Source organism: Streptomyces sp. CB02009 (assembly GCF_001905825.1).
Classification (GTDB): Bacteria; Actinomycetota; Actinomycetes; order Streptomycetales; family Streptomycetaceae; genus Streptomyces.
The window spans coordinates 230,956-288,626 of record NZ_LIVV01000003.1; the positions used below are offsets into that span (position 1 = coordinate 230,956).

At 69.3% G+C, this 57,671-nt stretch carries 34 protein-coding genes and 1 pseudogene (1 of these 35 running past the window's edge); 26 read left to right on the forward strand and 9 right to left on the reverse strand.

Going from position 1 to position 57,671, the window contains the following annotated elements; all coding sequences use genetic code 11:
• Positions 1-1,528 (forward strand): APC family permease (locus tag AMK27_RS13955; RefSeq protein WP_241847488.1); only part of this gene is annotated, 1,528 nt, incomplete at its 5' end.
• Between the two features lie 110 nt (positions 1,529-1,638).
• Positions 1,639-2,967 carry a class I SAM-dependent RNA methyltransferase gene (locus AMK27_RS13960; RefSeq protein WP_073906413.1) on the forward strand — a complete coding sequence of 443 codons (1,329 nt, stop codon included), beginning with the start codon at positions 1,639-1,641 and terminating at the stop codon, positions 2,965-2,967.
• 283 nt (positions 2,968-3,250) lie between these two features.
• Here the strand turns inward: AMK27_RS13960 and AMK27_RS13965 are convergent, their stop codons facing one another.
• Positions 3,251-3,865: a hypothetical protein gene (locus AMK27_RS13965; RefSeq protein WP_073906415.1), complete on the reverse strand. Its 615-nt coding sequence runs from the start codon at positions 3,863-3,865 to the stop codon at positions 3,251-3,253.
• 909 nt (positions 3,866-4,774) lie between these two features.
• On the opposite strand from AMK27_RS13965, the gene AMK27_RS13975 reads away from it, so the two are divergent.
• From AMK27_RS13975 to AMK27_RS14010, 8 genes and pseudogenes are all read left to right on the forward strand, one after another.
• On the forward strand, positions 4,775-6,928 hold the full coding sequence (locus AMK27_RS13975; protein WP_241847489.1) for a DUF6928 family protein: 2,154 nt from the start codon (positions 4,775-4,777) through the stop codon (positions 6,926-6,928).
• Between the two features lie 14 nt (positions 6,929-6,942).
• Positions 6,943-7,395, forward strand: coding sequence for a hypothetical protein (locus tag AMK27_RS13980; RefSeq protein ID WP_073906417.1), 453 nt, complete (start codon positions 6,943-6,945; stop codon positions 7,393-7,395).
• Between the two features lie 495 nt (positions 7,396-7,890).
• Entirely contained in the window at positions 7,891-8,325 is a 435-nt protein-coding gene (locus AMK27_RS44540) for an N-6 DNA methylase (protein ID WP_445194852.1), read from the forward strand.
• 4 nt (positions 8,326-8,329) lie between these two features.
• Positions 8,330-9,523 carry a hypothetical protein gene (locus tag AMK27_RS43635; protein WP_241847490.1) on the forward strand — a complete coding sequence of 398 codons (1,194 nt, stop codon included), beginning with the start codon at positions 8,330-8,332 and terminating at the stop codon, positions 9,521-9,523.
• Positions 9,524-9,552: 29 nt separating this feature from the next.
• Positions 9,553-10,941 (forward strand): annotated as a pseudogene (locus AMK27_RS43640) (N-6 DNA methylase).
• A 261-nt stretch (positions 10,942-11,202) separates the two neighbouring features.
• Complete coding sequence (locus tag AMK27_RS14000; protein WP_073906420.1) at positions 11,203-12,039, forward strand: vWA domain-containing protein; 837 nt, start codon at positions 11,203-11,205, stop codon at positions 12,037-12,039.
• Positions 12,040-12,125: 86 nt separating this feature from the next.
• The gene (locus AMK27_RS14005) at positions 12,126-12,896 is read left to right on the forward strand and encodes a hypothetical protein (protein WP_241847491.1); all 771 of its coding nucleotides are present in this window, start codon (positions 12,126-12,128) and stop codon (positions 12,894-12,896) included.
• 2 nt (positions 12,897-12,898) lie between these two features.
• The gene (locus tag AMK27_RS14010) at positions 12,899-15,088 is read left to right on the forward strand and encodes a hypothetical protein (RefSeq protein WP_241847492.1); all 2,190 of its coding nucleotides are present in this window, start codon (positions 12,899-12,901) and stop codon (positions 15,086-15,088) included.
• A gap of 228 nt (positions 15,089-15,316) precedes the next feature.
• On the opposite strand, the gene AMK27_RS14015 is transcribed toward AMK27_RS14010, so the two are convergent.
• Both AMK27_RS14015 and AMK27_RS14020 read right to left on the reverse strand, forming a co-directional pair.
• Complete coding sequence (locus AMK27_RS14015; RefSeq protein ID WP_143204852.1) at positions 15,317-15,781, reverse strand: CBS domain-containing protein; 465 nt, start codon at positions 15,779-15,781, stop codon at positions 15,317-15,319.
• Positions 15,782-16,594: 813 nt separating this feature from the next.
• The gene (locus tag AMK27_RS14020; protein ID WP_073906426.1) at positions 16,595-17,266 is read right to left on the reverse strand and encodes a hypothetical protein; all 672 of its coding nucleotides are present in this window, start codon (positions 17,264-17,266) and stop codon (positions 16,595-16,597) included.
• A gap of 181 nt (positions 17,267-17,447) precedes the next feature.
• On the opposite strand from AMK27_RS14020, the gene AMK27_RS14025 reads away from it, so the two are divergent.
• From AMK27_RS14025 to AMK27_RS14040, 4 genes are all read left to right on the forward strand, one after another.
• Positions 17,448-19,124: an SWIM zinc finger family protein gene (locus AMK27_RS14025; protein ID WP_073906428.1), complete on the forward strand. Its 1,677-nt coding sequence runs from the start codon at positions 17,448-17,450 to the stop codon at positions 19,122-19,124.
• Between the two features lie 139 nt (positions 19,125-19,263).
• Positions 19,264-20,466: a serine/threonine-protein kinase gene (locus AMK27_RS14030; RefSeq protein ID WP_073906430.1), complete on the forward strand. Its 1,203-nt coding sequence runs from the start codon at positions 19,264-19,266 to the stop codon at positions 20,464-20,466.
• 102 nt (positions 20,467-20,568) lie between these two features.
• Entirely contained in the window at positions 20,569-23,613 is a 3,045-nt protein-coding gene (locus AMK27_RS14035; RefSeq protein WP_079188427.1) for an SNF2-related protein, read from the forward strand.
• A gap of 1 nt (position 23,614) precedes the next feature.
• Complete coding sequence (locus AMK27_RS14040; protein ID WP_073906432.1) at positions 23,615-29,176, forward strand: DNA methyltransferase; 5,562 nt, start codon at positions 23,615-23,617, stop codon at positions 29,174-29,176.
• Positions 29,177-29,227: 51 nt separating this feature from the next.
• Here AMK27_RS14040 and AMK27_RS14045 read toward each other — a convergent pair whose 3' ends face one another.
• Complete coding sequence (locus AMK27_RS14045; protein WP_073906434.1) at positions 29,228-29,413, reverse strand: DUF397 domain-containing protein; 186 nt, start codon at positions 29,411-29,413, stop codon at positions 29,228-29,230.
• Complete coding sequence (locus tag AMK27_RS14050; protein WP_073906436.1) at positions 29,410-30,276, reverse strand: helix-turn-helix domain-containing protein; 867 nt, start codon at positions 30,274-30,276, stop codon at positions 29,410-29,412. The genes AMK27_RS14045 and AMK27_RS14050 overlap by 4 nt, the downstream gene beginning before the upstream one ends.
• 159 nt (positions 30,277-30,435) lie before the next feature.
• Here AMK27_RS14050 and AMK27_RS14055 point away from each other — a divergent pair, with 159 nt between their 5' ends.
• The 6 genes from AMK27_RS14055 (at position 30,436) to AMK27_RS14080 (ending at position 43,671) form a co-directional block, all read left to right on the forward strand.
• Positions 30,436-30,894, forward strand: coding sequence for an ATP-binding protein (locus AMK27_RS14055; protein ID WP_073906438.1), 459 nt, complete (start codon positions 30,436-30,438; stop codon positions 30,892-30,894).
• A gap of 123 nt (positions 30,895-31,017) precedes the next feature.
• Complete coding sequence (locus AMK27_RS14060; RefSeq protein ID WP_073906440.1) at positions 31,018-32,313, forward strand: DUF262 domain-containing protein; 1,296 nt, start codon at positions 31,018-31,020, stop codon at positions 32,311-32,313.
• Positions 32,310-33,500 (forward strand): AAA family ATPase, encoded by a 1,191-nt coding sequence (locus tag AMK27_RS14065; protein ID WP_073906442.1) that lies wholly within the window; start codon positions 32,310-32,312, stop codon positions 33,498-33,500. Before AMK27_RS14060 ends, AMK27_RS14065 begins: the two co-directional genes overlap by 4 nt.
• Before the next feature lie 48 nt (positions 33,501-33,548).
• Positions 33,549-34,493 carry a hypothetical protein gene (locus AMK27_RS14070; protein ID WP_073906444.1) on the forward strand — a complete coding sequence of 315 codons (945 nt, stop codon included), beginning with the start codon at positions 33,549-33,551 and terminating at the stop codon, positions 34,491-34,493.
• A 98-nt stretch (positions 34,494-34,591) separates the two neighbouring features.
• Positions 34,592-41,380, forward strand: a complete 6,789-nt coding sequence (locus tag AMK27_RS14075; protein ID WP_073906446.1) for a DEAD/DEAH box helicase — start codon at positions 34,592-34,594, stop codon at positions 41,378-41,380.
• The gene (locus AMK27_RS14080; RefSeq protein ID WP_073906448.1) at positions 41,377-43,671 is read left to right on the forward strand and encodes a UvrD-helicase domain-containing protein; all 2,295 of its coding nucleotides are present in this window, start codon (positions 41,377-41,379) and stop codon (positions 43,669-43,671) included. The genes AMK27_RS14075 and AMK27_RS14080 overlap by 4 nt, the downstream gene beginning before the upstream one ends.
• A gap of 455 nt (positions 43,672-44,126) precedes the next feature.
• Here the strand turns inward: AMK27_RS14080 and AMK27_RS14085 are convergent, their stop codons facing one another.
• Both AMK27_RS14085 and AMK27_RS14090 read right to left on the reverse strand, forming a co-directional pair.
• A complete protein-coding gene (locus tag AMK27_RS14085) occupies positions 44,127-45,440 on the reverse strand; it encodes a CBS domain-containing protein (RefSeq protein ID WP_073906450.1) in 1,314 nt (437 codons plus the stop codon).
• 899 nt (positions 45,441-46,339) lie between these two features.
• Positions 46,340-47,608, reverse strand: coding sequence for a cytochrome P450 family protein (locus AMK27_RS14090; protein ID WP_308189884.1), 1,269 nt, complete (start codon positions 47,606-47,608; stop codon positions 46,340-46,342).
• A 634-nt stretch (positions 47,609-48,242) separates the two neighbouring features.
• Between AMK27_RS14090 and AMK27_RS14095 the strand changes: the two genes are divergently transcribed.
• The 3 genes from AMK27_RS14095 (at position 48,243) to AMK27_RS14105 (ending at position 50,667) form a co-directional block, all read left to right on the forward strand.
• A complete protein-coding gene (locus tag AMK27_RS14095) occupies positions 48,243-48,836 on the forward strand; it encodes an ATP-dependent Clp protease proteolytic subunit (RefSeq protein ID WP_073907512.1) in 594 nt (197 codons plus the stop codon).
• A 64-nt stretch (positions 48,837-48,900) separates the two neighbouring features.
• A complete protein-coding gene (locus AMK27_RS14100; RefSeq protein WP_107425584.1) occupies positions 48,901-49,557 on the forward strand; it encodes an ATP-dependent Clp protease proteolytic subunit in 657 nt (218 codons plus the stop codon).
• A gap of 384 nt (positions 49,558-49,941) precedes the next feature.
• Positions 49,942-50,667, forward strand: coding sequence for a dienelactone hydrolase family protein (locus AMK27_RS14105; protein ID WP_073906454.1), 726 nt, complete (start codon positions 49,942-49,944; stop codon positions 50,665-50,667).
• 95 nt (positions 50,668-50,762) lie between these two features.
• On the opposite strand, the gene AMK27_RS14110 is transcribed toward AMK27_RS14105, so the two are convergent.
• Both AMK27_RS14110 and AMK27_RS14115 read right to left on the reverse strand, forming a co-directional pair.
• Positions 50,763-53,072: an Rv1355c family protein gene (locus AMK27_RS14110; protein ID WP_073906456.1), complete on the reverse strand. Its 2,310-nt coding sequence runs from the start codon at positions 53,070-53,072 to the stop codon at positions 50,763-50,765.
• Positions 53,073-53,079: 7 nt separating this feature from the next.
• Positions 53,080-53,781: a GNAT family N-acetyltransferase gene (locus AMK27_RS14115; protein WP_073906458.1), complete on the reverse strand. Its 702-nt coding sequence runs from the start codon at positions 53,779-53,781 to the stop codon at positions 53,080-53,082.
• Between the two features lie 751 nt (positions 53,782-54,532).
• Between AMK27_RS14115 and AMK27_RS14120 the strand changes: the two genes are divergently transcribed.
• The 3 genes from AMK27_RS14120 to AMK27_RS14130 all read left to right on the forward strand — a co-directional run.
• Positions 54,533-55,585, forward strand: a complete 1,053-nt coding sequence (locus tag AMK27_RS14120) for a methyltransferase (protein ID WP_073906460.1) — start codon at positions 54,533-54,535, stop codon at positions 55,583-55,585.
• Between the two features lie 187 nt (positions 55,586-55,772).
• A complete protein-coding gene (locus tag AMK27_RS14125) occupies positions 55,773-56,519 on the forward strand; it encodes an SDR family NAD(P)-dependent oxidoreductase (RefSeq protein WP_073906462.1) in 747 nt (248 codons plus the stop codon).
• Positions 56,520-56,625: 106 nt separating this feature from the next.
• Positions 56,626-57,671, forward strand: partial view of an SIS domain-containing protein gene (locus AMK27_RS14130; RefSeq protein WP_073906464.1) — the 5' portion only. Its footprint extends 55 nt past the window's final position; only the first 1,046 of its 1,101 coding nucleotides appear in the window; its start codon is at positions 56,626-56,628; the stop codon falls past the right edge of the window.

A 57,671-nucleotide genomic window follows, 5' to 3' on the forward strand; every position in this document is an offset into this window, starting at 1 on the left:
CCCGACGTACGTCTTCGTCGCCGGCGTCTTCATCATGATCGCCTGGGGCGCGTACAAGGGGATCGTCCTCGACGAGACCATGAAGGCGCCCACCGCCGACTACGAGATCAAGCCGGAGCACCAGGGGCTGGCCGGCTTCGCGCTCGTCTTCCTGCTGCTGCGCGCGTTCTCCTCCGGCTGTGCCGCGCTCACCGGCGTCGAGGCCATCTCCAACGGTGTCCCCGCCTTCCGCAAGCCGAAGTCGAAGAACGCCGCCACCACGCTCGCCCTCATGGGCGGCCTGGCCGTCACCATGTTCTGCGGCATCATCTTCCTGGCCATGGCCACCGATGTCCGGATGGCCGAGAAGCCCGCCGAGGACCTGCTGGTCAACGGCGTCCCGGTCGGCGCGGGCTACGTCCAGGACCCGGTGATCTCCCAGGTCGCGGCCGCCGTCTTCGGCGACGGAACGTTCTTCTTCGTGCTCCTCGCCGCGGCCACCGCGCTCGTCCTCTTCCTCGCCGCCAACACCGCGTACAACGGCTTCCCGCTCCTCGGCTCGATCCTCGCCCAGGACCGCTACCTGCCGCGCCAGCTGCACACCCGCGGCGACCGCCTCACCTTCTCCAACGGCATCGTGCTCCTCGCCGGCGCCGCCGCCCTCCTCGTCTGGGTCTACGGAGCCGACTCGACCCGGCTGATCCAGCTGTACATCGTCGGCGTCTTCGTCTCCTTCACCCTCAGCCAGATCGGCATGGTCCGGCACTGGAACCGGCACCTGACGACCGAGCGCGACCCGGCCAAGCGCCGCCACATGATCCGCTCCCGCGCGATCAACGCCTTCGGCGCCTTCTTCACCGGCCTCGTCCTCGTGGTCGTCCTCGCCACCAAGTTCACCCACGGCGCCTGGGTCGCCCTGCTCGGCATGGTGATCTTCTACGGGACGATGTCCGCGATCCGCCGGCACTACGACTCGGTCGCGGCCGAGATCGCCGCCGCCGAGGAACGCCCCGACGAGTACGTACGCCCCTCCCGGGTCCGCTCCATCGTCCTCGTCTCCAAGCTCCACAAGCCCACCCTCCGCGCCCTGGCCTACGCCAAGCTCATGCACGCGAACGAGCTCGAGGCGCTGACCGTCAACGTCGACCCGGTCGAGACGAAGGCGCTCAGGGAGGAGTGGGAGCGGCGCGGCATCAACGTCCCGCTCAAGATCCTCGACTCGCCGTACCGCGAGATCACCCGCCCGGTGATCGAGTACGTCAAGAGCATCCGCCGCGAGAGCCCCCGCGACGCCGTCTCCGTCTACATCCCGGAGTACGTCGTCGGGCACTGGTACGAGCACCTGCTCCACAACCAGTCCGCACTCCGCCTCAAGGGCAGGCTGCTCTTCACCCCCGGCGTCATGGTGACCTCGGTCCCGTACCAGCTCCAGTCCTCCGAGGCCGCGAAGAAGCGGGCCCGGAAGCGCCAGGAGTGGAACGCGCCGGGCTCGGTCCGCCGCGGCCCCGTCGAGAAGGGCCACAAGGAACCGGCGGGGAAGAGCCACTAGGGCCGCCGGGAACCACAGGCTGCAGAGAACATCTCAAAAAGAACAACTAGACTGGTGGGCTGCCGTCCAAACGGCAGCCCACCATCGCGTCCCCTTGGAGCTTCCCCGCCATGCAGAACACCCCTGTTTCGTCGTTGGTCGGGGAAGAGTACGAGGTCGAGGTCGGTCCGGTCGCGCACGGCGGCCACTGCATCGCCCGCACCGAGGCGGGCCGCGTCCTCTTCGTACGCCACGCGCTGCCCGGCGAGCGGGTCGTCGCCCGCGTCACCGAGGGCGAGGAGACCTCCCGCTTCCTGCGCGCGGACGCGGTCACGATCCTCGACCCCTCCAAGGACCGCGTCGAGGCCCCCTGCCCCTTCGCGGGCCCGGGCAAGTGCGGCGGCTGCGACTGGCAGCACGCCAAGCCCGGCGCCCAGCGCCGCCTCAAGGGCGAGGTCATCGCCGAGCAGCTGCTGCGGCTCGCCGGCCTGACCCCCGAGGAAGCCGGCTGGGACGGCACGGTCATGCCGGCCGAGGGCGACAAGCTCCCGCAGGGCGAGGTCCCGCAGTGGCGGACCCGCGTCCAGTACGCGATCGACGCGGACGGCAACGCCGGCCTGCGCAAGCACCGCTCGCACGACGTCGAGGTGATCGACCACTGCATGATCGCGGCACCGGGCGTCTCGGAACTGGGCGTCGAGAAGCAGGACTGGCCGAACATGGCCTCGGTCGAGGCCATCGCCGCCTCCGGCTCGAACGACCGCCAGGTCATCCTGACCCCGAAGCCCGGCGGCCGCCTCCCGCTGGTCGAGCTGGACAAGCCGGTCTCCGTCCTCCGCGTCGACGAGAAGGACGGCGGGGTCCACCGCGTCCACGGCCGCGCCTTCGTCCGCGAGCGCGCCGACGACCGCACCTACCGCGTCGGCAACGGCGGCTTCTGGCAGGTCCACCCGAAGGCCGCGCAGACCCTCATGCTCGCCGTCATGCAGGGCCTCACCCCCCGCAAGGGCGAGACGGCCCTCGACCTCTACTGCGGCGTCGGCCTCTTCGCGGGCGCCATCGCCGACCGCGTCGGCGACCAGGGCGCGGTCCTCGGCATCGAGTCCGGCAAGCGCGCGGTGGAGGACGCCCGCCACAACCTGGCCGGCTTCCCGCGCGTCCGCGTCGAACAGGGCAAGGTCGAGGCGGTCCTCCCGCGCACGGGCATCACGGAGGTCGACCTCATCGTCCTGGACCCCCCGCGCGCCGGCGCCGGCAAGCAGACCGTCCACCACCTCGCCGGCCTCGGCGCCCGCCGCATCGCCTACGTGGCCTGCGACCCGGCAGCCCTGGCCCGAGACCTGGCGTACTTCGCGGAACGCGGCTACAAGGTCCGGACGCTGAGGGCGTTCGACCTCTTCCCGATGACGCACCACGTGGAGTGCGTGGCGATCCTTGAGCCCGCCTCAAAGGGCTCCTGACCTGCTGTTTCTCCGGATGTGCGTTATGGGCATTACGTGCGTTAGGTGTGATATCTCGACGCATGTTCGACGCACGTGACGCACGTTTGACGCACGGACGGCGCGGTTCCTGATGGGTCGTCATGCAGGCTTGATGGCCACCGAGTGGAGCCCTCAACTGTCTGGTCTTAGGCACTTGAGGTGGCTGGGGCACTGGCTGCTGAGCTGTCGGCTGCCCCAGCCCCACCTGTCTCTCGGTAGTGACTGTCCGTGAGGGCAAGGTGGGAGTCCGGTCCGTGTTGAGTCAGGGGCCGTATGGGCTCCAGTGCCCGAGAAAGGGCCTGAGATCGTCGGCTCGCGGTTCGGGGACGTCGGGCAACCGGGGCGGTGTGTTCAGAGGGTCGAGGCCCTCCACGCGGGCTGCTGCCCAGTCGATCCATGTTTCGGCTTCGGTTCTGGTCTGGCCTGGGGGCATGTTCTCGACCCTGGTGCGTACGGCGCTCACGTACTCCGTCAGTCGGGTGGCGTGGCGCCATGCCGCTTCCTGCGCCTCGAAGTGCCTGACGCGATAAGCCTCGGCGTACTGGACGCGTGCTTCGTCCATGGCGGCTTCCCAGCGGATGCGCTTCTGGCGGGCCGCTTCGATCTCGTCGAGGCGTCTGCGTTCGGCGGCTTCGCCGCGAAGCGTGACCTCCTGCGCGATTTCGGCGAGCTGGTCTTCGAGGGAGCGTGCGGGGGTGTCGGCCCATTCGCTCGCCCGGTGCGGCTGGCCGCCGCTGAGGACGAAGCGGAGGCGTTCGGACGGGGTGTAGTCGAAGCGGGGGATCCTGATCCAGGAGTTTTTCTTGGCCTCGGCGAGTTCCTTCTCGGTGGCGACGTGCTCAGCCCGGTCTTGCTCCTGGAGGACGAGGAACTGCACGGTCTGGCCCTGCGCGGTGATGGTGAAGTGGGGAGACCCCCTGCGGCGCCGATGCGGCGGAGGCGCGAAGCCGGTCTGCCCTGCCCACTGGAGTGTCCTGCGTTTTCGGTGGCGGTGACCAGCGCATGGATAAGCCTGAGGGCGCGCCCTTGGACCGGCTTGGTCAGGCCCAGCGGCTGGGGTTCGCTCTGCATGGCCCGGACCACGGTGTGCGGCCGCGTGAGCCGGGAGGGAACGGGGACGGGTTCGAGGACGGCGAGGCGCCAGGCGGGGATGTCGACGAGTTGGATCTCGTACCCGCCACGGCACCAGCCCCCGTACAGCTTTTTCGCCTCCGGGACCCTTCCGGACCTGCGTGCCGCGGCGACGCGGGACGGCCATTTCTCCAAGCCCGGACCGCTGCCGCTCTTGACGATCCTGCCGCCGGCCTCCGCGAGCTCGTGTAGCAGCTGCTCCGTGAATGTCACGCGAGGCCGTGGGGGAGGGCTTGGCTTCCGCCCGGCGGCCGGAGTCTCCAGGGCTCGGGTGGACTGGGGCCGTGAAGCGGCGGCCTGGGTCTTCTGCGGGCGTGATCCGCGGGGAGGGTACGTGCCGTGCGCCAGATAGTGCTGGCCGGCGCTCGTCAGGGCGACGCTCCACTGCCCACCCTTCCGGGAGACCGTGACCAGGCCCCGGTTCTGCAGAGCCTGACAGGTGGTCTTGTAGGAACTGGTCGCCCAGACACCGGCAGGGCACCCGGCCCCCACCCACTGCAGCACCGACAGCTGCTGCTCATTGACCTGCCGTTGCAATGGCCCGCCTTCGACTCGAAGCGATCTGCAACGGCGGCATGCTGTCAGTTCCATTGGTCAGCGACTGGCGATTCGAAACAATTCGCTCGAATGAGCGAGGCCTTGAGATTGTCATTGTGTGGGTGTACTGGATGTCAGCGCGGGCGGCGTTCTTTGTTGTCACCGCCAGTTCGCCTCCGTGAGCTGCGCGCGAGAAGGCCAGTGGCTTGAGTCCGGCCTTCAGTCACTGAGCTTCGCCCGCAAGTGTTCGTTCTCCTTCTCCAGGCTCCTAACGCGTTCGCTGAGCCTCTCCCCGGATGGCGGCATCGTGGAGAACATCGGCGCCCCGTTCCCCTTCGAGAAGCCCTACTGGGCGGGTAGCCATCCTGTGGAGTTCGACCCGGAGCGGGACGAGGAGCCGTACGCGCTGCCCTTCCACTCCTCGGACCTGGGCAACGAAGCCCTGAGAGCCTTCTTCAGCTTCCTTCTGGAAGGTAGGCCCGCCCCCGACGACGTCGATCCTGACGGGGTGCCACTGTTCGGTTTCCGCCTGTTCGCCGTCAGCAATGAGCCGAGCGACTGGCACAGCCCAGACAACGGCGAGGCGTCTGGGATAGGTTGGCGATTCACGTCTGCAAGGGGGGCGACGGTGACCGGTCTTGCTCCGGACGTCAAGTTCATCGCGGAAGGAATGATCCGCGGTTCCATGGGGCTTCTCGACACGATGCGGGGAGCGCGCGACACGGCTATCGCCCTGGGCCATGAACTGGCACGGCAACACGGGATGGCAGGGGACGACGAGGCCGGGCGAGCCTTTGCCAAGGTGTACGTTTCGGCAGCCTCCGCGACGCTCGACAAGATGGGCTTCAGCTCGTACGTCCTGGGCGAGACGAGCAAGGGTCTGATGCGTAACGCCCGCGAGTTCATGGCTGAGGAGAGCCGCCAGGTGGCCGCGTTCCTCGGGCGGCAGACCGACCTCACGGCAGGAATGGGCGACCCTGGCGCGGACTGCACCGAGAACTACCTCGGGCTGGGCCGGGAGCTCCCCGAAGTGGTGGGGGAGACCGCCTGGTACGAGCAGTACGTCCCCAGCGGCGGCAGCGACCGCTTCCGCGGTTCGCCGGAGAAGATCCGGGACGTCGCCGGCTCCTGGCGTCACGCCGGGGTACTCATGCAGCGCTTCCTGGAGGACGCACAGGCATACTCCCTCACCGCGAGCAAGGCTCACTCCGGTGAGGCCGCTGATGCCTTCCAGACGTACGTCAAGCACAGTGTCGGCCTCACCTGCCCGCCGGCGAAGGCGGAGGACGGCGAGCCGCTGGTGACGAACCTCGTCGCAGCCTGCACGCAGATCGCGAAGGCATGCGACCGGTACGCCGAGCATGTAGAGGCCGCCAAGGGGAAGATCGCTCAGCACAAGCTGGACCTTCTTGCGGTCGACATGCCTTGGGACCAGCCGATTTTTGGGGGCAACGGGTACGACGGCGGGTTGCTCGACGCCGTACTCGGAGACTCTTGGATTCGGGACCTCGGCTCAGTGGGGCACGCACTGGACTCCTCCGCCGCACGCATCACGCTTCCCGTTGCCGATCCGCCGACGGCGCCCGTCATCCCCGGATTTCCGTTCCTGCCGCCCCTCGTACCTGCGCCGGCGCCCGTGCCGGTTGCGCTCGCGTCGTACACGGGACAGGTGCCGGCGCTCGCCCCGATGGGCAATAAGGTCGACCCCTCAATCCCCTCCGCCGACCCGATTCCGCCGACGCCGGGTACAACGCGCCTGCTCACAGCGGCGGAGCAGCAGCAGTTCCGCGCATGGATGAACGGTCTCCAGACCGGTGGCTTCGCGGGAGGCGGCGGCCCGCTGGATCCGGACAACGCCTACCAGCTCCGTGTGTCCGGCTATCCCGAGCGGGAGGTGCCGTTGCTCGGCAGCAGACGCGGACTGATGGTGGACGGCATCCGCCCTCTCGACGGGTATCTCGTCGAGGCGAAGCACGTACGGGACCCGGACTGCACGAACAAGAGTTTCCGCACCCTCGACCGGGTCGAGGAAGCATTGACGAAGCCCGTCAAGGTGAACAAGCAGGGGAAGATCGGTTTCGACCCCGTCGTCGACTCCATGTACGCGGGCGACGAGAGGGAACTCGTGCGCTACAAGCAGGCCATGGCCAACCCCGCCAACAGCGAGATCAGGGGTCTGGAGATCGTGACGAACGGACAGGACAACGCCGCCTACTGGCAGTCCATGATGGCGATGACAGGCACGCCCGGCTCGACGCGGTACGTCCCCTGAGCGCAAGGAAGACCATGGCCACGGAACGAAACATCCGGACGAACTTCGCCTTCTATCCTCCCGAGGGGAAGGGCGGAGCCTGGCACGCCACACTGCAGACCCTGGAGCGGGCGCTGCGCGAGGCGTTTCCCGATCCCACCATCGGGCACCGGCGGTCCGGCATCCACGAGATGACCGTGCTGGACTTCGAGATCGAGTTGGCGCCGGACGTGTGGGTGGACGGTACCGCGGCCATCACCGAGCCCGACTACGCCTACATCACCCTCACCGATGTGACGGCGGACGAAGCCGGCACCTTCGCCGTCTGGCTGCGCGACTCCTTCGCTCCGGCGCCCGACCTCGTGCGCTTCGCCAGCAGCCTCGCCATGGCGAACGGCGAGGACACCCCTTCGCCGCTGCCAGTCGAAGGGAGCCGCGAAGACATCGGTGACCTGCTGCGCCGGCACCTCGACGCATTCGACTACTGACGGGCGGCCAATCAGGGGGATCGTCGCCTGTGTGACGTTGCCCGTCGCACTGATCGGCCGATGCAACGTAGCACCGCAGTTTGACTCAGGTACCTCCTGCCGAGCCCAGGAGCGGGCCGGGCTCGAAGAGGCCGCCGGCGGATGCAACGCAGGCCGCTCCGCCTCTGCCCGAGGCGACTTGTGCTGACACTGTCGGCGGGTAACCGCAGCGCGCCGCATCTCATTGGGTCAGCGCTGCCCACAACCGCGCGTCGGGCGCGCGCCGAGCTCTACGTAGAGTGCGAGCTGAGCATCTGCCTACGGGCATGGACGAGCTTCGTTCTCCAGGTAGTCCATGACCACTTGGTGCGCCCGCCACCCGTCGGGGTTCGGTGGTGATGCCCGTGACACCCCCGCTCCTCCAGTCGCGATCAGAACACGCCGGGTAGCCGCTGACCGGCGTGACGTCGACCCTCACCTAAAACAAAAATTGCATGCTGCAGTAGGTGCACGACCCTGTGGCTGTTCAGTAAGGACAAGAGGACGAGGGACCGGTGGGGCCGCAGATCCAGGGTGGGAGAGACTCTCTTTGTGGATGGGCGGCAACTGGGTGCGCGTACTGGAGGGTTGGCGCGCAGACTCACGGACGAGAACATCGACCTGATCTGTTCCCTTTTCACCAGCTGGCGCGGAATTTCCTCCGACGAGGACTGCCATGAGCCCCGAGATGTGAGCTGGTGTCGCTCGGTGCGCCAGGACGACATCGCGCGACGCGGATACGACCTGGGCCCGGGTAGCTACGTGCAGACACCGTTCGCAGCTCTCGGTCCCGCAGGGGCCGAGGGGCAGCACCAGTTCGCGAAGGACGCGCTGTACGAGCACTTCGATCACACCGCGCGCATCAGCCAACGGCTTCGACACGTGTTGGGGACGGAGGATGGGTCATGGTGAGGCAATGAACCGGAGGGAAGAACTCGGAGACTTCGAGTCGGCCAGGTGGGTCACCAGAGAGCTGGCTGACATGCCTGGAGTGGAGTCGGTGACCTATGGCGTAGTGCGTCCCGGTAGTCATGATCCGGCGGGAGTCCCCATGGTCCGTGCCCGCGACGTCGTGGAGGGGGCGGTCGACGACAGCGATCTCGCAAAGATCTCCCCCACCGTGGATCTAAAGAACCGTCGGACGGCGCTGCGGATGGACGATCTTCTTGTCGTGCTGGTCGGAAGGATCAGGGACACGGCAGTTGCAGCCCCGCGGCACGAGGGCTGGAACGTAGCCCGATCCGTCGCCGTCATCCGGTTCACCCCGGCCGGACTGAACCACGGCATCAACACGTGGATACGCTGGTGGCTCGGCGCACCGGAAACCCGTGAGCTGCTCCGAGCGGGCTCCGCGGGTGCAGAGCACGCGACACTTCCTCTCGGCGATCTCAAGCAGCTTCCCGTCGCGTTGCCGCCGCGCCTCCTTCGTACGCGGATCCTGCGCACCATGGACCTTGCGGAACGGAAAATTGCCCTCAACAGCCGGATCGTGGAGTGCGCGACGGAACTCGCGGATGCGCACTTCAGCCGCCTTACCCAGGAGGGCGGCCACGCCCGGCGGCCAGGTGTGGCGGTCGCCGATGTGGCTCGGGTGATCGGCGGGGCTCCCCGGTCCGCCCCGGTCGAGGGTGCGGCAGCCCTCGCGTGGGCATCGCCGAGGGAAGTGCTGAACAGCACGGCAGCTCACCTGGAGCGAACAACGGAGATCACGTGGGCACCTGTTGAGGCGGTCTGCCCTCCCGGGACACTGCTGGTTGCGCCCAGGCCGGGTGAAGTGAGGACGGTGGCAGCCGCGATCCCCGTCGTCCCGGGGCGTGGCATGCTGGCGATTCGCACCGACGATGAGGCGGACCGGATGTGGCTCTTGCACGAGCTGCGCTCCAGGAGCGGGGATCTGGTCACCGCAGTGCAAGGAGAGCAAGCGCGGGCGATGAGCCGGAAGAAGTTCGCGGTGTTTCCCCTGTTCTGGCCGGCCGGGGAGGTGCGGGAGCGATTCGCCCGTATCGTGACCCCCCTCCACGATCGGAGCCTCGCCGCGCTCAGGGAAAGCCGAGCGCTCCAGGATCTGGTCGTGTCGGAGATGACCATGAGTCCGGGTGGTGAGAGGTGAGGGACGCCCCGGCAACCGGCAAGCAGCCGATGGCAGCCGTCGACCTGCTGCGGAAGGCCGTGGACATCCTGCGCGGCACCGTGGACGAGGCGGACTACAAGAGCATCGTTCTGACGTTGCTGTACCTCCATGTGCTGTCCTCGGAATTCGAGCAGTGGGACCCCCTTTCTGAGCGCGTCCGGAATCCTGACCAGGATCCCGTGGCAGTGCTCGATGAGATGATTGACGCCGTAAGGCGCACCCGTCGCGATTTCGCCGAGGCGATTCCATCTGCAAGTGAACTCATCGGGGGTCTAGAACGCCGGCGCATCACGGAACTCTTCACGATCCTCGAAGACAGCCAGGGCGCCGCGGTGTACGAGGACCTTCTCGCTGAGTTCGCCCGCTTCGAAGGGAGGAAGGGCGGAGAGTTCCACACTCCGAGGAGTGTGGCGCGACGCCTCGTTGAGGCGTTGCAGCCACAGCAAGGGCGGGTGTACGACCCATGCTGTGGCTCTGGCGGGATGCTGGTGCAGGCGGCAAGGTTCGCGGCGGAGCATGGGGGAGATCAGGCCGCCGATCTCGCCTGCTACGGGCAGGAAATCAACGTCCAGAGTTGGCGGCTGGGGCGGATGAACATCGACATGCATGGACGACTCCCGGTGGAGTTGGGCTGCGCCGACACGCTCGCCCGGGACCTGTAGCCGTCGCTCAAGGCGGACGTCGTGCTGGCCAACCCGCCTTTCAACATGTCCCATTGGGCGCGCCGACCGTCGGATCCGCGCTGGCGCTACGGCACTCCACCGTCTACCAACGCAAACTTCGCCTGGTTGCAACACGCGGTCGACAAGTTGAGCGATCGTGGTAGCGCAGGCGTCGTGTTGGCGAACGGTTCGGTGTCGTCGAAGCAGATGGGCGAAGGCGAGATCCGCACGGCGATGGTGGAGGACGATGTGATCGCGTGCATCGTGGCGCTACCCGCCCAGCTGTTCAACTCCACCCCGATCCCGGCCTGCGTTTGGATTCTGACAAAAGACAAGTCGTCGCAGGGCTCGCGTGGGCTGACTGATCGACGGGGCCAGACGCTGTTCATCGATGCACGTGCCATGGGTGAGTTGGCCGGTCGGTCACATCGTCTGCTGACGAGTGAGGAGTTGTCCGAGATCGCCGGTGTCTACCGCGCCTGGCGCGGCACCGGACGCCGTGGGGAGGAGTACAAGGACGTGCCGGGCCTCTGTCGGACCGCAGGGCTCGAGGAAATCCGGGAGAAGCGACACATCCTCACACCCGGACGGTACGTCGGCGCAGCGGATGTCGATCGGAAGCGATGCGGAGGCCGGCCCGACGATCGCCTGGAGGCGCTGACCAGGGAGTTGGTTGAACTCCTGGATAGATCGGATCACCTGACGGAAAGGTTACGCAGGCACCTGGACGCCTGAGCCACTCCACCTCGATGACGCCCCCAGGAACGAGCTGGGTGCTCCGTGCGAGGAAATGGCGGGCTGCCCCGGGGGCGGCGCACTGGAAAGGGCCTCGACAAGGCGACTTTCGCCATGTGTGCCCACACGCTGAACGGCTCGAACTACGATGGAGGCGGGGGGACTCGGGGTCCTGATGTGCGCGGCGGCGTCCGGAGCGTCAGCATGTCGTGTGAGCTCCTCTGACGACCGACCTCTTTCGCAGTTCGCCAGGAGCGCAACGTGCCGTACACGGCCGAGATCAGCCGCAGCAATCCGACGAGCATCATCTTCCTCGTCGATCAGTCGACGTCTATGAGCGACCCGATCGGCGGTGAAGTCCCGCAGCAGAAGGCTGATGTCGTCGCCGACGCCATCAACCGACTCCTCACCGAGCTCTCGGTCAAGTGCGCCAAGGAGGAAGGCGTACGAGACTACTTCCATGTCGCCGTCATCGGCTACGGGGCCACCGTCGGCTCGGCGTTCGCGGGCTCGCTCGCAGGTCGCGACATCGTTCCCCTCAGTGAGGTGGCGGACAATCCGGCCCGCGTGGACGAGCGCAGCAAGAAGGTGCCCGACGGAGCCGGGGGCCTGGTCGAGACCACTGTCAACTTCCCGTTGTGGATGGACCCGGTCGCCCACGGCGGTACCCCGATGAACCGTGCTCTGCAGTACGCGGAGAGCCTCGTCTCCGGCTGGACCGAGCGCTACCCGGCCGGCTTCCCCCCGATCGTCATCAACCTGACGGACGGCGAGTCCACCGACGGCGACCCCACGGCGGCCGCCGACGCCATCATTTCACACGCCACGGCCGATGGTGCGGCCCTGCTGTTCAACCTGCACGTCTCCGCCGCAGGCGGATCACCGACCGCGTTCCCCGACACCGCCGACGGTCTCCCGGACAGTTATGCCCGCACCCTCTTCTCCATGTCGAGCCCCCTGCCCAGCCACATGCGTTCGTACGCCGCCTCGCAGGGGCAGAGGGTCAGCGAGACCACCCGCGGCTTCGTCTACAACGCGGACATCACCACGGTCGTCCAGTTCCTCGACATCGGCACCCGCGCCACCGAACTTCGGTGACGCGCCCACCCTCCTGCGTGTACGTCACACATCTCGTAGCCTCCAAGTCCGGGAGCACGGAGGCGGAATGCGAGGACGCCGTCGCCGTGCTGCCGATCCGGTCACACGATGACATGCTGCGGGAACCGCTCACCGCGGCAGTCTGTGACGGGGCGACGGAGAGCGCTCTGGCCAAGGACTGGGCTCGGCTGCTTTCGCGCGTGGCAGTCGAATGCGCCATGGAACAGCCGGACGTGCTGGCCGGCGGGCCCGCCTTCGAGGAATTCGCTGCGTCTGCCGTGGCTCAGTGGGACCCCTGGCTCGCGCAGTACACGCAGGCGCGAGTCGCGGAAGGGCGCCCATTGAAGTGGTACGAGCACACCAAGCTCGCCGAAGGCGCCTACGCGACACTGCTCACTCTGCGAATCGACCCGGTCCCCAGCACTGAAGCAGGTACCGACATCGAGGCGCCCGAACCGGCATGGCAGTGGCGTGCCGCCGCTCTGGGGGACAGCTGTCTGTTCCACTTGCGTGACGACCGGCTCGTGGAGGCGTTCCCGGTGACGGCTGCCGAGGAGTTCGGCACGGTCCCTGACCTCTTCGGCAGCCGTAACCGTGATGTGGGGCTGCTGGCGCGCCGTACTCGGTTCACCGAAGGCCGGTCCCTGCCCGGTGACCGGTTGTTCCTGATGACGGACGCGTTGGCTGCGTGGTTTCTGTCGACGTCCGACCGTGACATCGCCGTACGTCAGTTGCTGGAGTTCTCCGGACCGGACGACCTGGGCGCGTTCATGGAGTGGCTGGACGGTCTTCGGGAGTCGCGGCAGTTGCGCAACGACGATGTGGCGATCGTACGGGTCGACTTCGAAGGGCGGTGAACGTGAGCTCGACCACTGCTCCGCAGTTTCCCAGTGGTGCCGCCTATGCAGAAGCGCTGCAGCACACGCATCTCTGTTTCCGGCATCCAGAACTCAGGGGTGCCCTACCCGAGTTGACAAAGCTCGGTCTGCCCCGCGCCATCTCGGGAGCCTTCGCCAGTGTGTTCTCCCTGACCTCTGGCACATCGGGGCAGCGGTACGCGGTCAAGTGCTTCACTCGCCATGTTCCCGACCAAGAGCGTCGCTACCAGGCCATCAGCGCTCGACTCGCGCAGCTGGACCCGGCCGAGCTCTCCCAACCGTGGAAACTCGGATTCGAGTACCTGCCCGACGCGATCAGCGTCGGCCAGGATCGCTATCCGGTCCTGAAGATGGAGTGGATAGACGCCGTCACTCTGTCTTCCTGGCTCGACGACAACCACACGGACCGCTTTGCCGTCGCTCGTCTGGCCGACCGGTTCGAGGCATTGACCCGTGATCTGTCCGTACATGAGATCGCCCACGGTGATCTCCAGCACGGCAACCTGCTCGTCGCGAGCGACGACACGTTCCGCCTGGTCGACTATGACGGCATGTACGTGCCGGGGCTGGCCGGCTTGGGGGGCACCGAGCGCGGCCACCGTAACTACCAGTCGCCCATGCGCGGGAACGACGACTTCGGGGCGACACTGGACCGGTTCTCGACGTGGGTCATCTTCCTGTCGCTCAAGGCGGTCGCCGCCGACCCCGCATTGTGGAACCGGCTCCATGAACCGAAGGGCGAGTCTCTTCTTCTCACCGAGGACGACTTCAAGAGCCCAGCAGGCTCCACGGGACTGCGGACGCTCCTCGCCCATCAGGACCGGACGGTGAGCGGTCTCGCAGACCAGGTGAGATCCCTGGCCTTCCAGCCGCTGGACCTGTTGCCGCCGCTGGCTCACGCGGTCCTTCCCTCGCAGCGGGCTTCCGCCACGTCACCCATCCCGGCGTCGCCCACCCCCACAGCGGCGCCCGGTGCGGGCGGACTGCCCGGCTGGATGTCGGGACACGTCTCCCCGCCGGCGCCTCAGGCGGTTGCGCCCACCGTCTCCCCGGACTGTTTTCGCAGCCGGACGCTGCTCGATGTCGTCACGGCCGTGCTCTGGCCTTTCGCGCTGGCCGCGGCCGTCCTGCTGGTCGTCCTCGGATTCCCGACGCCACTGATCGATGGCTTGGCACCCATCGCCCTCGCTGCTGCTCCCGTCGTCCTGGCCGCTGTCGCCACCGCATTCGCCCGGAGCCGTCGTGTGGAGCGGGCACAGTCACGGGAGGCCCTGGCCACCCTGACGAATGAGCTGAACCGACTTGAGAACCCGGTGAAGGCAGCGGAGAAGCTACGCAAGGACCAGGCGAAGTTCGACGCGGCGCAGGCCGACCGGAATGCCGCCTACCCGCGAGCGCAGGACAAGCTCACTGCCCACTACCACGGTGAGCTCAAGGAGGCCGAGAAACGCAAGATCCGCAAACAGCGCGACATCGACAAGAAGATCGACGGACTCGCGGAAGAACTCCGGACCGCCTTGGCCAAGGCGCTCGTCGACAAGCGGGCCGCGTTCGTCCGGGATCAGCTCCGTCGCCGCCTGATCGCGAAATCCCCGCCGCACGGCATCGGGCCGAAGCTCGTCGCCCGTCTTGCCGCGATGGGCGTCACGACCGCAGCCGACTTCACGGGATACCGTCCCGTGCAGAACAGCGCCTACAACAACACGAGCGCCGTCATCGTGCTGAGTGGCGGCCGCTTGATCCATGTTCCGGGTATCGGTGAAGCTAAGGCCAGGACCCTCGACGAATGGCGGAAGCACGTGCTCGCGTCGGCCGTCGCCAGACAGCCCGCCGCCCTCGACGCTGGGGAGAGAAGGTCGATCGAGCAGGGCAATGCCCGTCGCCGGGAGCAGCTCACCGTTCAGCGCAGGGCCGTGGAGTCCGAAGCGGATGCCATGCGCGAACAGGCACGGAAGCGGCTGGAGGACAGTCAGGCGCGGCTGGCTCGGGAGAACACCGCGGCAGGCGACCGAGCCCGGCAACAGCGGCAGGAGTTCAGCCGCCGTACGGTCGCCCTCCAGCAGAACAGCGACCTCCACGGAACCTTGAGCGCCGCGGTGGAGGATGCCAAGCTCCGGCAACGCGGGCTGTCGTACCGGCGCTATCTACACTTCCTCTACACCGGTTGCTGAGCCCGCGCCGTCTTCGCCGCCAGCCCTGCGGATCCATGGAGCGCAGCAGCTCAAGAAGGCCTTGAGCCGGGCGCAGTTGGTCATCCGTGACGGGGTCGGGGCGGAAGTGCATCAGGCTGTTGCGGAAGTTCCGGCACTCCTCCAGCGCGGAGAGGAAACGCTGCTGACCGTCAGGTCGGAGTCAGTGATCAGGCCGCACACCTTGTGGTCGTGATCGCGTACGAGTACTTAGCCAGACTTCTGGATGGTCACGATCCAGTCGAGCAGGTCGTCGGACCGGTCGGCTTCCTGCGCCCGGACCGTCGCGGCCGCGAGATCGGCCTGGGGATCGGCCATGCGGGCGAGCCCGATGGACTCCCAGCTGATCACTCCGCGCAGCCGTCCGTCCGTATCGAGCACGGGCAGCTGGCTGTAGTCACGCAGCACCATGAGCGTCATTGCGGTCCCGAGGCTGTCCCCGACCCGTACGGACTCGGGCATGCGATTGGCCGAATCGAGGTTGCTCACCCGGTACGCGACAGTCCGCGCCCGGGCGTCCTCGTCAGCCAGGTGCCCGGCGGCGTCCGCCGCGCTCTGGACTACGGCCGAGAGGCTGGTTGTGACGGTGAGCCGGGTGACGGCACTCGTCCCTGCCTCGTCCGGCTCGGCGCCGCCTGCCAGAACCGCGATCTGGCTCTCGAGGCTGCCTTCCATGAAGGGCGGTACGGTGACGAGCCCGCGGGCGTCCAGGTCGCCTTGACGGCCACTTCTCCAACTCCGGGCCACTGCCGCTCCTTGACGAGTCGGCCACCCGCCTCCGTGAGTTCCTGCACCAGATGCTCTGCGAAGGTCACGCGAGGCCGTGGAGGAGGACTGGGCATTCGCTTAGCTGCCGGATTTCCTGTGCTCGGGTGGGCGGCGTTTGCGGAGTGGCGGCCTGGGCCTTCTGCGTGCGAGACCTGCGGGGAAGGTAGGTGCCGTGCGCCAGGTGATACTGGCCAGCGGTCGTCCGGGCGACGCTCCACCGGCCGCCCTTCGGGAGACCGTGACCAGGCCCCGGTTCTGCAGTGCCTGACATGGGGTCTTGTAGGAGCTGGTCTCCCAGACGTCAGTAGGGCACCCGGCTGCCACCCACTCAAGGACCGCAAGCTGACGTTCATTGACTGGCCGTTCCAATGGTCTGCCCTCGACTTATGGCTGTCGCGACGGGGTGGATGGTGTCAGTGATCGTGGTGCAGGGCAGGTCCCGCGTGGAGGGTTCACCTGAAGCAGTATCCGAAGTCGCCGTGCCCCCGGCAGAAATTGAACCTGCGCATACAGCTCTGGACGTCGTCGCGACTTCCGATGGTTTCCCAGGGCAGCGGGTGCAGGGGTGCACGCTCGGGTTTCGAACCGAACGAGTGGGCGGTCGGGGTGCGTGCGGCTGAGTGTCTCCGACCGCCGGGAACGCGGCGGCCCCCGGTAACCGTAGAGTCGTATGCCGGTCGAGTGCCGAGTGCGCCCGAGGGTGTACGTGACTGTGGGGCGTTATTTCCGGCCGGGGGTCCATTTCATGCCGAGTCGGTAGGCGCGGGAGATCACGTCTTGGACTCCGGGACCATCCGCAGGGGTGAACCAGCGCACCTCGCGTCCGATGACGAGTTCGCCCTTCTGTCGCTTGATGAGGGCGATGGCACAGGCGTGCGCCTGCGGTGGGCAGTCGTCCAGAGCCACCCGGAAGCGGTCGCCGCGGTCGGAGGTCAGAGTCACCACCGCGTCGAGGCCGCGGAAGTCGCCGGACCCTTCGTAGATGTAGACGAAGAGCAGGAGTTTCTGGAATTCGGCCTGGTGGTCCAGGTTGATGACCAAGTTCTCTCCCGTCTCCCGGGCCCCGGTCCGGTCGTCCGTGTCGAGCGCGACGTAGGGGAATCGGTCCACTGCGCCGAAGGCGTTGCCCAGCGCCTGCACCACGGTTTTGGAGCCGTCGGTGCAGCGGATCATGCAGCCGAGGTCGAGATCCACCGTCCTGGCCGTGGCCGACCGCAGCGACGCGCGGATCCGGCCGAGCAGACCACGTGTCTGGCCGGCCGCCCTCTGTGCGGCGGCCTGCGGCGAGGTCCAGTTGAGGTTGACCTTGATCATTCCCGAGGTCACGCCGTGCTTGTCCAGGGAGACCGTGGGCGAGGCCTTCGTCAGGTTCACGGTGGCGGGCTTGGTCATGCGGCACCTTTCGGGGAAGGTCCGGGGAGCCGGGGTGGGCGACGACCATACCGGTGGGGCGCGAGGCGCCGCAGAGCATCGGTGGTTGACGGCCTGACGCGAGGATGGGGCCCGCGGGCCGGGCGGCCGTTAATGTGAGGGCTGTTGGCGGGGTCCGAGCCGGAGTGGAGCGCGGAGAGGCGTGGACGGTCTTACGGAAGCGAAGCTGAGGGCGCTGGCCGGGGAGCGTTCGTTCGAGCGTGGACTCGCTTATGTCGACGAAGTGTCCGGGGTCGAGTTCGGTGACGGCTGGATCAGGGCGTCGGTACGCGGCACGGAACGGTACGAGGTGGAGCTGCTCCTGCGCGGGCGCAGAAAGCCGGCGGGCGCGTGCGATTGCCCGTACGGCCAGGAGGGCAACTTCTGCAAGCGCCTGGTCGCGCTCGGTCTGACGGTGATCGCTCAGGATGCCGACCTGCCTCGCCGGCGGAAGGCTGCCCGGGACCGGACCCGAGGCCTCGACGCCTGGCTGACCGGCATGTCACGGGACGATCTGCTCGCTCTTGTACGGGAAGAGATGGCCGAGGACCGGAACCTGCGGAAGCGTCTGGAACTGCGGGCGGCGAGCGCCCGCGGCGACGTGGCCGGGATCCGTTCCCGTATCCGCGAGTTGCTCGACAGCGGCCCTTTTGCCCGGTACGGCTACGTCGAGTACGCGGACGCTCACGCCTATGCCGACCAGGCCGCGCAGGCGGTCGACGCGATCCGGTCGGTGACGGCCTCCGGTCGGGCGGCCGACTCGATCGCCCTGGCCCGGGAGGCGATCGGGATGCTGGCCGCTGCGGTCGAAAGCGTCGATGACTCCGACGGCCGATTCGGCGAGATCGGCGCCGGCCTGGCCGCTGCCCACCACGAGACCTGCCGCGCGGCCGGCCCCGACCTGGTGGAACTCGCGCACTGGCTGGTGACCCACGCTCTGGACGACGCGGCCGACCTGACGGACATCGACCCGCTCGACTACGAGGACTTGCTCGGCGAGCAAGGGATGGCAGCCCTGCGCCGGTACGCGGTCGAGGCATGGCAGACGAACCGTACGGGCTGGGCCGAGAAGCACCTGATGCAGCGCCTCGCGAAGTCGGGGCGGGACATCGACACGGTGATCGCCGTACACGCCGCCGACCTCGCGCCGAACGGTCACACCCATCTGCTTATCGCCCGCGAACTCGACGCCGCCGGTCGCCCCGTCGAAGCCCTGGAATGGGCCGAGCGCGGCATCCGGGAGACCGAGGACCTCGCCACTGTCGACACCGCCCTGATCGACCACCTCGCCGACCGCTACACCCGGACCGACCGGCCCGCCGACACCGTCACCCTGCGCCGGGACCACTTCGCGGCCCGCCGCACGCTGCTCACCTACCAGCAGCTGCGTGCCGCGGCCATCGCCGCCGCGTGCTGGCCGACCGAGCGCGAGAAGGCGCTGGCACGTCTCCGCGACGATGCCGCACGGGCGGACACGCGCGGTGACCGGGTCCTCGTCGACGTCCTGCTGGACGACAAGGACATCGACGCCGCCTGGCGGACAGCCGACGAGCACGGTGCCCACGACGGCCAGTGGCTCACCCTCGCCGACCGGTCCCGCCCCACCCGCCCCGCGGACGCCCTCGCCGTCTACCTCCGCCTGGCCGCCCGCCTCACCCGTGAGACCGGCAACCGAGCCTATGAACAGCTCGTCAGCCTGCTCCTGGGCATCCGCGACAGCCACCGCCGCCTCGGCACACCGGACGACTTCACCGCTTACGTCACCGACCTGCGCGCCGCCCAAAAGCGCAAGCGGAACCTGATGCGGCTGATGGACGACCACGGCCTGTCCGGCGCGTGACGACAACCGTCGCGCCGATGGGAGCCTCCCGGGAAGCCGGTACAGGACGACAGGGGACCTGCATAGACTGCCTCCCGGTCCGAGTAGGTCCACCACATGGAATCGTGGGGTGCGGACCACAAGGGGGAGGCGTGACACCGTGGAACCACTGAGGGACGACGACCCGAGGGAGATCGGGGGGTTCGCCCTCGTGTGCCGGATCGGCTCCGGCGGCATGGGACAGGTGTTCCTGGGGGAGTCCGCGGCCGGCCACCAGGCCGCGGTGAAGGTCATCAAGCCTTCCGTGCTCGACGAGGACACCCGGGCGCGTTTCCTGTCCGAGGTGGAGAGCCTGCGCACCGTCTACGGGCCCTTCGTCGCGGCCTTCGTCGGCGCCGATGCGAACGCCGATCAGCCCTGGCTCGCGGTCGAGTACGTCCCCGGTCCCGATCTGCGCACCCTGGTCGCCGGTCAGGCGCCCCTGCCCCTCGCCGAGACCGCCAGCCTCGGGGCGCTGCTGGCCGAGGGCCTCGGCACGGTCCACGAGGCAGGGCTGCTCCACCGCGACCTGAAGCCGCAGAACATCCTGCTCTCCCCCTACGGCCCCAAGGTGATCGACTTCGGTCTCGCCGTGCTCGCGGAACGCCGCACCGCCCTGACGGCCACCGGCTTCGTCGTCGGCAGCGTGCTCTGCATGCCTCCGGAGCAGGCCCGGGGCGAGCAACAGCTGGACCGGTCCGCCGACGTGTACGCGCTGGGCGCGGTGCTGCTCTTCGCCGCGACCGGGCACTACCCGTACGAGGGACCGACGTGGCAGGCCGTCGCCCTCAGGATCGAGGACCCGGCGACACCTCCCGATCTGACGGACGCCCCACCGGAACTCGTGCCGCTGATCACGGACATGCTGGCACTGGATCCGGATGCCAGGCCGGCACTGCCCGACGTCACCGAGCGGCTGGTGCGCGTCATCCATGAACAGGGTCTGACCGCCCTCCAGGCCAAGCGGCGCCTCGCAGCCCTGACGCCTGAGATCAGTGTGCCCCAGCTTCCCGCGCCGACTCCTGAACCTCCGGCGGGAGCCGACGCACCCGCCTACACCCCCGCCGTCATCGACCAGGCGGCGGCCGAGGACGACGAACAGGCGGGTCCGGCCGGTCTCGCAGGGGCCGGGCAGCACGCCTCGGAGGGAGAGCCCGACGCGGATGATCCGGACGACGGGGCCTCCGCCCTCCCGGAGTCCTCGCCCGCGCAGGCGGAGACCCGTCCGCGCCCGCGAGGCGGGACGACCGCCGTCCGGCCCTCCGCGCCCTTGAGGATCGCCGAGCGGATCCGTGCCGGTTACGCCCGCGAGGCCCGCTTCTGAGCAGGCGCGGCCCCCGTGCCCGATCTCGTACGTCCCGCTTCCTCCCCGTGACAAACTTGCGGAGGCGAGAGCGACGACACACGCGAGACGAAGGGGCCGTGAGTGACCGACCAGGGGGCGACGCAGGAGGGGACCCGGTTCCCGCCGGGCGCGCAGATCCTCGTACGGGACGAGGAGTGGCTGGTCCGCAACACCACCACGACCGATCACGACGGGGAGAGGATCGAGGCGATCGGTGTCTCCGAGTTCGTGCGGGACGAGGAGGCCGTCTTCTTCAGCGGCATCGACACCGTGGAGCTCCTGGACCCGGAGAAGACCGTCCTCGTACCCGACACCTCCTCCTACTTCCGGCGCAGCCGCCTGTTCCTCGAGGCCGTCCTGCGCAAGACGCCGCTGCCCCAGTCGGAGCGGGGCCTCGCCCTCGCCGACCGCTTCCTCCTTGACCCGCTCGTCTACCAGCAGCGCCCGGCCGAACTCGCCCTGTCCATGCGCAACCTCCGCCCCCGGGTCCTCATCGCCGACGTCGTCGGTCTCGGAAAGACCCTGGAGATCGGCCTGACCCTTGCCGAGCTCATCCGGCGAGGCCGGGGCGAGCGCATCCTGGTCGTGACCCCCCAGAGCATCCTGGAGCAGTTCCAGCACGAGCTGTGGACGCGTTTCTCCATCCCGCTGGTACGGCTCGACTCGCTCGGCGTCCAGCGTGTCCAGCGCGAGCTGCCGGCCGGGCGGAACCCGTTCACGCACTACAAGCGCGTGATCATCTCCGTGGACACCCTCAAGAACATCGGCCAGTACCGGCACCACCTGGAGCGGATCCGCTGGGACGCCGTCGTCATCGACGAGTCCCACAACCTGATCAACCCCGGCAGCCAGCGCCGCGCCCTCGCCGAGATCCTCGCGCCGCGCACGGACGCCCTGCTGCTCGCCAGCGCCACCCCGCACAACGGCGACAAGCGGTCCTTCGCCGACCTGATCTCCCTGCTCGACCCAGCCGCCATCGCCGACCGCGACCACTACGACCCGGCGGAGGACCTCGGCCACCTCTTCATCCGGCGCACCAAGATCAGCCCCGAGGTCCGTGACGAGATGGGCACCGAATGGCCGGACCGGGGCCCCACCGTCTCCCTCCACTGCGAGGCCACCGAGGCGGAGGAGCGGGTCTTCGCCGAACTGGCCGAGCACTGGATCCCCGCCCCGCCGACGAGTACGGAGTTCGGCACCGCGGGTCAGGACCCCGTCTCGGTCGCCGTCGAGCCTGTCTTCGCCTACAACCTGCTCAAGACGTTCCTGTCCTCGCACGTCGCCCTGGGCGAGACGGTCGCGAACCGCATCGCCTCCCTCACGGACCGGGTCCGCAAGGCAGAGGAGAAGGGGCTGCGGCCCGACCCCGCCCTCGCCACCGAGCAGGCCGCCCTCGCCCGTCTCCGGGAGATCGTCTCCGGCATGGGCGACGGCACCGCGCCCGGCGACTCCGCCAAGCTCGACGCCCTCGTCGCCCAGCTCAAGGCGATCGGTGTCGGCCCCCGCTCCACCACGCGGGCCGTGGTCTTCTCCGAACGCGTCCGCACACTGACGTGGCTCGCCGAGGTCGTTCCCGCCCGTCTTGGTTTCCCGGTCGGGGCGGACGGTACGTCGAAGGCCGTGGCCGTGATGCACGGCGGCCTCAGCGACGAGGAGCAGGGCAAGGTCCTCGAGGCGTTCGGCCTCGCCGACACCCCCGTGCGGCTGCTGTTCACCGGAGACGTGGCCTCCGAGGGCGTCAACCTGCACCGCCAGTGCCACCACCTCGTCCACTACGACATCCCGTGGTCCCTGATCCGCATCGAGCAGCGCAACGGCCGTATCGACCGGTACGGGCAGAAGCACGAGCCCCGGTTCCACGCCTTGATCCTCACCTCGGCCGTCCCCGGCGCCAAGGACGACCGCACGGTCGCCGAGAAGCTGCTCCTGCGGGAGGAGGAGGCGCACAAGCTGGACGGCACGGCCGAGGCCGTCTCCGGTCTCTACCGGGCCGAGGAGGAGGAGCGCCGACTGATCAAGGAACTGGTCAGGGGCGGCACGGTCGAGGAGTTCCTGGACTCCGCCCCCGCCGACGACACGGCACTCGCCGACCTGTTCGGCCAGGTGGACACGATCACCGAGCAGGAGCTGCCCGCCCGCGCCGAGCTGATCTCTCTCTTCGACGGCGACACCGCCGACTTCGTCGCCACCGCCCTCGACGAGGTGTACGAGGAGCGCGCCGAGGACCAGATCGCCCTGTCGTCCGGCACCGACACCCAGGGCGGGGCCTACTTCTCCCTCTCCCCGGCCCTGGCGCCCGACCTGCTCCACCGCCTCAAGGCCCTGCCGCCCTCCTACCTCAGGGAACAGCACGTCGCCGAACGGATGCTGGTCACCTTCGACCGGGCCCTCGCGCAGCGCAAGCTCACCGAGGCCAGGGACAGCAGCACCACGATGTGGCCGGACGTCTCCTTCCTGACCGACATCCATCCGGTGGTCGAGTGGTTGACGGACAAGGTCCTGGTCGAGTTCGGCCGGCAGGAGGCACCGGTCATCAGCACGCCCCACGTCGACGGCCCGGTCTTCCTCGTCCAGGGCATCCACTCCAACGCCCTCGGCCGCCCGACCGTGGTCCGCTGGATGGCCGTGACCGGTATCCGGCCCGACGGCACCGGCACGCCCGAGGTACGCCCCATGGCCGACGCGCTGCGCGACGCGAAGGTCGGCCCGAGGCTCGCCCGCACCGGAGGCCCGGGGGACCTGGCCCGGCTCCAGACCCTCGTCCCGGCCGCCGTCACCGCCGCCCGGCACCACCTGGACGCGGGCAGGGCCGCGTGGGAGGAGCAGATCAGCGGGCCGCTCGCCGCCTACCGCGACCATGTCGCCCGGTGGCGTGCCGACTCCCTGCTCCCCGGCGTCACCGGCCGCCGCGAGCGCCTCGTCGAGGAGACCGCCGACGAACTGGCCCGTCTCCTCGACCAACTCCAGACCACCGGGCGCCCGCTCCTGCGGGTCCTCGCCGTCCTGGACCGCCCCGGCACCCCGGACCCCTCCGGAGACGAGGCGGTCGCACCCGCGGCGGTCGCCCAGGACCCGGCCCCCGCATCCGACGCCGCCCACCCGTCCGACACCCAGGCGGAGAACTGACGTGACGTACGACTCGCTGGTCAACCACGGCGACTACCTCTCGCCGCACTACCTCGCCGAGGTCCTCCCCAAGGACCTCAAGGCGAAGGACGGCCTCCTCACCCGCTGGGCGGCCTTCGAGGAGACCGAACGCCGCCGCCACGCCGACGCCGTCGCCGACGCCGCCCGCCAGGGCCTCGGCCCCGACTCCGTCCCGCCGCGCGTCCGCACCCCCCGCGAGGGCCTGCGCGCCCTGTACGGCTCCTACTTCGCGGGCCGCGCCGCGCTCGCCGAGGACACGGCGGCGCTCGCAGAGCCCGACGCGCTCGAACCCGAAGGGTGGCGAAAGCGCTACACCGAGAGCCACCTCGACACCCTCCGTGCGCTCGGCTACACCGACGCCCACGAGCAGACCGTGACCGTCCACCGCGCCGACCGCGAGTACGCCGTCGAGGTCCTCCACGCCGAACCCGGTCTGTACGCGGTCGCCTGCGGCTGGACCACCGAACCCGACGCAGCCCTCGACCCGGACGGCGCCGGCCGCCTGCTCCACCCGGTGGAGACGGAGACGTCGGCGCCGGACCTGCTGGACGCGAAGGCCCTCACCGACTTCCTCTTCACCTGCGACGCACCTCCGCGCCACGTCCTGCTGCTCGTCGGCGGCGTCGTCGTCCTCGCCGACCGACTCGCCTGGCCCGAGGGCCGCTATCTGTCCGCCGACCTCGACGCGGCCCTGCACCGCCGCGACGACCGCCACGGCGGCGAACTCGACATCCTGGCAGCGCTGTTCGGCGCCGACGCGCTGCGCGTCCCCGCCGAGGGCGGCACCGCCCCGCTCGCCGCCTTCCTCGACCGGTCCTCCAAGCACGCCGTCGGTGTCTCGACCGAACTCCGCGAGGGCCTGCGCCTGAGCGTCGAGTGGATCGCCAACGAGGTCCTGGACCGCCTGCGCGAACCGGAGAACGGCGTCACCCCCGCCGACCTGGACGACCCGGCCCGCCTCGCCAAGGAACTCAGCCGCGAGTCGCTGCGCTACCTGTACCGCATCCTGTTCCTGTTGTACGCGGAAGCCAGCCCCGCCCTCGGCATCCTGCCCTCCGACTACCCCGAGTACGAGCAGGGCTACGGCCTCCAGCGCCTCGGCGACCTCGTCCTGCGCGACCTCGTCGGCGAGCGCTCCCGGAAGGGCTTCCACCTGTACGAGTCGCTCGATCTGCTCTTCGAGAAGGTCGAGAAGGGCCACCGCCGCTACGGCACCGAGCCCGAGGACCTCGCGGCGGAGGCGGCGGCCCGGGAGGCGACGGAGGCCGAGAACGAGGCGGCGAGGCTGCTCGCCGACGGCGAGATCACCCAGGCCGAGTACACCGAGCGGGTCCGCGAGGCCGACCGCGCCCGCCGCGCCGCCGCCCGCAGCACGAGCGCGGGCCTGCGCTTCGAGGCCCTGCGCTCCGAGCTGTTCACCAAGGAGGCCGTCCGTCTCATCTCGGACGACCAGATCGAGAACCCGGAATACAGGGGCGGAGTAGTAGAGAAGCGCCGCCCCTTCCTGGACACCCGGCTGCGCAACGAGACCCTGCATAAGGTGCTGCGCCGCCTGATGCTCACCAAGGGCAGGGGGCGCGAGCGCGGTGGCTTCATCTCGTACGCCCAGCTCGGCATCAACCAGCTCGGCGCGGTGTACGAGGGCCTGATGTCCTACACCGGCTTCATCGCGGAGGAGGAGCTGTACGAGGTCGCCAAGGGCGGCGACCCGTCGGGCGGCAGCTGGATGATCCCCGCATCCCGGGCCGGGGACTACGACGACGCCCTCTTCGTCAAGCGGACGAACGAGGAGACGGGCCGCCTGGAGCGGGTGCCCCACCCCAAGGACTCGTTCGTCTACCGCCTGGCCGGCCGCGACCGCCAGACCTCCGCCTCCTACTACACCCCGAAGTCCCTCACCGAGGTCACGGTCGAGCTGGCCCTCAGGCACCGCCTCGACCAGGACGGCACCACCCCGGCGAAGGAACTCCTGGAGTGGAAGATCTGCGAACCGGCCCTCGGTTCCGGCGCGTTCCTCAACGAGGCCATCGACCAGGTGGCCGCCGAGTACCTGCGGCGCCGGGAACGCGAGCTGGGCCGTCGGATCGACCCCGAACTGCGGCAGGTCGAGCTCCAGAAGGCCAAGGCGTACATCGCCCTGCACAACGCCTACGGCGTGGACCTCAACGCCACGGCGGTGGAGCTCGCCGAGGTCTCCCTGTGGCTCAACTCCATGCACCCGGGCATGCGGGCCCCCTGGTTCGGCCTCCACCTGCGGCGCGGCAACTCGCTGATCGGCGCGGGCCGCAAGGTCTACGGGGCGGACGTCCTGCCCGGCGGTGGATGGCTGGCCAAGAAGAACACCCTCCCGCCGAAGGACCTGCCGTTCCGTGACGGGCCGCTGCCCGACGGTGCGGTGCACCAGTTCCTGCTGCCCGCGATCGGCTGGGGCGCGGTCGCCGGGGAGCCGGAGGCGAAGAAGCTCGCCGAGGACGAGGCCAAGGCGCTGGGCCAGTGGCGCAAGGGCGTCCAGAAGGCCCCGAAGGGCCCGAAGCCGTTCCAGGAGCGCGGCGACGAGACCGCCGAGGCCCGGCAGAAGCGCTACGACCGCTGGCGCAAGGCCGCCGACAAGACCGAGCTGGGCCGCCTCCAGGGCGTGGCCCGGCGCGCCGAGTTCCTGTGGTCGCTGGTCGCGACCCGCCTCGAACTCTCCGAACGGGCGGTGTCCCGCCGCGTCGACGTGTGGGGCGCGGACTGGCTGGAGCAGTCCACGGAGGCGGAGGACAAGCAGAAGGTCCTCGATGACCTGACCCGGCACGGCACGCCGTACTGGCGGCTGAAGACCGTCATGGACGCCTGGTGCGCGCTGTGGTTCTGGCCGCTGGACAAGACCGGCCTGCTCGACGGCACGGCTCCGGAGTACGTGGCGGGCGGCGCCCTCGTGGATGAGTCGTCGGTTCCGGGAATGCTGCGCGGAGGGCCGGTGGAGCCTGCCGCCCCGGTCACGTCGGTGGCGCCCGTGGAGCCGCCGTCCGGCCCCGCGCCCGGAGACCAGCTGTGGCGGACGGCCGGCCTGTTCGACGACCCGGACGGGGAGCAGGAGGAGCTGGGCGAGGGCCTGGGCGCCGGGGCGTCTGCGCGGGCCGTCCCTGCCGCCCGCAAGGCGGTGAGCCGCGCCCCGGAGCGGACGACGGTCCCGCTCCAGAGCCTCGGCGACTGGCTGGACTTCCTGGAGAGCCTGCTGGGCCGGGTCGACATGCCTGAGCAGTCGCTGCTCTCGGGCATCGAGAACCTCAGCCCCGACGAGGCGCTGGGACTCCTCGCCGACGTGGAGGACCGCCTGGAGGGCTTCCTCGGCATGCGCCCGGCGACGCAGCTGCCGTTCCGCTACCCGTGGCTGAACACGGTCGAGGACATCGCGGGCACCACGGAGAAGGACATAAAGGCGGAGGACGGCCACGGCTTCTTCCACTGGGAGCTGCACTTCGCGCATGTGTTCCGGGGAGCGGGGGGCGGGTTCGACCTTCAGGTGGGGAACCCGCCTTGGGTGCGGCCGAGGTGGGAGGAGAATCCGGTTCTCGCCGAGTACGAACCGTGGTTCATGCTCACTGAGCAATCGACCCAAATCGAGCGGATGCGGCGGCGTGAGCAGTTGTTGGAGTCGCCGCGCGCCCGCGCATATTTTCTCGCCGAACTCGCTTCAACCAGCGGCCTAGGCAAGATGCTCGGCTCGGGTCCGGTCTACCCCCTGCTCACGGGCACCCAACCAGACCTGTACCGGGCATTCATGTGCAGGACGTGGCACCACACAGCACGTACCGGCTCCGTTGGCTTGATCCACCCAGACACCCATTTCAGCGGTGATAAGGAAGGGCGGTTGCGTGAAGCTGCCTACTCCAGGCTGCGCGTTCACGGCGACTTCGTGAACGCGGGTAACCGCTTCTTCCCCCCACCTGTCGGCCGGTCCAGCCACTTTGGTGTGCACATTTATGGGCAGGAAGGCGAGATCGGCTTCGACCATCTGTCCTGGCTCTTCTCCGTGGACGCCTTGCGCCTGTCGGCAGACGACGAAGGGACGGGGTCCGACCCTGGAGTCCGCTACGGCGACAGCTGGGACGAACGCCCACATCGCAAGCGGATTGTCCATGTGGACGAGGCTGTGCTTGCCCGCTGGCAGAAGCTCACAGGCGATGACGCCCAATCAGTACGTCAAACACGGTTGCTGTCCCCGGTGAGTACTGCGGAAGCTCAGGCGATCGAGGCGCTAGCGGACTACGTGCTCCGGCTCGCAGAGTACGAGCCGCAAATCAGCAGTGGCTACCACGAAACGAATGACAGAGCGGCTGGCATTTTTGACTACAATGTGCCAGATAGTGCAGGCATGGTCCGGCGCCCGGTCGGCTGGTCAGAGGTGATCCTCAAGGGTCCACAGATCGGCCTGGCCAACCCGATGTTCAAGCAGCCGAGCCAGGGTGCAGGTGAGGTGCTTGGTCTTAACCCCATGACGCTGGCGGACGACGCCGTGCCCGAGACCAGCTACGCATACGTCGCGAAGCCTGAGGCGTACCGCGCACAACTGGACGTGTGGAGCGATGGCAGGACGTTGGAGCAGCTCAAGGCGTCACAGTGTGAAGTGAACCGGGCCCGGAACGTCGCAGCCAGGCGGTTCGAAGTGATGCCGTCGAGCGTCACTGAGGAGCAGATTGAGGCGGAGCTGCTGCGGCGGTTGCGGAGGCCCTACACCGAGTTCTACCGGATGGCGTGGCGGGAAATGATCGCGCCCGATACGGAACGTAGCCTCTATGTCGCGCTGCTTCCACCGAAAGTAGCGCACGTGCTCCTTCTGCAAAGCGCCACCGTGGGTAGTAGCCGTCTCACGGCACTGACTGCGGGTTTCTGGGCTGGCCTACCAATGGACTATCTACTCCGGACCACTGGTGTGGGTCACTTGCAGAAGGCGCCGGCCCGGCGACTTCCAGCGCCTCACGCAGAGCACCCCCTGGCTGCCGCCCTTCTTCTGCGTACTCTCCGCCTCAACTGCCTCACTAACGCCTACGCGGACCTGTGGGAGGAGCTCTACGATCGCACCTGGCCCGCCTACGAGCCCTGGGCGTGCGACTGGCCCGAGCTGCAACCGCTCCACACAGTCGGTCCAGTGTGGACGCGGAACACCCCGCTACGCACCGAGCGGGCACGGCGGGCAGCCCTGGTGGAGATCGACGCTCTCGTCGCGGTCTGGCTCGGCGTGAGCGCCGACGCCCTCGTCGCCATGTACAAGGCCCGATTCCCGATCATGCAGGACTTCGATGCCGTGACCTGGTTCGACTCCAAGGAGCGCAAGATCGCGGGGAACCGCTACACCTACGGCTTCGGCCAGACCAAGGAGCACTACGAGCACTTCCTGGCCTACCAACGGAAGGAGCGGCCCGAGCCCCCCGAGGGCTACACCGCACCCTTCTACAAGGCGAACCGCGAAGAGGAGATGCGCGCGGCGCACGCGTACTTCTCCGCGCGACTCCAGGAAGCCGTCGACAAGGGGAAGTGGACGCCTCCCACGGTGTGAACGCGAGTGCCACGCGCCGGACGAGTCCGGCGCGTGGCACTCGCGTGAGGGTCAGACCTGGGCGGCGTACGTGACAAAGTCGTCCCACGCGGCGGGGGAGAGGGCGAGTTCGGGGCTCCGCTGGTCCTTGGAGTCGCGGACGTGGATCGCCTGCGTGCCCATGGCCACCTCGACGCAGTCGTCACCCTGCGAGCCGCTGTAACTGCTCTTGAACCAGGCCAGTTCGGACGTGCTCATAGCGCTCCTCGCAATCGCTTCAGCAGGCTCAGCGAGTCCTCAGGGGTCAGAGCCTGCGAGCGCAGTTTCGCATACCGCTGCTGAAGGAGGCTGATCTCCTTCGGGTCGGCGATCAGCCGTCCATTCTGCTGTCCCTCTGAGTAGGCGAACCACTGGTTCTCCGGCGTCTCGGCCAGCCGCATCGGCCCGTCCAGCCCCGCATGCGTCGGCCTCCGCGTAGGCATCACCTGAAACTCCACGTTCCAGTTCCGCTCGACCAACCCCACCAAGTGATCGAGCAGTTCTCGCGTCACCGCCTCCCCGCCCGTCCACCGCTCCAGCACCGCCTGCTCCACGATGAAGCTGAACGCCGTCGGCGGCTTCCGCGTCACCGCCAGCAGCTCCTGCCTCGCCAGCCGTGCCGCGATCCGCTGTTCCAGCTCCTCCGGGTCCGGCAACGGCGGCACGTCCAGCGAGACCGCTCGCGCGTACGCCTCCGTCTGCAACAGGCCAGGGACCACCCGGCATTCGTACGTGTACAGACTGATCGCCGTCGCCTCCAGCCGCGCCCACTGCCGGAACCAGCTCGCAAGGCCCGCCTGCCGGGACAGGTGCGGCGCCGCCTTCCGCAGCGCGCCCGTGCCGCCGAGCACCGGTTCGGCGCGCTCCACGAAGTCGCGGTCCGGCATGCGCCGGCCCTGTTCGACCGAGGCGACCGTGTGCTTGGAGTAGCCGATCAGGGTGCCGAACTCCTCGCGGCTCAGGCCCGTGTGCTCGCGTAAGGCCTGGACGACCGCGCCGAAGGTGCGCAGACTGTCCGACGCCCCCGGTTCCGCGCCGCCCGCCGCCGCCCCCGTACCGCCGTCCGTGCTCTCGTAGGCCACCGCCGGACACCTCCCGTGCCACCTGCCGCCGTACCGCTTCAACCCCGGTCATCGTCACGTACGGTCACGCGTACTGTCCACCGAACGTGCGCGTACGCTGACTCGGCGTACGCGCTGCGGCCCTGGTGAACCCACCCCACCCAAAGGCACCTTGGGCCTATGACAGCACCGTCCACCCCCACCGCCCACGCGGCACCCGTCACCGTACGTGTGTTCACCCAGCGTTTCAGCTCCACCCCGCGCGGCGCCCGGCTCGCCCGCCGGCTCGCGCTGCACCAGCTCGACACCTGGGGCGTGCCGCACGGCAGCCCGGCGTCCGACACCGCCGCCCTGCTCGTCGCCGAACTCGCCGCCAACGCCGTCACGCACGGCCGCGTGCCCGGCCGTGACTTCGAGCTCGCCGTGAAGTTCCTCGGCAGGACCCTGCGCGTCGAGGTCTCCGACACCCGGGGCGAGCGGCGTCCCCCCGGCCCCGGAACGTCCCGCCCCGCACCCCGGCCCCTCTCCGAGGACGGCCGGGGCCTGCTCCTGGTCGAAGCGCTCGCCGACCGGTGGGACGTGCTCGACCGCGTCCCCGTCGGCAAGACCGTCGTCGCCGAGCTGGACCTGACACACTGACCGCCGCCGGCCGGACACCCCGGGGAGGCATCGGGCGGTCGCGCTGACAGCCCCCGGCACCGTCTATAGGCTGAGCCTGGCACGGCATCGGGCTGTGGCGGACGGCGGAGGGTGACGGGCGGTATGGCGGAGGCCGAGGACGGCGGGCACGGCCGGGGCGCCGAAGGAAGCCGCTCGTCGGCCCCCCGGGGCTACGCCGGGGCCGAGGACGTCGACCAGCCGGACTCGCTCCTCCTGCCACTGGGCTCGCCCCTCGAAATCGGATCCGACGGCCGTCCGACCGGCGTCGAGCTGGAGCTCCCCGCCGACGAGGAGGACGAGGAGCACGGCGAGTACCGGGACGTGGACGGGATCTCCGCCCCGTTCCGGCCGGAGGACATCAGGATCCAGACCGAGACGACCACGCCGGAACTGCTCCTGTCCCGTCTGGAGCAGGGCATGCTCGACCTGGCGCCGGACTTCCAGCGTCGCTCCGGCATCTGGAGCGACCGTGCGCAGAGTCGGCTGATCGAGTCGCTGCTCCTCCGCATCCCGATCTCCAACTTCCACATGGCGTACGGCGACGAGGACACATGGGCCGTAGTGGACGGCGTCCAGCGGCTCACCGCCATCGCCCGGTTCATGAAGCCCGAGCTCACCGACCTGGGGCCGTTGACCCTCCGGGGCGTGGACTACCTCTGGCAGCTCGACGGCAGTACCTACCAGGACCTCAGCGGACGGATGAAGCTGCGCCTGCGGGAGACCCAGCTCACCGTCCACATCATGCAGCAGGGCACCCCGGAGGCGGTCAAGTACAACGTCTTCTCCCGGATCAACACCGGCGGTGTGCCGCTGAAGCCGCAGGAACTGCGGCACGCGCTGGTGAGCGGGCCGGTCCGGACCTTCCTCGCCGACCTGGCCGAGGACCCGGCCTTCGGAGAGGCCACCCGGTGGAGCGTGTCCGACGAACGGATGGCCGACCGGGAGATGGTGTTGCGCTTCCTCGCCTTCCGTCTGACCAATCCGGCCGCGCACACCGAGAAGGACTTCGACAAGTTCCTCATCGACTCCATGTACCAGATCAACACCATCGGTCAGGAGCGGCGGGCGCAGCTGGCACGCGAGTTCCGGATGGCCATGTGGTGCGCGCGGGATCTGTTCGGCGAGCACGCCTTCCGCAAGTGGCGGGGCGGGAAGCGCAGTTCTCCAGCCGTCAACAAGGCCCTCTTCGAGACGATCTCCGTCCATCTTGCGCTTCTTGATGATCACGAGCGGAGACGGCTGGTAGCGTCGCGGGCGAAGGTGCACGACCGCTTCGTCGAGCTCATGGACGACTGGGACTTCGACCGGTCGATCTCCGTGGGCACCGGGGATCCGGCGAGGATCCGCACCCGATTCCAGGAAGTGGCACGACTGTTCCGAGGGGTGGCCGAACAGTGATCGACCGATTGACGCTGCACAATTACAAGGCGTTCCAACACGCGGAGATCCCCCTCGGCCCGCTGACCCTCCTCACCGGTCTCAACTCGTCCGGCAAGAGCAGCGTCCTCCAGTCCCTCGCGCTGCTCCGCCAGTCGTACGAGTCCGGTGATCTTGCGTTCTCCTCGCTGCTGCCGCAAGCACGTCAGGCCGGGCTCCGCACGAGCGTCGCCAACCAGGGCTTCCTGCTCAACGGCGAACTCGTCGGCCTGGGCACCGGAGAGGACGTCCTCCACGAGGACTTCACGGAGGAAGAACCCCGGATCAGCCTCGCTGTGGACGAGGGGCCCTACCACTACGGGTGGACCACCGAGTACGAGGCCGAGCAGAACCTCCTGCCCCTGCTCGACGTCGACCTTCCCGACCTCTCCGAGGGCGGACGGGAGCGACCGACCGGGCCGGCGGCCGTGACCCCGGCGTTCTTCACCGCGCCCTTCCAGTACCTGCACGCCGACCGGATCTCGCCCGCCGAGTTCTACCCGCGCGACCACCAGGTGGCGATCGGCCGGGGCTTCCTCGGCGTACATGGCGAGCACACGGTCAACTTCCTGCGCCACCATCGCGAGGACACTGTCCCCGCCGGCCCCCTGCGCCACCCGAAAGCCGCGTCCGACGATCTGATCGACCAGACCGCCGCCTGGATGGGCGACCTGTGCCCGGGTGTGGACATCCAGGCCGAGGCCATCAAGGGCGCGGACGTCGTGAGCCTCTCGTACGGATTCCGGGGCGCTGCCGGAGCCACGAAACGCCGCCGCCCCACCAACGTCGGCTTCGGCCTCACCTACGTCCTGCCCATCGTCGTCGCCTGCGTGAGCGCCCGTCCCGGTTCCCTGATCCTCCTGGAGAACCCGGAGGCGCACCTGCACCCGCAGGGCCAGACCCAGATGGCCACGCTCGCCGCCTCGGCCGCGGCGCAGGGCGCCCAGGTGATCATGGAGACGCACAGCGACCACGTCATCAACGGGGTGCGCCTCGCCGTCAAGCAGGGGCGGCTCGCGCCCGGTCAGACGGTGTTCCACTACTTCCGGGGCGACGGCACCGGTGTGAACTTCGTCAGTCCCCGCGTAGACGAGGACGGCATGCTCGACCAGTGGCCCTCGGGCTTCTTCGACGAGCTGGAGAACACGCTCGACCAGCTCATCGGCTGACATGCCCGCCTGGGGAGGCGGGGCGCACACCATCGCGGAGGGGGAGACGTGCCGCAGCTGTTCCTGAACGAGACGTCCTGCGAGACGACGGCCGACCCGGATCGGGTCAACCGTGCCATGACGGAGTTGGTGAGGGCCATCGTCGCGGTCGCGAGGGTGGACCGGCCCGGAACGGTGCTCGTCGCCCGCGAGCCCGTGAACGCCTTACGGCTGGCGAAGGACCACCCCATCGCCAAGTGGGTCGGCAGCCCCGGGGCCAAGGAACTGTGGCAGCGGCTGCTGCTCATGCAGACCAAGTACCCGCACGAGGACGCCTACCCCGACGGGGAGACCTTCTCCGACATCGCCTACAGCCACGAGGGCGTACCGGTGACCGGACTCGGCGCCGCGCACCTCATGGGCGGTGCCGGCGTGTCCCTGCCGCTGGAACCCTGTTGGGACACGGACCGGGTCACCCTCGCACGGGAGGAACTGCTCGACGAGGAGGACGGCGGATCCGCGATCACCTCCGTCGAGGTCCCGCACGCCGCCACCCGCGAGCACGTCGACACGCACCTGCCCTGGATCCACGAGGAGACGCAGGCCGCCCTGCGCGACGGCCTGAGCGGCATCCGTACCGGTGCCGAGTTGTGGGAACAGTGCCCGGAGCTCTTTCTGCACCTGCGCTTCCTGCCACACGTCGAAAAGCAGATGCGCGAACTGAAGCAGTACTGGGTCCACCCCGTCCGCAAGCGGCTCGCGGAGATGGACCGGGCGGTTCAGCTCTGGCAGCCCGGGACCGAATTCGACGAGCCGCAGTGGGGCTCCTTCGTGACACCGGAACACGCGACGCGCAAGCGTGACTACTGCAAGTTCACCGACCTCGACGGCACGCAGCAGTACTTCGACACCCATCTGCGCTTCACGCCCGGCGCGGGACGGCTGCACTTCCGGTTCCTGAAGGACACCCGCAGGGTTCACATCGCCCACATCGGACACAAGCTCGGCGCGTGAGGTGCCCGGAGCCCGCACGGCCGCTCCGGCTAACGTAGACCGGTGACCGGCCACTCACCGGCTCCACCAGCACCATCCGCACCAAGGAGGAACCGCGCGTGCGTCCCACCCTCGCCGCCGACCAGGTACGGGCCAGTCTGAGCCAGTACCTCGCGACGACGTACGCGCTGGCCGACGAGTCCACCCGCCGCGCCCTGGAGGGCTTCCTAGGCGACGCCGAGGACGGCATCTTCCGCGGCCCCTACCTCCGCGTCCGCACGCCGTTCAGGACCGCCGAGGGCGAGGACTGGAAGCGGCACCTGGCCTGGCACCCGAACCTCACCCCGTACCGCCATCAGGAGCGCGCCTGGGAGCGGCTGTCCACCCTGCACGGCCCGGCGCGGCCCACCCTCGTCACCACCGGAACCGGATCGGGCAAGACCGAGTCGTTCCTGGTCCCGGTCCTCGACCACTGCCTCCGGGAGCGCGAGGCCGGCCGGGAGGGCGTCAAGGCGATCCTGCTCTACCCCATGAACGCCCTCGCCACCGACCAGGCCCACCGGATCGGCAAGCGTCTCGACGACCCGAAGGACACCCGGCTGCGCGACGCCGGCGTGCGGGCCGCGCTCTACATCGGTGACAAGCCGTCGCAGGAGTTCAAGCAGGCCAACCCGGCGATCGCCGTCGACCGGGACGAGATCCGCCGCACCCGGCCGGACATCCTGATCACCAACTACAAGATGCTCGACCTGCTCCTCCAGCGGCCCGAGGACCAGCGGCTGTGGCAGGACTCCCCGCTCGCGTACGTCGTGCTCGACGAGTTCCACACCTACGACGGCGCCCAGGGCACGGACGTCGCCATGCTGCTGCGCCGCCTCGGATCGGTCACCGGCCTGGCCGAACCCGGCCGGCCCCTGGGACCGGTCTGCCCCGTCGCCACCTCCGCCACCCTCGGCGAGAGCGGTCCCGACGACAGCGGTTCCGCGGCGGCCAGGCGGGGCGAGGCAGGGCGACCCGGCATGCTGGAGGTCGCCGAGCAGGTCTTCGGCGTGCCGTTCCCGCCCGACGCGGTCGTCGGCGAGGACCGCCGCTCGGTGAAGGACTTCACCGGCAAGAGCGACTTCTCCCTGCCGTTCCCCTCGCCCCAGGAGGTCGACGCCCTCGGCGACCCCACCCGCGACCCGGGCGTCATGGACGACCTCATCGCGGCCTTCACGGGCCTGAGCGGACCCACCCCCGAGGAACTCGGAGCCGTCCTGCGCCGGCACCGGCTCACCTCCGCCGTCCTGGAGATCCTCGACGGCACCCCCAGGACCCTCGCCGAGATCACCGAGGTGCTGCCCCGCTACGCCTACCACTGGGGCATGGCCGTACAGCAGCGGCCGGGCCTCGCCGCCCGTGCTCTCGCCCGCTACCTCGCCCTCCTGTCGTACGCCCGCGACCCGGAGCACCCCGGGCGGCCCCTGCTGTCCGTCGAGATCCACCACTGGGTCCGCTCCGTCTCCCGTGTGCTGCGCGGCATCAGCGCCGCACGCGCCGAGTTCCGCTGGGACGACGAACGGGTGACCTCCGGCGGCGCGCTGGCCCGCGCGGGCCGGACCTCCGAGGCCAGGCCGTCCCCGTACGACGGGGAAGGCCCGTCCGTGCCGCTCGACGCCGCCGGGCAGGCCCCCGCCCCGGCCGACGACAGCGCGCCGCCGCCGGCCCAGGTCTTCCTGCCCGCCGTGTTCTGCCGGGAATGCGGACGCTCCGGCTGGGCCGCGTACTCGCCGGAGGTCGACCCGACCCACCTCGACCTGAACGCCACGAAGATCCGCCGGGCCTCCGTCGGCCGCGATAAGCGCCGGGTGCGCAACATGATCGCCGCGACCCCCCGGGAGGTGCACGAGGCCGCCTTCGCCGCCGGACCGGACCGCCGGCGCGGCGGTCCCGCCGTCATGGTCCTGGAAGGCACGGGAGGACAGCTCCGGCCGCTCGCGCCCGAAATCGATTTCACCGCCCCCGAGGACGGCGACGGAACGAGCAGGCCCAAACCCCTGCACAACGCCGCCTTCGTCCACGCCGACCTCGACGGTGACCGGGCGGCCGAACGCGACCAGTGCCCGGCCTGCCGCACCTTCAACTCCATCCGTTACCTCGGCACCGGCCTCGCCGCGCTCGCCGCCGCCGCCGTCACCCAGCTCTTCACCAGCGGTGAACTGGACAAGAACCTGGGAGAGGACAAGACCCTCCTCTTCAACGACTCCGTCCAGGACGCCGCCCACCGCGCCGGATACGTCGCCAGCCGCTCGTACACCTTCTCCCTGCGCGCCCTGCTCGCCAGCCGCATCGGCGAGGACGAACCGGTCACCCTGAACGACCTCGCCGCCGACCTCATCGCGGACGTCGTCGACAGCAAGGCGGTGCAGGCCGCCGTCATCCCGCCGGACCTCCACCTCGTCCGGGGCGTGGACACACTGCTCTCCGGACGCAGCCGCGGGTCCCGCGCCACCTGGGAACTGATCGCGCAACGCCTGGCGTTCGCCACCGTCATGGAGTTCGGCCTCCGCTCCCGGCAGGGCCGCACCCTGGAACTCACCCGCACCGTCGCCGCCGACGTGCCCCTCCAGGACCCGGATGCCGTCGCCGACCTCGTACGGGAGACCCTCCTCACCACCCCCGGAGAGATCGCGCTGCCCGACGGCTCGGCGCCCGGACCCGACCGGTACACCGGATTCGTGCGGGGGCTGCTGGAGCGGATGCGGATCCGCGGAGCCGTCCGGCACGCCTGGCTGGACCCCTGGCTGGACCAGGCCGGCGTGCGCCGGTGGGCCATCTGGGGCGGGCGGGAGACCGGGATGCCGGCCTTCCCCCGCGGCGTCTCCGCCCCCGCCTTCCTGCTGGGCGCGCCCAAACAGGGCAGCGAGGACTTCGACGTCCTCACCGGCCGGCTCGGCTGGTACCAGGACTGGGCCGTGCGCTCCCTCGGACTGCGCCCCGAGGCGGCCGGGGTCTTCCTGACCCGGCTGCTGCCCGCGCTCGCCGACACGGGCGTCGTCTCCGCGCGCACGGCACTCGACGGCGCCACCCGTGTCTACGGACTCCAGCCCGGCCACATCCAGGTCCGGGCCCTCGCCGACGACACGCTGCCCGACGCCACCGCGCACTGCCCCCGGTGCTTCTGGGAACAGACCATCCACCCCGACCTCGCCGACCAGTGGCACGGGCAGCCGTGCCCCCGCTACCGGTGCGGCGGCACCCTCGGCACCGGACGCGACCTCGACAGCGGACTGCGGCAGCGGGACTTCACGGACGACTTCTACCGCCGCATGTACCGCGAGGCCGGCGTCTTCACCATCAACACCGCCGAGCACACCGGCACCCTCAGCCGCGCCAAGCGGGAGGCGGTGGAGAAGGCGTTCCGCGAGGGCACCCGCGTCCACTACGCCAACCCGCAGGTGCTGTCCTGCACCCCCACCCTCGAACTCGGCATCGACATCGGCGACCTGTCGGCCGTCGTCCTCGCCTCGCTGCCGAAGGGACCGGCCAACTACATCCAGCGGGTGGGCCGGGCGGGGCGCTCCACCGGCAACGCCTACCTGCTCACCATGGTCGACCGCGGTCCCCGCGACCGCTACTACCTCGAAGACCCCCGGCTCATGATCGCCGGAGAGGTCTTGCCCCCCGGCTGCTACCTGTCCGCAGCCGAGATCCTGCGACGCCAGTACCTGGCCCACCTCCTCGACCTCGCCGGCGCCGGACGGCTGACCGCTCCCGACGGGACACCCCTGCGGCCCCTGCCCGGACGCGCCACCGAACTGTTCGGCACCTCGGCCTGGCAGGTCGAGTTCGCCGAAGCCGCGCTCGCCACCGGCGCACGGCTCGTGCAGGGCTTCCTCGACCTGTTCCCTCCCTACGACGAGAGCCGGGGCACCGGAGTCAGCCCCCAGGCCCGCGCCGCCCTCGTCACGTACGCGACCGACCCCGGCGAGGACGGACTCGGTGCCGCCCTCGACACCGCGTGCAGGCGCTGGGAGGACCGCCGCGCCGAACTCCAGCGCCGGACCGAAGCCATCGACCGGGCCCACGGGCTGCTCGTCGCAGGCGATCCCGACCACGAGCGGCAGGGACGTGAACTGCGGGCCGAGCGCCGGGACGTGGCACGCGTGTCCCGGGAGATCAGCCGCACCACCGCACACGGGGCCCTCGTCGACCTCGGCCTGCTGCCGAACTACAGCCTGATCGACTCGACCACCGAGCTGGAGGCCACGCTCACCTGGACGGAGAAGGCCGCCGACGAGGCCCGCACCAACCACAGCAAGACCCTGCGCCACAGCCGCCCCGCCCGCCTCGCCCTCTCCGAGTTCGCCCCCGGCAACCACTACTACGTCCAGGGATACAAGCACCGCGTCACCGGCCTCGACATCGGCAGCCTCGGACGCCCGGCCTGGCTCTGGTGGCGCGTCTGCCCCGACTGCGGCCACATCCGCACCCACCGCGCCGAAGGCGATCCCTCCCCGTGCCCCCGCTGCCGGTCCGCGGCCATCGGCGACATCGGCTGCCTGCACAAGGTCCTCGTACCGCGCCGCGTCACCTCCCGCGACGAACGCGACGACGTCCGCGTACGCGACGACAGCGACGAGCGCGAGAGGCGGCACTACACGATCGTCCCGGCCGTCGACATCGACGCGCGCGACATCGAACAGGCATGGAAGCACGAACACGCCACCTTCGGATGGGAGTTCACCCGCCAGGCGCGGATCCGGCACATCAACGTCGGAGCCACGCGCGTCGACGGCGGCACCGACTCCACCTTCGCCGGGCAGGAGGTCCGCCTCAACCCGTTCTGGGTCTGCGACGCGTGCGGCTTCGCCGACCCGGACGGTGGCCCCACCGCCTACGACGCCTCCGACGCGACGGCCCACGCCCGGTACCACCGGCCCTGGTGCCCCCGGCGCCGGGCAGCAGCCGACATCGCGCGGCGAGGAGAACGAGTGCTGCTCGCCCACGAGCTGCGCACCGACGCCCTGCGCATCCTCATCCCGGCCGTCACCGCCCACACCAAGGAACGGCTCGCGTCCTTCAAGGCGCTGCTGCTGGCAGGGATCGCCCGCAGCTACGGCGGCGACCCCGACCACCTCGCGGTCGTTACCGACTCCATGCCCGAGGAAGGCGGCGAGAGCCCACTCCGCCGCCACTTCCTCGTCCTGTACGACACGCTGCCCGGTGGCACCGGGTACCTGCACCGCCTCGCCGGCCGCGACGGTCTGCGGGGCGTCCTGGAGGACGCACGGCAGGTGATCGAGACCTGCGTGTGCGGGGGCGAGGGGCGGCCCGCCTGCCACCGCTGTCTGCTCCGCCACGTCACCGACGGCGAGTACGAGCTCGTGAGCCGCGAGCACGCCCTCGACATGCTCGGCGAGCTGTTCGGCCGCACGGCGGACCGCTGGAGCACCGAACCGGTGGCCACCACCCGGGACATCACTCTTGTGCACCAGGTGGAAAGCGAGCTGGAGGCCCTCTTCCGGCGCGGGCTGCTGGAATGGGCCGACCGCATGGACGACGTCAGCGTCCGCACCGCGCTCACCGCCGACGGCACCAGGGACACCAACCTGCGCTTCACCGCGCCCGACGGGACCGTCCGCGGCTGGGAGATGGAGACCCAGACACCGCTCGGCTTCACCCGGCCGGACGTGGTCTTCCGCAGCACCGACGACGACCGCAGGGTGGCCGTCTACCTCGACGGCTACCGCTACCACGCGAGCCCCGGTCACCTCACCGCCGAGGAGGACGCGGCGAAGCGCACCCGGCTGCGCGCCGACGGGTGGCAGGTCTTCCAGCTCACCTGGGACGACGTACAGGCCTGGACGGGACGTTCCGTACCGCAGGCCGACCCGGTGTGGAAGCCGTACCCGAACACCGCGCAGAAGACGGCCATGGACGTCCATCGGCGCATGCACGCGGGCGACACCCGCGACCTGACGCGCCTGGTGTGGGCCAACCCGGTCGAGACGCTGATCGGATACCTCACCGACCCGGACCCGGAGGCCTGGCGGCGCCGCGTCCAGAGCGCCCTCGCCGGCTTCGCGGCCGTCTCGGCGACCAGCCGGGCGCTGGCCGACGGCGCGGAGACCGGGCGCAGGATCAGTGAGGCGCTGCACGGGCGACGGCTGGCGGGAGGGCAGGGAGCGGTCCAGGTCATGGCGACCCGGGACGCCTCGGGATGCCCGCTCACCATCGCGCTCGATCTGCGCAGGGGGCAGAGCGGAGCGGTCTGGTCGGCGCTGACCGTCCTCGACGACAGCCCCGACACGGTCGCGTCCGACGAGACCGCCCATCGCAGGCGCTGGCAGGCGTGGCTCTACTGGAGCAACCTGATCCAGTTCCTCGACGCGGGGGAGGGCGACGGGGTCCAGCTCACGACCGGCATGCTGCCCGGATTCGACCCGGCCGAACTGGCGGTCACCGGCGGAGCCGGATGGCTCACCTCCCAGCGGCGCGCGCACGCGCCGGCACCGGAGGCCCCCGGGCCGTCGGTGGACCGACAGGGGCCTGCGGCCGCCGCGCTCGTCCGTGATCCCGGCTGGGACGAGGTCATCGAGTTCCTCGTCGAGGAGCCGGGGCTCGACGCGCTCGCCGGAGCGCTCGCCGACCGGGGCGTTTCCGCTCCCGAGGCGGGCTACGAGCTGGGAGCAGCCGCCTGGCCCGCCGAACTCGCCTGGCCCGCCCAGCGGGTGGGCGTCGTCCTCGCACACCGCCCGGATCCCGGGAGCAGCCGGGACATCGATGCGGAACAACGGGACGCGGCCTACCGCGACGCGGGCTGGCAGGTTCGCACCGCGACGGAATGGGATGCCGACGAACTCGCCACGCTGGCGCGAGGTGACGCGGACGGAACCACGAACGACCACGGGGAGAACGAGCGATGACGGTCACCAGCACGCCGCGGACAGGCGTGACCCTGCGCCTGCTCGACAAGGCGGACAAGGAGATCGTCAAGCTGGACCGCGCGGTCCTCGGGGCGTTCTACAAGTTCCAGCACGACTTCCGCCGCAATCCCGACGCCGGCGGGTTCCGCCTTAAGCAGCTGGAGGGCCACGACCGCCTCTGGTCGGCGCGTGTCAACCGGGAGTGGCGGGCGCTGATGATCCGCCTCGACGGTGACGACTGGCTGCTCGTCTCGGTCAAGCACCGCGGGCATGTCCACAAGAACCTGGACCGGTTCAACTACGGCATCAACCACATCACCGGCGCCATCGAGTACGTCGACCTCCAGGTCGTCGAGGAGAGCCTGCTGCGCCGCGGTCTCACACCGCCCGCGGCGCCCGCGCTCGTGTCGGCGCCGCCCTCGGCTCCCGCCCCTGAACCGGTCGGATCGCAGCCGCCGGAGGAGCCGCTCTTCGGCGCCTACACCGACCGGCAGCTCGCGGACCTCGGCGTCACCGAGCCCCTCATCCCCATCGTCCGGAAGCTCACCACGGACGACGAACTGCTCGGCCTCGCCGAGTACGCGCCTCGCCACACCGGGGAGGTCCTCCTCCGGCTGCGCGACGGCGTCCCCTACGAAGAGGTCATGGAGCAGGTGACCGCGCCCGTCGCGGTGGCCGAGCCCGAGCGGAACCTCGACGCCGACGACTGGCAGGCGGCCGTCGACCGCTCCCAGACCGTGGTGATCACCGATGACGAATCCCTCCAGAGCATCCTGGAGGAGGGCGACTTCGGCCGCTGGAAGATCTTCCTTCACCCCACCCAGGAGAAACTGGTCCGACGGCGGTACTCCGGTCCCACCCGGGTCGGCGGCGGGCCGGGAACCGGCAAGACGATCGTGGCCCTCCATCGCGTCTGTCATCTGGTGGGCCAGCTTCCCCCCGGTCACACCAAGCCCGTCCTCCTCACCACCTTCAACCGGAACCTCGCCGCGGACCTGCGGGCCAGGCTGCTCTCCCTCGGCGGACCCGACCTCCTGGCGCGCGTCGACATCGCCCATGTCGACCAGCTCGCCACCCGCATCGTCAGCGAAGCCGACCCGGGCAACGCGAAACGGCGGGTCGACGACACGTCGGCCCTACGCGAGTGGCGGGAACTGCTGGTGGAGACCGGGGAGACCCGCTGGAACGCCGAGTTCCTCAGCGACGAGTGGAACCAGGTCATCCTCGGCCAGGCCGTGACCTCCCGGAGCGACTACTTCACCGCTCGCCGAGCGGGGCGGGGCCGCAGTGTCACCCGCGCCGAACGCGCCGGCATCTGGCAGCTGGCCGAGCGCTTCACCCAACGACTGGAGACCAAGGGTCTGGAGACCCACCGCCAGGTCGCCGAGCGGGCCGCACGACTGGAGATGGCGCGCAAGTCCCGCATCGACCGGCGTGCGGAGGAACGCGACGAGCGGGGCGGCCTGCACAACCTCCATTTCGAGGCCGGCTCCGGGGCCTGGCTGCGCTACCGATACCGGCACATCGTGGTCGACGAGGCGCAGGATCTCAGTGCCGCCCACTGGAAGATGCTGCGCGCCATGGTGCCGTCCGAGCCCGACGACATCTTCCTCGTCGGAGACACGCACCAGCGGATCTACGACAACCAGGTCACCCTCGGCAGCCTCGGCGTCCACATCCGCGGCAGGTCCTCCCGGCTGACCCTCAGCTACCGCACGACCCGGGAGATCCTGCGTGACGCCATCCGGGTCCTGGGCGACGCCGACTACGACGACCTCGACGGTGACACCGACACGCTCGCCGGCTACCGCTCTGTCCTCCACGGCGAGGAACCCTCGCTCCGCGGAGCACGGAGCTGGGACGAGGAGATGGACCTCGTCGTGGAGCAGTTGCGGGCCTGGCACGACGTGCCCCGGGAGGCCATGGCGATCTGCGTCCCGACCAACGACATGGTCACCCAGCTCGCCGACCGACTCGCGCGCAGCGGGATCACACCTTCGGAGATCACCCAGGACGGGCCGCGGGGCGACCAAGGCGTCCACATCGGCACTATGTACCGCTTCAAGGGACTGGAATACCGCTGCCTGATCATCGCCGGAGCGGCCGAGGGGCTTGTACCCCGGGCCTCTGTCGACGCCTGGGAGCACACGGATCCGAGCCGCCACCGGCGAGAACTGCACCGCGCCCGGTCGCTGCTCTTCGTCGCGGCGACCCGCGCCCGCGACGCGCTCGCCATCACCTGGCACGGCGAGCCGAGCCGCTTCCTCGCACCTCTTGTCCCACCCAGGTGAGCGGAAGCCCCACCTCCTCGCTTCAGGGGTTGGGCAGGTCGGCGGCGTCGAAGCGGCGCATCAGGGACGGCTGACCGCGGCGGCCGCGCACGGGGCGCCGCCCGGTCCTCGAAAGCACCGCTGGTTCCCTTGCGGGAGTGGATCTCGCGCAGGTGGGTGAGCAGGGCTACCGCGAGGGCGTACGGGTTGGCCTTCTTCTCCACGATCGCCGGTCGCTGTCCTGCTGTGCCCGCTCGACGCGCTGCACGATATCGCCACCGAGTCGAAGAGAGGCCCTGACGGCAGGCCACCGGCCCCCACTACGCGGCGCCGGCCGTGACCCCCGGGTGTGAGATGACTCGGTGCGGGCCACCGGCGCGGATTCCGGTAAGTACCCCGCCGCCACTCGCCTGACGAGGAGCGGACTGACGGCCCCACGCGTTCACCGTGGGGCCCCGAGCCTGCCGGGAAAGGCGTCAGACGGCTGGGTCGTGATCCACGAGCTTCAGGAGCTTGAGCAACCCGCCCGTAGCGGCCAGAGCCGCGGCATCCTCAGCAGGCGCGTCCACCGCCCAGTGGGCAAGGTCGTTGCGGTAGTCCCGCACGGTGGCCAGCCGCCGACTGATGTCCTGTTGCTCGAAGGGCCACCGCAGTTTGTTCCAGCAGCGGGCGTCCTCCACCAGGAAGACGTACTGGCCGAGGCTGAGATGCTGACCGCGCTCCATCGTCCTGCGGATCTCCCTCGGCAGCTCGTCGGTGGAAAAGTGCCTGATCAGGCGGCGCAGCCGCCGTTCCAGCTCCTCCAAGAGAATGAACGGTTCGATGCGCTGCTTCAGCTGCCCTGCGAGGTCGGTCGAGGTCAGAATCCCGATCACCGCGTTTTCGCCATCCACGATGATTGTGAAGCCACTCTGCTGGATGCGGTCCATCCGGTCGAAAAGGGCATGTTCCACCCGAGCGGTCTCGGGATGCGGATCCAGGGCGTTGGCCACCGTGGCAGTCCTGCCGCCCAGCTGCGCCCTTGCGATTCCCTCCCAGGTGACGACCCCACGTAGCACGTTGTTGTGGTCTACGACCGGAAGCTGGGAGAAGTCGCTCTCGATCATCGGGGTGATCACCTGGCTCAGCGCATCGCCCATCCGGACCGTCACAACCTCACGAACGAAGGGAAGGTTGCCGATCCGCCAGGTCAGATCACGGTCACGCGGGCCATCGACTTTCGAATGCGCCTGCTGCTCGTCCCCTCGGACCTGATCATGGATGCCTTCCCCAAGGCCGGTGAATCCTGCCGCGGACACGGTGACGAGGCCGTCCAACTGCACGTCGTTGAAGTGAGGATCCACCCGGAGACCGAGCTCCGCGAGGTTCTGGTCCACCAAGTCGATGACGTCGGAGGTTCGCCGCTTCCACCCCCACAAGCCGATCAGGTCACGGGCGGTCAACTGCCTGGTGCCGCTTTCCCGGACATCGCTCACCAAGTCCTGCGGGCCGTTGGGTGGCTCGCCGTCACCCACGTAGCCCGGGTCGGTACCCGTCTCTGCGAGAGCCTGCACGCGTACCGCGGCGTCGCGCCGACTCAACTCGCTGACCGTGAGGAAGGCCCCCATGCTGTCCCGCAGATCACCCCGAACAGCAGCTCGCTCCAGGGCCGGGCGTACCCAGTCCGTCCTCCTCACGTGTCGGAAGTCAGGCGGCGCCGCGGCCCGGTACTCGTACGGTCCGGTCAGCAGGCCCAAAGCCACGACCGACAGATGCTTGCGTGGCATGACGACGTAGTCGCCGATCTCCATTGCGATGAAGCGCCAGAGCTGGCGCTTCCAGTTATCGATGGTGCCAACCGCCTCACCGGGGTACGCCTTGGCCAGCAGATCACCGATGTTCGTCGGATGAAGAGCAGTCGCTGAGGTCGCCGAGCTCCTCCCAGCCCACGATCGCCAGCCCCTCGGAGAGCGCGGCCTGCTCCCGTTCCCCTGACTGTCCACCCCGTACTGTCCAGGCCCGCACCATGCCCGCCCCCTCGTCAACCATCCAGATGCGCACCCGAGTGTTCCGGGTCAGCGGACTCGGTACAAGCGAGATCACAGTCCAGACGTCCCCACATGAGCCGTACCGAGAGGCGTCCAGCCGATTGGGGCATCGCCGACGGGCGATGCCCCAGGGGAACTCGATGCCGGGAGACCGTCTACGGAAGGCGCGACTCCCGCCGCTCGGGGACTTGCGGGGAGCTCGACACGAGGTGCACTGCGAGATTCCGCGAGGGAGGCGGTCTCCGTATGTGTGCCCCGTTCCGAGCCCTCATCGGCACTTCGGCCGGACGGCTGCAGCAGCAGTCAGACCTTGATGACAGTGGCGGTACCGCCCCATTGGAGGCGAGCCTGGGAGTCCCTGCGGATGCTGCGGCGTGCGTCGAGAGTCGCACGTAGCGCTCGTAGCGCCCGTAATGCACGTTGATCTTGAGTCTGGTTTGTGTGCCACGTAAGCCGCTGAGCTGCGGTTTTCTTTAACCTGTTCTTGACTCCACATCTTCCCGATGACCCACCATGTCGAGTGCGTGGCGATCCTGGAGCCGGTGAAGAAGGACGCCTGAGCCGGGGGATTCGGCCGGCAGGGCCGCGGCGGCGGTGGAGCGCCGGTCGGACAAGGGGTCGCTCCACCGGCCGCCGTCACGGGGCCGCCCGCGGTGGGTGTGTCACCACCGGACCGGCAGTTCCCGCCTTCCGCGGATCAGCATTCCCGGGAGCCACTCCCCGGGTTCCCCGTTCGCGGCCAGGTCCGGGCAGCGCTCCAGGAGGGTGCGCAGTGCGACCTCGCCCTCGAGGCGGGCGAGGGGGGCGCCCAGGCAGAAGTGGATGCCGTGCCCGAAGGAGAGGTTGCTCCGGGCGTCGCTGCGCCGTACGTCGAAGCGCTCCGGGTCGGGGAAGCGCTCCGGGTCGTGGTCCGCGCCGGCCATGGCGATCAGCACGATGGCACCGCGCGGCACCTGGACGCCGCCGATCTCGGTGTCCTCCAGGGCGATGCGCGGCGTGGTGGTCGCCACCGGCCCGTCGTAGCGGAGCGTCTCCTCCACCAGTCCTGCCGCGAGGCCCGGCGGATCGGCCAGGACGGCCGCCAGCTGGTCGGGGTGGTCGAAGAGCGCGCGCACCGCGTTGCCGATGGTGTTGACCGTCGTCTCGTGCCCGGCGACGAGCAGCAGGAAGGCCAGTGAGACCAGCTCCTCCTCGGTGAGCCGGTCGCCGCCCTCGTCGACCGTGTGGACGAGGGCGCTGAGCAGGTCCTCCCCGGGGTTCTCCCGCTTCGCGGCGATGAGGCCGGCGAGATACGGCATGATCTGCTCGTACGCCTCCTTCTCCGCCTCGGGGCTGGTGGGCGCGAGGGTCTCGTTCGACCAGGCGTGGAAGGAAGCGCGGTCCAGGTTAGGGACGCCGAGCAGTTCGGCGATGACGATCATGGGGAGCGGGGAGGCGAACGCCTCGATGATCTCGGCACTGCGTGCTCCGTCCGCCGTCATGGCGTCCAGCAGCTCGTCGGTGATCTCCTGGACGCGCTGCCGCATCCCCTCGACGCGCCGGGCCGTGAACTCCTGCGACACGAGCTTCCGCAGCCGGGTGTGGTGGGGCGGGTCGCTCATCAGCATGTTGGAGTTGCCGAGCATGTTCAGGGCGTACGGCGGCTCCCAGCCGGGCTGCCGGTAGTCGCGCTGCCAGTCCCGGCTGAGGTGCGGGGAGCCGAAGGCCTCGCGCGCGGCCTCGTACCCGACCACGAGCCACACCAGCCCCCTGTCGGGCGTGATCACCTGGTGCACCGGACCGCGCTCGCGCAGCCGCGCGAAGGCGGTGTACGGGTCGGCGACGAAGTCGGGGCTGAGCGAGGCGAGTAACTCGACCCCGTCGGGGATGTCGAGTCCTTCGTTCCTGTCGGGCATCGCGGGATCGGCGGCGGATATCTCGGTATCGGTCACGACGGAATTCCCTTCCCTCAGGCCCGGGTTACCGACCCCCGCCGGCCACTCCGAGCACGGCGGCCGACTCTAATCCCGCACCACCACCCGCACAACTGCCTTCTGGTCGCACGTTCACCGAACCGACAATGAACATCAACGGAATTCACATACCCGATCCGCATATGAGGGTGCGTCGGCGACGCGTCCGCTCGGTCGGGCCGACTCCGGCCCGCACCTCGACGTGGGGATCCGCCGCGTCGCCCCCGCTGTCCGAAGCGAGACAGGTCAACTGCCGTGATTCTGGCCGGATGTCATCGGCGATTGCTTCCTTATGCACCAGTTCCTGCGCACGTCCCTGCTGTCCCGTCGGTGTCAAGGTCGCACCTGGCCTGAACTCGGCCTGATTTCAAGCCAATTGAAAATCGGTCACACCCTCCGCTCTGAGCGAACGGCCTCTCAACTGCCGCTGGAGGGGCGCGGAGTGCGTGTTAGCTTCGTTAAGCGCGAGGGGGCGAGTGGAGTGCCGCTTCCGGCTCTCATCGGTCGGATAGCAGCTGAACGGACTCGGTGCAGGCCCTTTAGCGGACAAGCAACGACAGAGGAGTGGAATCGCATGAGCTCTCGGCAGTTTCCTCTCGAAGCAGGCCAGATGATGCCCTATGCCCGCGGCGGCGCCGGTGAGGGAGTCGGCGTGGACGCGGTGTACAACCGCCTTCTCGAGGACCGCATCATTTTCCTCGGCAAGGAAGTCGACGACGACATCGCCAACCGCATCACCGCGCAGATGCTGATGCTCGCCGCGGATCCGACCCGAGACATCTACTTGTACATCCACTCGCCGGGCGGCTCGGTCACCGCCGGCATGGCGGTCTACGACACCATGCAGTACATCAAGAACGACGTCGTGACCATTGCCATGGGATTCTGTGCCTCCATGGGCCAGTTCCTTCTCACCGCGGGTGCGAAGGGAAAGCGGTTCGCATTGCCGCACACGAAGATCCTCATGCACCAGCCTTCGGCCGGTTTCGCCGGCTCGGCCTCGGACATCAAGATCTACGTGGACCAGCTGGTCCGCACCAAGCGGGAAATGGCTGAGCTCATCGCACAGCACTCCGGCCAGGACGCCGACACCATCACCCGTGACTCCGACCGGGACCGCTGGTTCACCGCCCAGGAGGCCAAGGAATACGGCCTGATCGACGAGGTGATGACGGCGGAGCACCCGGGCCTCGGCGCCGTCGGCTAGTCCTCCGCCCCACGGGCAAGCACATCCAATCACCTCGGGAGGACCACGCATGGCGAGCAATTCCATGCCCGCATCAGCCTCGCCCTCGTTCGGGTCCGGTCACTTAGGACCGGAAAGCCGATATGTCGTTCCGCGTTTCGTGGAACGTACGTCGCAGGGCACCAGGGAATACGACCCGTACGCGAAACTCTTCGAGGAGCGCGTCATCTTCCTCGGAACCCCGGTCGACGATGTCGTGGCGAACGACATCATGGCCCAGCTCCTGTGCCTCGAGTCGCAGGACCCTGAACGGGACATCTCTCTCTACATCAACTCGCCCGGCGGCGACCTCACTCCGCTCACCGCCGTCTACGACACCATGCAGTTCGTGCGGCCCGACATCCAGACGGTCTGTCTCGGTCAGGCCAACTCGGTCGCGGCCGTGATCCTGGCGGCGGGCACCCCCGGGAAGCGTCTGGCGCTGCCGAGCGCCCGGATCCTCCTCCAGCAGCCGCACAGCGACGGAACCCAGGGCCAGGTGTCCGACCTGGAGATCCAGGGCAGAGAGGTCCAGCGCCAGCGGGAGCTGATCGAACGGCTTCTCGCCAAGCACACCGGTCGGGACGTCGCGCAGATCAACAAGGACGTCGACCGGGCCCAGGTCCTCACCGCCGATCAGGCGCTGGAGTTCGGACTCGTCGACAAGGTGATCGCTCCGCGCACCATCGCCGGTGTGCGTTGACGCGGCAGGACGCGGCGGCCTGAGCCTCGACCGCGAAGAACGCGGGCCCGGGAGGGTGCGGACGTCGAGGCGTACTCTCCGTTCCTCCTCCTGACGCCCGTCTCCGTCCCACGAGTCGGCGTCTCCGGCTCATGAGGCGAGCGGCACGGGCCGGACCCGGCCTTCGGACGGCCGTCGTCGGTGATCGTCACGATCGTGCCGACGGCGGCCGTTACTCCATGTCGGTGACGGGGTGCGACCGGGGTGTACTCCATGCCAGTGACGTGCCGGGGCCGGGATCGGCGACCTGCCGGCCATCAGTGCACGTCAGAGACGTACGGGCGTACCTCGGTCGGCCCTGTCGGCCCGATCGTCCCGGCGCGGAGGCCGCTACAGTCCGTTCGCATGATCACGGTTACCACCCGCTCGGTCGCCTACCCGGCCGACGGTCTGACGATGATCGGGCACCTGGCGCTCCCGGCCGGCGCCGACCGCCGGCCCGCGGTTCTGGTCGGGCCCGAGGGGACCGGACTCAACGACTTCCAGCGCCGCAGGGCCGACGCCCTGGCCGAGCTGGGGTACGTGGCGTTCGCCTTCGACATCCACGGTGGAAAGTGGTTCACCGACCCCGACGAGATGATGGCCCGGTGCATGCCCCTGCTCGCGGATCCCGACCGGATGCGCGAGATCGGCCACGCGGCGCTCGACGTGGTGCGAGCCGAACCGCGCACCGATCCCGACCGGATCGCCGTCATCGGCTACGGCACCGGGGGCGCCATCGGGCTGGAACTCGGGCGCGACGGGGTCGACCTCCGCGCCATCGGGACGGTCAACGCCCTGACCACGGGCCGCCCGGGCGAGGCGGCGCGCATCCGCTGCCCTGTGTGGGCGGCGGTCGGATCGGAGGACCCCATCATGCCGCCCGCCCAACGGGACGCCTTCGCCGCCGAGATACTGGCCGCGGGAGTCGACTGGCGCCTCGTGGTCTACGGCGGTGCCCTGCACGCCTTCCACCACCCTCCGGTCGACCAGCGTGTGCGCCCCGGAGTGGGCCACCACCCTCAGCACGCGCGACGTGCCTGGAACGACATCGTCGGTCTGCTCGACGAGTGTCTCCCCGTCGCAGGCTGACGCTTCCAGGTGGGCCGGTTCCGGGCCGTGAACCGGCGGCCTCCTGCACCGCGGCCGGCCGGGCCAGGCACCTGCCTGGCCCGGCCGGTGTCACGTCACGACCCGCTTCGTGAAGGCGGCCCTTCGAACCGGAGCACCGATTCGACGGTGCGGCGCAGTGAGCGGGCCGCCGGCGCCGCCGCGTACGAGAGCCGGAAGAGCATCAGCTCGGACTCGTCCGGCTTGCGGGGGACGACGGCGGTGAACCTCGCGCGCAGCGTGCGCAGAACGTCGGTGTCGGCGGCGTCGAGTCCGGACTCGCCGGCACCCTCCACCCGGGGGAACAGGTAGAGCAGCGACGTGTGCGGCTGGAATCCCAGGCCCAGGGACGTGGCGGTGAGCCAGAGCCGCTGCAGGGCACGGCCGCCCTCGGCGAAGGCCCGAGGGCCCTTGCCCGGGACGGTGAGGCAGCCGACGGCCGACGAGGCGGCCAGCGACTTTCCCGCACTCTCCTCGAAGGCCTTGCCGCCGCCGATCCGGCGGACGAAGGCCAGACCGGACCACTGCCGCGCCAGACGGACGCCCGCGAGGTCGACGTCGTCGAACCCCAGCGTGGCGACGTCGATGCCGTCCCGCGTGCGCCGTGCCTCCTCGGGGTCCCAGCGCAACTCGCCCATCATGTCCCGGTGCAGCTCGGGGGAGAGCATTCGCAGCCGGTCGCCCGCCCCCAGGACCCGGCCCAGCTCGTCCAGCTGATCGCGTGCGGTGACGAGGTGGAGTCGGGCGCCGCTCGCGGTGGCGCAGTCCTCCAGAGCCGCCGCGTGCGACGCGAGGAGCGGGCGAGCGGGCCCGGGGTTGCGGTTGGTGGCGCGGTGCTCGACCCAGTCGAACAGCGCGGGGCGCGGGACGTCGGCCGCGCCGGAGAAGGTGAGCCGGCAGACCAGGCCCGGGTCGGCCGGGGTGGGGAAGTACCGCACCTGGCAGTCCCAGCCGGCGGCCTGGGCCGCGAGGTGCATGTTCTCCACCGCCGCGCCGATGGCCAGATGGGTGGCGCAGCCTTCGAAGTCGAGCATGGTCCGGGGCTGCAGGTCGTCGACCCGGCAGTCCAGGGCCCCGTCGTGGGCGACGAACCGCCAGGGCTGGCTGTTGCCGCCGGACGGCGCCTGGATGCCGTGGGCGACCAGGCGGCGGATGCCTTCCTCACCCAGGGTGGCGCCGGCGTCGCCGGGCGGCGGCGGCAGGAGGAGGGGAGCGGAGGCCACGTCCGTGGCCGGTTCGGGTGTGGGTTCCGCCGGTGGCAGAGCGGTCTCCGCGCCCTCCTGGATCAGGGTGCCGGGATCGACGAAGTACCGTCCCGAGGCATGGAACTGGCCGAGGAGGAGACGTCGGGCGGTGTCCGTCACCAGCGCGGCGCCCAGGCTGACGCCCGAGGCGAGCTGCGGCCAGGAGGAGATTGTCTTGCCCGTCTCGACGAGGGAGGAGACCAGCCGCTCGGAGGGCGCGTCCTGACCGAGGATGCGCAGCAGGTGCGGAAGCTTCTCGCGGGTCGACATCGCCTTGACCCCGGCGGCCCCTACCCCCTGCAGAAGGCCGTGCAGAAGGGGCCGCTCGGGTTCGAGGTCGAACCGCTCCACATCCAGCATGCCGCGCTCGTTGGTCTCCATCAGGACGGGGATGCCGAGAGCACGGGCACGTTCACGGACGTGCACCTTGAGGAACATGTCGTCGCACTCCTCGACGAGGAGGTCGGCGCGGCCACCGCCCGCCAGGAAGACGTCGGTGTTCTCCTCGGTCAGTCCTTCCGGCCAGACGCTGATGTCGAGGTAGGGGTCGATCTCGTACATCTGCCGGGCGGCGATGACGACTTTGGGCAGGCCGACGTCGGCGACCGAGGCGCGGAGCCGGTTGAGGTTGGAGAGGGAGAGGCGGTCGAAGTCGGCGAGCCGGAACCGGTCGCCCACGCCCTCCTGGGCGAGGGTGACCGCGCTCGCGGCGCCCACGGAGAGGCCGACCACGGCCACGGTCTTCCGCGAGAGGAGCTCCTGCTCCTCCGCGGTGATCTTGTAGCGGTTGCGGGACTGGCGGAGCTCGCGGTGCTCGGCCGCCGGCAGGACGTGGACGAGCTGCCGCGACCAGGCGTACCACGCCCAGGTGCCGTACTCCGCCGGGGGCCTGCCGCCGAGGTGGTCGGCGACCGCGGCCGCCAACTCCCCGGTATCGGGATGCCAGTCGGGTCGCCGGGCGGAGAGGAGCTCTTCCAGCTGCTCGGCGCACGTGTCGTGGACGGAGTCGACGGCACCGCTGTCGAGCAGCTCGGTCAGGGCCGCGCGTTGCTCGGGCTCTACGGGTGCGTACAGCGTCGGCTGCCATGGAGCGGTGTCGCCGGCGGGCCGGGTGAGGGTGCCCAGTCGTGCTTCCAGGTTCATCGCGCGCCTAACGTGCGTTGCCGAGGGATGCCGAGGCGGTGGAGTGCCCGAGGCCGAGTTCCTCGGCGACGGCACGGACCACGTCGGTGGGGACACAGGGGGCTTCGTCCAGGGCGCGGTCCAGCAGGACCGCCGACCGGGTCAGTCGCTCCTCGCGATGACGTATGGACTCTGCCCTGTTGACGGAGTAGTACGCCGTGATGCCCGGGAACGGGCGGTCGTGCAGGGGGCGGTCGTGCCGGAACCGCATACCGCACCGTTCGTACCCCTTGATGCGCTCGGTGGGTCCGCTGCCGCAGATCACGGTCGCCCCCAGTCGCTGGGCCGCCACGACGGAGGAGAAGCACAGCAGGGAGGCGAGGTTGCGGCCCCTCCAGTCGTGATCCACCCAGATGCCGCAGATCTCGGCCACCGACTCGCCGGCGGCGACCTCTTCCGCCACGGTGTCGTTGAAGTCCTGGCTCGCGAGGTGGATCTCGGAGGGCAGCTGGCCCGCCGCCTTCCGGTGGATGCGGATGCCGCCGACGAGCCGCTCGCCCTCGTCGTCCGCCGCCTCGGCGAAGACGGCGAGGTAGCTCAACGGGTCGCGAATGGTGCGCGGGTCGGTGCTTCCGTACTTCGTCAGCGTCTCGTAGCCGGGTGCGGAGTAGGCGCGCTGCTGGGCTTCGAGATAGGAGTCGTAGGCGGGATCGTCGAACTGTGCGTCCATTAACCGCATGTACATCGTGTGTCCTCTTGATTCCTCGTGGGACGGGTCGGGACGGGATGGGTCGGTCGGGTCGCGTCGCGTCGGAATGGATGGGACCGGATCCGGTTCACGGCGGATGTGGCTGCGGACGGCAGCGAGAAATGCGGACGCCCCATGGCCGGCCGGAAAACTCTCTGGTCTTCTTCGGCGCCGTGCGTCTCGCAGCGCGAGACGTATTCCGGAGCGGATCCTCGACCCTAAACGATGAATAGGGTGCAGCGGCTCCGATGATCTGTCCGATTTGGAAAGATGATCCGGCTACCTGCCGCTCTATCCAAGGAACGATTTTCAGCCCCTTGATCGCTCAGGTCGCGGCCGGGATCGGTGCTCCGTCGGCCAAGAATGGTGGGGTGCGGGGGCAGAAACGTTCGATTCGCGCCATCGGTAGGGGGCTTGGCGGCGTTAATGGTCTTGTGCGGTTCTCGGGTTTGGTGTTGCCTCGTGGTGCATCGCGGCCTGTTCGGATTCGCCATTCGGGCAGGACGCGTCAACGGGGAGGAAGATTTCGATGATGCAGGTGAAGGCGATGGTCTAGCCCCGCCCACTTGGCGCCGCGCCCCCGGGGCGGGGTACGGCGCGCTGCGGGGATCGCGCTTCCACTACCTGCCTCAATGCCGTCAATCGGTTAAACCGGACGTTGTTGGATTTCGCCACGACACGAAACGGCCGAGGGTGCACGCCCGAGGCTCGTAGCACCGTGAAGGAGATCACCATGACCGCACCGTCACCGACCGCCCTGGACGAGCTGTGGAAACTGGTGTACACCAGTTTTCGGTTCCCGTTCCTGCACGCCGCACTGCGCCTGAAGTTATTCGCTCTGCTCAAGGAGCAGCCGGGTGCCACTCGCGAAGAGATAACCCGGGCGCTTGAGTTGGAGGAACGCGCGGGGCACGTGCTGTTGCTGGGATGCAGCGCATTCGAGCTCGTACGCAAGGAAGGCGATGGTTACCACAACACCGCCGCGACCGACATTCTCGCGGGCGATCCGGACGAATTCATGCCGGTCATCGTCCGCTACACCCATGAGATGCTGTACCGCCCGATGGGCTGGCTCTACGAATCACTCGTGGAGAACGACAACGTGGGTCTCGACCGCGAGCTGCTGGCCGGCTCGTCGGCGACCACGCTCTACGAGCTGCTCGGCGAGGACAAGAACCTCGAAAAGGTCTTCACCGCCATGATGGAGCACCAGAGCCGTTCGGTGGTCGAGGACTTCGTCAACTCCGTGGACTTCTCCTCCTATCAGCACGTCCTGGACGTGGGCGGCGGCACGGGAACGAATGCCATCGCTTTCGCCAAGCGGTGGCCGCACCTCCAGGCGACCATTCTCGAACTCCCCAACGTGGCGAAGATGGCGGAGGAGCAGATCGCCGAGGCGGGTCTCGTCGACCGCGTCCACGCGGTCGGAGCCGATATCTGGCAGGAGGAGTTCCCCACCTCCCACGACTGCGTCGTCTTCTCCCGATTCCTCGAGATCTGGTCGCCGGAGCAGGTCCGCGAGCTCTTCGCGAAGACCTACCGGGCGCTGAAGCCGGGAGGGCACCTGGTGATCGTCGCCTGCGCCCAGGACGACGACGAGACCGGACCCGCCCACGCCGCGTTCATGTCGGCGTACGTGCACACGATCGCGTCGCCCGACGGCCGCATCTACACGCCGCAGGACTTCGAGCAGTGGTACACCGAAGCGGGGTTCGAGCCGATGGACCGGCAGTACCCCGGTCGGTTCGACGTCATCCTGCGCGCCCGCAAGCCCGAGGCCGGCTGAGTCGTCCCGCGGTCCAGGGCGCTCGCCGTGCCGTCCCGGTGAGGGCGCCCGCGCCGGACCGTGCGGCGCATCCGCCGCACGGTCCCTGTCCGGTGCCCTCCTCGCGGGCCGCCGCGATCCCGCCTGCCCGATCCGCGGCGGCGCCCCGGCATGGGAAAGACCGAACAATCCACTATGCGGAGCTTGAATGAAATCGCCTGACAAACTGGCCGTAGTCACCGGTGGAACCAAGGGAATCGGTCTCGAGTTCAGCCGCCGGCTCACTCGGATGGGATACCGGGTGGTCGCGACGTTTCGCAGCGACGAGGACGCGGCGAACCAGGCCGCCAAGGAGATGAAGAAGGGGCTCTCGGTCATCCGGTCCGACGTGTCGGATCCCGATGACGTGGCGCGGCTCGCCGACCTGGTGCGTACCGGTCACGGGACTCCCGAGGTGCTGGTCAACAACGCCGGTCTCAACATCGACCGGCCGGTGCTCGAGATCTCCGACACGGACTGGCGCCAGGTGCTGGACACCAATCTCTCGGGGCCCTTCTATATGACCCGGGCATTTGCCCCGCACATGATCGAGGCCGGCGGCGGTTCCATCGTCAACATCGGTGCGACCACGGCGATCCGCCCCCGGCTGAACGGTGCCAACTACTGCTCGAGCAAAGCGGGGCTGCTGCACCTGACCAAGTGCCTCGCCATGGAGCTGGCCCCCAGCATCCGGGTCAACTGCCTCATCCCCGGAATGATCGACACGGAGGAGATGCGGACCCGGTACCGCGTCGCCGAGCCGGAGTACAGGAACGCGCTCCTGGACGAGATTCCGCAGCGGAGGATCGGCTCCACCGAAGAGATGGCGGACGCCCTGGAGTTCCTGGTGGGAGCGGGAGCCTCCTACGTGACGGGCCAGAAGCTCATCGTCGACGGCGGCCAGTTCATGTGGTAGCGGCCCCGCTGTCGGCACCGGCAGTCAGCCCGGCTGACGGCCAGGCCGTCGGCCCGGGTTCGTACATCAATCCCTGACGTGAGAAACCACAGAGAAGGAGAAGGTCATGCGACCGCGCCTTGAACGCTACCAGGAGTTCCTCGAGCAGGAGTACCGCTCCGGTTTCACGAAGTTCGACGAGTACGACATCTCCGGGATAACGGATGACCTCGCGAAGAAGATGTCGAGCGGTCACTTCACCCGCATCGTCTTCAGCGGCATGGGCTGCTCGGCCATCGTGTCGGACGTGATCAAGGTCTTCTTCAACTCGATCAAGAGCGACCTCGAAGTACATGTCTTCAACGACTACGACTTCGAGTACCTGATACCGCGCTCGGTGATCGAGGACGACCGGACACTCGTCATCCTGAGCTCCTACAGCGGCCACTCCAACGAGCCCGTCCGGGCCTTCCACACGCTGAGCCCGATGCACGACCGGGTGCTGCTGCTCACCTCGGGCGGCCGGCTCGGCGAGCTGGGGGAGGAGCACGGCGTGTCCATCGCGCGCTGGACCCTGAGCAAGCCGGACCGCGAGTACCCGCTGTTCCACGTCGGCCAGTACTTCTCGATCCTGGTCGACATGTTCCTGAAGCTCGGGCTCCTGGAAGAGGACCACGGTCCGGAAGTCCGCGCCCTGGCCCGGACCTTGGAGACCGACTTCACGCCTGCCCTGCGTGAGCTGGCCGCCGACGCCGCTGTCCGGAGCGAGGACTCCAACATCATCATGCTCGGCTCGCCCAAGTGGCACGAGAGCCTGCTGAAGCTCGCGAAGATGCACTTCAACGAGATCGCCATGGTGCCCGCGACGCGGAACTACTTCCACGAGTTCTGCCACAGCGAGGTGGCCACCCTCTCGGATCCCGTGCGCCGTCACAGCATCCTCGTCTTCTCCGACCCGGAGGAGGACGACTACACCCGCGCCAAGCGCGAGAACCTGGTGGCGCTGCTCACCGCGCCGATCCCGCAGAACGCGAACGTCACGGTGACCCAGATCGAACTCGACCAGCCGACCTTCATGCGCCAGTACTTCACCGCTCTGGAGTTCGTCCAGTACCTGACCCTGGACCTCGGAAAGGCGCGGGAGACCGCGTCGCGGAACCTCATCTCGGAGGC

What these genes read in the sequence shown, in the direction of transcription:
- AMK27_RS13960 (WP_073906413.1), top strand. Translation starts at nt 1,639, where the DNA reads ATGCAGAACACCCCTGTTTCGTCGTTGGTCGGGGAAGAGTACGAGGTC.
- AMK27_RS13980 (WP_073906417.1), top strand. Translation starts at nt 6,943, where the DNA reads ATGGCCACGGAACGAAACATCCGGACGAACTTCGCCTTCTATCCTCCC.
- AMK27_RS43635 (WP_241847490.1), top strand. Translation starts at nt 8,330, where the DNA reads ATGAACCGGAGGGAAGAACTCGGAGACTTCGAGTCGGCCAGGTGGGTC.
- AMK27_RS14015 (WP_143204852.1), bottom strand. Translation starts at nt 15,781, where the DNA reads ATGGAAGGCAGCCTCGAGAGCCAGATCGCGGTTCTGGCAGGCGGCGCC.
- AMK27_RS14020 (WP_073906426.1), bottom strand. Translation starts at nt 17,266, where the DNA reads ATGACCAAGCCCGCCACCGTGAACCTGACGAAGGCCTCGCCCACGGTC.
- AMK27_RS14045 (WP_073906434.1), bottom strand. Translation starts at nt 29,413, where the DNA reads ATGAGCACGTCCGAACTGGCCTGGTTCAAGAGCAGTTACAGCGGCTCG.
- AMK27_RS14055 (WP_073906438.1), top strand. Translation starts at nt 30,436, where the DNA reads ATGACAGCACCGTCCACCCCCACCGCCCACGCGGCACCCGTCACCGTA.
- AMK27_RS14060 (WP_073906440.1), top strand. Translation starts at nt 31,018, where the DNA reads ATGGCGGAGGCCGAGGACGGCGGGCACGGCCGGGGCGCCGAAGGAAGC.
- AMK27_RS14080 (WP_073906448.1), top strand. Translation starts at nt 41,377, where the DNA reads ATGACGGTCACCAGCACGCCGCGGACAGGCGTGACCCTGCGCCTGCTC.
- AMK27_RS14085 (WP_073906450.1), bottom strand. Translation starts at nt 45,440, where the DNA reads ATGGAGATCGGCGACTACGTCGTCATGCCACGCAAGCATCTGTCGGTC.
- AMK27_RS14095 (WP_073907512.1), top strand. Translation starts at nt 48,243, where the DNA reads ATGCCCTATGCCCGCGGCGGCGCCGGTGAGGGAGTCGGCGTGGACGCG.
- AMK27_RS14100 (WP_107425584.1), top strand. Translation starts at nt 48,901, where the DNA reads ATGCCCGCATCAGCCTCGCCCTCGTTCGGGTCCGGTCACTTAGGACCG.
- AMK27_RS14105 (WP_073906454.1), top strand. Translation starts at nt 49,942, where the DNA reads ATGATCACGGTTACCACCCGCTCGGTCGCCTACCCGGCCGACGGTCTG.
- AMK27_RS14110 (WP_073906456.1), bottom strand. Translation starts at nt 53,072, where the DNA reads ATGAACCTGGAAGCACGACTGGGCACCCTCACCCGGCCCGCCGGCGAC.
- AMK27_RS14115 (WP_073906458.1), bottom strand. Translation starts at nt 53,781, where the DNA reads ATGGACGCACAGTTCGACGATCCCGCCTACGACTCCTATCTCGAAGCC.
- AMK27_RS14120 (WP_073906460.1), top strand. Translation starts at nt 54,533, where the DNA reads ATGACCGCACCGTCACCGACCGCCCTGGACGAGCTGTGGAAACTGGTG.
- AMK27_RS14125 (WP_073906462.1), top strand. Translation starts at nt 55,773, where the DNA reads ATGAAATCGCCTGACAAACTGGCCGTAGTCACCGGTGGAACCAAGGGA.